The following is a 57,208-nucleotide window of genomic DNA, read 5'->3' on the forward strand; positions in this document are numbered from 1 at the left end:
CCGTTTCTTACCAGACAAAGCGATCGATGCGATGGATGAAGCCGGATCTCGTGTTTATATTAAAAACATGAAAGTTCCTACCGAAATCATTGATTTTGAAAAGAAAATCGAAGATATCAAGGAATTGAAGCAGAAAGCTGTAAAAGCTCAGGATTATCTTGAAGCAAGAAAACTGAAAGATGAAGAGGAAAGACTCCAGATGGAGTTAAATTCTGCTCAGGATAAATGGGACAAAGATGTGAAAGAGAAAAAAGAAACCGTTTCTGAAGAAAATGTAGCGGAAGTAGTCTCTATGATGAGTGGTGTTCCTGTAACGAAAGTTGGTAAAAATGAGCTTGATAAACTTGCCGGAATGGATAATAACCTGAACGGAAAAGTAATCGGTCAAGAAGACGCTGTGAAAAAAGTTGTTAAGGCAATTCAAAGAAACAGAGCGGGTCTTAAAGATCCGAACCGTCCGATTGGCACCTTCATTTTCTTAGGGACAACCGGGGTTGGTAAAACCGAGCTGGCTAAAGTAATGGCGAGAGAACTTTTTGAATCTGATGAATCTTTGATCAGAATCGATATGAGTGAATATATGGAGAAATTCGCAGTTTCAAGATTGGTTGGAGCGCCTCCGGGATACGTTGGATACGAAGAAGGCGGACAATTAACTGAAGCTGTAAGAAGAAAACCATATTCAGTTGTTCTTTTGGATGAGATTGAAAAAGCTCACCCTGATGTATTCAATATCTTATTGCAGATTTTGGATGAAGGGCACGTTACAGATAGTTTAGGAAGAAAAATTGATTTCAGAAATACAATTATCATCCTTACTTCAAACATCGGTACGAGAGATCTTAAAGATTTCGGAGATGGTGTAGGATTCGGAACGAACGCGAAAAAGACCAACACAGACTCTAGAGCAAGAAGCACCATCGAGAATGCCCTTAAAAAAGCATTTTCACCAGAATTCTTAAACAGAATTGATGATATTGTGATCTTCAACTCTCTTGAAAAAGAAGATATCAAGAAAATCATTGATCTTGAATTGAATAAGCTTTACAGCAGACTTGAAAAATTAGGTTATAAAGTTGATTTAACTGACGAAGCGAAAGATTTCATCTCTGAAAAAGGATGGGATAAAGATTTCGGAGCAAGACCATTGAAAAGAGCGATCCAGAAATATATTGAAGATTTATTGGCAGAAATGTTGGTAAACAAGCAATTAAACGAAGGAGAAACTGTAGTTCTTGATCTGAATGAAGCGAAAGATGCTTTGGCAGGAAAAACTTCAAAGCCGAAGAAATCTGCAGCAGAAAAGTCTTCTCAATCATAAAATAAATAGTTTAAATCATAATAAGAAAGCATCGGGATTTTTTCTCGGTGCTTTTTCATTTTTAGCAGATATTAATTTATTTTTTCACGAAATAATGATTAATTAAGAAAAATAATTAACTTTATTGAACATTAAATTAACAATATCATGAAAATGAAAAAAACAGTTTTACTTTTTAGTATTTCGGTACTAAGCATTATCTCTTGTGCAAATGAGTCTACTTTAGCCACCACGGCTACTCCACAGCTTACAAAGCCGGAAGCGGTTTCAAAATTCAACGCAGCTATTAAAAAAGTTGCCATGATTAAAGATCCTGCTCCTTCAATGCCAAAAACCTCAGCAGAATTAAGCGATGAGAAAAAAGACATGCTAATACCTTCAGCAAAAGAATTAATTGCTTCTACAGGAGTTTCTTCCGCAGAAATTGAAAGACAAACGAATAACGACAGAGAAAAAATCTTAAAATGGGCCGTTCAGGTGTATGGTGAGTACAACAAAAAAATGAATCAAAACTATCAATCTGCAAACTAAGTATACCATGAAAAAATTATTTTTATCTCTTGCCTTTATTTTATCATACAGTATTTCGGCACAATCTAATATTTACTTTCAAAATTATACTCCTTACATCATGGAAATGAGTATTTTCAAGACCAATCAAGCTAATGTTGCAGGAGGATGTACGCCAAATTGGGATGGCAGAAACAGCATTACCGGGTTATTACCTCTCAAAGAATCTCCGACAGGTGGCGCTACCTCAACGGATGCATTTTATGATTCGGATTTAAATTTATCAAATACTTTTAATCCTATGTATCCGCAAACGCCATTGATTGATAGATGGATTCTTAATGCAGATTATGCAAATCCTTACATTTTACCCGGTTCTACAATCCCTGCAAGCAGTTTAGCAGCAAAAGATTTGGGAATGAAATTTGGAGTAAAAGATCCGGTGACGGGAACAAATGTAGCAGGATATTTTCCTTTAGGATATGTTAACTGTGGAGCATTACCCCTCCTTAATACAGCAGCCTATACAACTCTTTTTAATAGCTCTTATTTCACTTTTGGAGGTGACGAATGGGTTATCTTTTTTTAAAAAGTTTTTATTCAACAATAATTTAGGTAATGGTCACAAACTATTACCTAAATATTTTAATCACAAAACAAATTAGTATCATGAAAAAAACAATTTTTCTTGTAGGTATTTCTTTACTTACCATTTTATCGTGTGCAAACGAATCTAATTTAGCAACAACCACTACTCCACAACTCACAAAACCTGAGGCAGTTTCAAAATTTAATGCCGCTATTAAAAAGGTCGCGATGATAAAAGATCCGGCTCCTTCGATGCCAAAAACCTCAGCAGAATTGAGTGATGAGAAAAAAGATATGCTTATTCCTGCTGCAAAAGAATTGATTGCTTCAACGGGAGTTTCTTCTGCAGAAATCGAAAGACAAACCAATAATGACAGAGAAAAGATCTTAAAATGGGCTGTTCAGGTGTATGGTGATTATAATAAAAAAGTAAGTCAAAATTATAAATCTGAAAACTAATATATCATGAAAAAATTACTTTTATTAGCAGTTCTATTCATTTCTTATGGCTTATCTGCACAAACAAACCCTGGAGACTTATATATTCAAAACTACACCCCACATTATATTGAATATTTTATCTGGCGTTCAAATTTATCAAATACCGCAGGTGGCTGTGCTCCTAGATTAGAGCCAAGAGCCGCCACAGGAGGGCTAATGAGATTATCCTATTCTACAAACCCTGGATACACTTCAACCGACGCTCTGCATGAATTTAATGTAAATACTACATTTTTTCCAAGTACTGCGTTTCCGACAACACCCGTCATTGGAGCCTGGATTTTAAATAGTACAACTACTTATACTGCACCAACTCCTATCCTTAATACATTTAGTAATGTAACGTCTTATCACGGGGTAAAATTCGGAGTACAAGATGTAAACGGGGTGAATATTGGTGGATATTATTCTTTAGGACAAGAGTGTGGAACGGCTATAATTCCAGATTTATCATATAATCCGAATGCCGTGATTGCAGGAAGTTTTTTCTCCTTCGGAGGAGCAAACTGGATGATACTATACTAAAAACTTCATTGAACTTTTAAAGATTTCATCATAAAATATTTAAAATGAAAAAAATATTTTTAATAGCAGCCTGCATATCGTCTTTATTTACATGGGCACAATCTACAGGAGATTTTTATATCCAAAATTATACTCCCCATTATATTGAGTTTTATCTTACAAAATCTAATTTATCAAACCCCGTAGCCAATTGTTCACCTACGTTAGAAGCCAGAAGCCTTACAAATGGATTGCTTCGGCTATCTTACTCCCCAAGCCCAAGTATAATATCTACTGATGCATTGTATACTGCAAATGTAAACAACACTTTCGCTACAAGTACAGCTTTTCCTACTACTCCGGTAGTTGGCAGTTGGATTGTAAATTCTAATTACGCAAGCCCTTATTACTCACCAAGCCCGATTCTTAATACTTTTAGTAATGTAACAACTTATCACGGGATAAAGTTCGGAGTACAGGATGTCTCTGGAGTGAATATTGGTGGATATTATTTTATGGGAGAAGGCTGCAACCTGCCTACCATAACAACAGATCTTACCTATGACCCAGCAGCCGTAATTGAAGGTTCCTATTTTAGCTTTGGAGGGGCAAAATGGGTTGTACTTTATTAATATTTAAATTTTGCTGGATCATTTTCTTCTAAGAAGAATATCTTTAAATAACCCCGAAAAAAATATATTTCGGGGTCTTTATTTGTCTATTTAAATAATTAAAGCCCAACTACAAACCCAATATTTGGAATCAGCCCACTAGATAAAAAGCTTGAATTTTCTTTATACAACACATTATACATCACTCCTATCTGCATAAAAGAGTTATTGCCAATTCTTTGCATGTAACCACCTCCGAGATATAAAGCCGTTTCTTGCTCATTAATCTTATAATCGTAATATTTATCTTTATAATTGATGAAGTACTGCTGAAGATTCGCCCCTACATAAAAAGATCTTGCAAAGTAATAATTAACAAACGGCCCCACTCCAAACAAAGTAGAACGGTAATAATCAGAAGTTTGCCAAGAAACACTTCCCAAAACTCCAGCTTCAAGATCATTAGTCAGCCTGTAACCTACTCTCGGTGAAGCAGATAAATTAAAAGCACTGTTGCTTCCAAAACCTACTCCAATTCCGCCTCCGAAAGTCCAGCGATTGTTATTTTCAGGGGAAGCGCCAATGGCAACCTGAGAAAACACGGCTCCCGAAATCATTAAGAATAAAGGAATAATAAACTTTTTCATATTAAATTGTTTTTATCGATGTTTAAAATTATGGTTTTTTTACGAATTTAATTAATTGTATTTTTGCGGCGTCAAACTAAGAACTCCCGTTAAGAGTTTCGTAAAATTGAAATACAATGAAAGTAGTAGTAGGCCTCTCAGGAGGTGTAGACTCGAGTGTAACAGCCTATTTGTTACAGCAACAAGGTCATGAAGTTGTGGCTTTGTTTATGAGAAACTGGAATGATGCTTCGGTAACGTTAGAAGACGAATGCCCTTGGATTGAAGACAGTAATGATGCCTTAATGGTTGCTCAAAAGCTTGGAATCCCTTTTCAGGTAATCGATATGAGTGATCTTTACAAGGAAAGAATCGTTGATTATATGTTCGATGAATATCAGAAAGGAAGAACTCCGAATCCTGATGTTTTGTGCAACAGAGAAGTAAAATTCGATGTTTTTATGAAAACAGCAATGTCTTTGGGTGCAGATAAAGTGGCAACCGGGCATTATGCAAGAGTAGATTCAACGATTGATGAAAATGGTAAAGAAATTTTCCATCTTTTGGCAGGAAAGGATAATAATAAAGACCAGTCGTATTTCTTATGTCAATTAAGTCAGGATCAATTGTCTAAAGCATTATTTCCGATTGGAGAATTAACAAAACCTCAGGTGAGAGAAATTGCAAAGGAAATCGGATTAGTAACGGCTGATAAAAAAGATTCTCAAGGGTTGTGTTTTATCGGAAAAGTAAGTCTTCCTCAGTTTTTACAACAGCAATTAGTTCCTAAAGAAGGTGAAATTGTTGAAATTTTCAAAGATTCTCCCCTTTTTGCACAAGAAAAGCCTGAATTTTCTTCAAAACAGGAAGAATTAGAATTTTTAAGTCAGAAAATCAATTATAAAAAAACGGACGGAAAAGTTATCGGAAAGCACCAAGGTGCTCAATTTTTCACGATCGGACAAAGTAAGGGATTAGGAATCGGCGGCCATAAAGAAAGCTGTTTTATCATCTCCAGAGATATGGAAAACAATATTCTTTTCGTAGGAGAAGGACATCAGTTTCCGGGATTATTAAAAAGAGCCTTGAAAATCGATAATTCTGAATTGCATTGGGTTCGTGAAGATTTAAGATTGAAAAATGGCGAATCGATGGAAGTAATGGCGAGATTCAGATACAGACAGCCTCTGCAGAAAGCGACTTTATATCAGTTTGAAGATGCTTTTTATGTGGAATTTGAAGATCCACAATCTGCGATTGCCGAAGGTCAGTTTGCTTCGTGGTACGATGGTGAAGAATTGTTGGGAAGTGGTGTTATCTCTTAGTTTTAGCATTATCTGTCATTTTTGATGACAAACTTTATAAATTTAAACGTCATAGGTTTTTGAAACTTATGACGTTTTTTTTATATACTGTTGAAAATTTTCAGAATTAATATTCAAATTAATCAAAATTCATTACCTCTTCCAACGTCTTCATGTATTCGTAAGCTGTAAGGTCGAATTTCACGGGAACAATTGAGATATATCCATTTGCTAAAGCCGTTTCATCAGCATCCGGAGATTCATCCATATTATTGAAATAACCTGTCAACCAATAATATTTTTTACCGTGAGGGCTTAATCTTTCTTCAAAACTTTCTTCCCATTTGGCATGAGCCTGTTTGCAAACCTTAATACCCTTAATCTCCTCTTTCGGAAGTTTAGGAATATTTACATTCAATACAATACCTTTAGGCATAGGCTTCTCCAAAGTTCTTCTAACGATCTTTTGAATATATTCTTTTGCCTGAGTAAAATCTGCTTCCCAGCTGAAATCCAATAAAGAAAACCCAATCGCCGCAAGGCTTTCAACACCTGCTTCTACCGCAGCAGACATCGTTCCTGAATAAATCACATTAATCGAAGAATTCGCTCCGTGATTAATGCCCGAAACCACAATATCCGGTCTTCTTGGTAAAATTTTATCCAAAGCCATTTTTACACAGTCAACGGGAGTTCCGCTGCATGAAAAATCGGTTTGAGGACCGTCGAGCTGTACTTCTTCGTAACTTAAAGTAGAATTTATGGTAATTGCGTGACCTTTTCCGCTTTGTGGAGAGTTGGGTGCTACCACCACTACGTCTCCGATTTCGTTCATAAAACTGATAAGATTTCTGATACCCGGTGCTGTAATTCCGTCGTCATTAGTAACCAGAATAAGTGGTCTTTCCATAGAAATAATTTAATTTTAACAAATATACAATTTTCGAATATATGCTTTAATATTTAAGTTTTAAAGTGATTTTTTTGAAAAAACTGAAGATAACACAACAATTTATTATTCTTTTTCTTTTTGAAAACTTACCACTTCATATTCATCATTTGAGCAATATTTTTTACAACTTTCATCATTGAATAATTCTGGTTCTTTCAAAAAATCTTCGATATATTTTGCACTTTCTTCCGTCTTTATCGGAACAATGATCACATGGAAATTTTTTAAAACATATTCATCTGCGTTTTTCACGGCATCTTTTTTATACTTTTTTGCTTCTGTAAAGTTCATGATCTAGGTGTTTATAATTATTTTCGGTAATGAATAAATTATACCATTCACATTATTTTTACAAAAAATATAACAATTTTTCAGTTGAAAAAAGATATAAAAACTTCTATAATAAAAAATCTTAAAAGTACCTGATATTTATAAATAAGGTATTAAATTTGATAGTTTGTAACAGTAAATTAAAAATTACTACTAATTAAAATACTTTTAAGAAAAATAATAAAAATACATTACAGATTTATGTGGAAAAATTTTAAGCTAAATAAATTTTTACTCCTAATTCCATTAACAAGTCTAATGTTTTGTTTCAACTCGCCAAAGAATGATGACGAAAAGATGCAGACGATAATGGTGAGCGTAAAAAATACACTTTCTTATTTACATTATAGTCCGAAACCGATAAATGATGCCTATTCGAAAGACGTTTATAAGCATTATTTTGAGATGGTGGATCCCGCAAAAAGATACTTCCTTCAGTCTGATATGGACGAATTTGGCAAACACGAAACCAAGTTGGATGATTATCTGAATTTGGGAGATCTTACATTCTACAAACTGACAATCGACAGATTGTATCAGCGTGTGGATGAGATTGATAAGATCACTCAGGACATTTTCAGCAAGCCAATTAATTTGGAAGAAGATGAAACATTAACTCTTGAGCCAAAGCTGAAAAAAGTACCTGCCAACAAACAGGAGCAGTATAACGAGTGGAAAAAATTCATCAAATACAATATTCTCCAAGAAGTTGAATCGATGAACAGCAAAGAAGAAGCTCAGAAAATTAAGAAAGATTCGGTTCAAAAATTCAAATTAAAAGATACAATTAAATATCAGCCACTTTCTCCAGATCAGAAGATTAAAAAAGCAACTGACGAGGTGAAAGATCTTGTAAAAGAAACATTTACGAGATTCAAAAAGAGAAAGAAAATGGATTGGTTCACGGTGTATATGAATTCTTATACTGAAGTTTTCGATCCGCATACCAATTATTATTCTCCAAAAGACAAGGAAGATTTTGATACTCAATTCGTTGGGAAGGTAATTGGGATTGGTGCTATTATCCAGGAGAAAAAAGGAAATCTTTTCTTAGGCGCATTAACAATCGGAGCGCCGGCTTGGAAATCGAAGCAGCTTTCGGAAGGTGATAAAATTTTAAAAGTAAAATCTAAACCGAAGGAAGACGCTGTAAATGTGGTAGGTATGCTTTCTGATGAAGCGGTACGTTTGATCAGAGGTGAAAAAGGAACACCTGTTACTTTAACAGTTCAGAAAAAAGACGGAACCATAAAAGACGTTACCATGATTCGTGAAGAAGTTGCTATCGAAGATACTTTTGCAAGAAGTATTGTGGTAAATTCTCCAAGCGGTAAAAAATATGGTTTCATTAATTTACCAAGCTTCAACGCAGATTTTGAAAATCCTAACGGAAGAAATGCTTCCGATGATATTAAAAATGAGATCATTAAGCTTAAATCTCAAAATATTGAAGGGATTGTTTTAGACCTTAGAAATAATGGTGGGGGTTCACTAACGGAAGTTGGGGACATCATGGGATTATTCATGAATGCAGGACCGTATGTTCAGGTAAAAGACGGAAACGGAAAAATTCAAACCTTAAAGAATAAGCAGGAAACACCAATCTGGACTGGGCCTTTGGTAATTATGCAAAACGAACTTTCTGCTTCGGCTTCTGAAATCTTGGCTGGTGCAATGCAAGATTATGGTAGAGCAATGATTATCGGTTCGCCGCAGTCTTTCGGAAAAGGTACCGTTCAGACGTTTGTTGACTTAAATAGATTCTTAAATACAGAAGATGATTTCGGATCTTTAAAACTAACGATTCAGAAGTTCTATAGAGTGACGGGAGAATCTAATCAGAGAAAAGGTATCGTTTCTGACATTCAGATGAAAGACTTCTTTACTTATGCTGAAATTGGTGAAAGATATGATGATTTTGCATTGGCTTGGGATAAAATTCCTTCTTCAAAATTTGATAAATTAAATATTTTCAACGCAGTAGCTCTAGAAAAAGCTAGTGCTGCGAGAATGGCGAATAATAAAAATTATCAGTTATTGCTGGAGTCTGCTCAATGGAGAGAAAAACTGGACAAAGAAGAAAGCATTACTTTGAATATCAACAAATTCAATCAGGTAATGAAAGACAGAAAAGCGCAAATTGAAAAATTCAAACCGTTGACTAAATTTGAAAACGGACTTCAGTTTACGATGTATCCTGCCGAAGTTGAAAGAGAGAAAAAAGATGAAGCCTTCAAGAAAAAATCTGAAATCTGGGTAAAAGGTCTTAAGAAAGATCCTTACCTTCAGGAAGCGATGAATATCGTTGCAGACATGGGCGCAAAGTCTTAAAAACATAGAAAAACAAAAAAACCGCTGACATTATGTTAGCGGTTTTTTTATGCAAAATCGTCAGATTATTTAATCTCAACACATCCCACTCTTCCTCCTGCATTACCCGTAGGCTGCGTATGGAAATCGTCTGCAGCGGCATGTACAATAAGACCTTTTCCGATGATGTTTTTAGATTCATCTGTACATCCAAGACACCATTTGTTAGTTTTAAATGTCAAAGTAGCGACCCCGTTTTGATCTGCCACAAGGTTGCCGATATCTCCCATGTGGAAATGTTCAGCACCCCATTTTCCGTGGTCGTTTTTCGACGGATTCCAGTGTCCTCCGGTAGAAGTTCCGTCGGCTGCAGAGCAGTCTCCTTTTTCGTGAATGTGTACCGCGTGAATTCCCGGTGTCAGATTCGTAACATCCAGTTTCATGATAACTTCATCTCCTTTTTGAGTAAACTTTGCCGTTCCTCCGGTCTGTGTGTCGCTTTTAGATAGCACCTGATACGTGTTTGTCGTTCCGCAAGAAACAGCAAAAAGCGCACATCCCGCCAATAATGCTAATGTTTTACCTTTCATTTTTAAATGATTTTAAAGTGATTTTAGGTTAAATTTAAAAAAGATTTTCCAAAGCGCTTTATGATTCGTGTCGTTTTTTCAGGAATAGTTCTAAATGGCAACCACTCAGAATGAAAAATCTACGGTTCAGCAAGAAATATTTAGCAGATGAAAACTTTAGGTATAATTTTGAATCGAAAATTAAACCCATGAAAACTCAAAGACAACAATTTCTGCTTCTTATCGCTTTCTTTATTTTTAGTTTGAATTTTGCGCAGACCAAAATTTCGGGGAAAGTCAGTTTTAGAAATAAAGGGATCAGTGAAGTCAATGTCACGTTGAAAGATACCTACGATGGCGCCACAACCGATGTTAACGGTAATTTCTCTTTTGAAACCTCAGAAAAAGGAAATCATCAGCTTATTTTTACGCATCCGAAATACATAGAAACAGAAAAATCAATTATCATTGAAAATCAGGAAGGTTCTGTAAATGCCGACCTGAAAGAACAAATAAATGAAATTGATGCGGTCGTGGTTTCAGCGGGTTCTATTGAAGCTAGCGATAAAAAGCGAGCAACGGCACTTTTAACGCCTATCGATATTTACACCACGGCTGGTGCAGACGGACAGATTTCTTCGGCTTTAAACTATCTTCCCGGCGTTCAGAAAGTCGGTGAAACGGAAGGTTTGTTCATTCGCGGAGGAACAGGTACCGAATCTAAAATTTTTATGGATGGCAGCTTAATCAATAATTATTTTTCTAATTCTATTCCCGGAATTGCGGGGCGAGACAGATTCAATACTTCACTTTTCAAAGGCAATATTTTTTCAAGTGGCGGCTATTCTGCCTTGTACGGTCAGGCACTTTCAGGTGCTTTGATGTTGGAAAGTGTAGATTTACCGGATCAAAGTTCTTACGATTTCGGGATTTCGCCTATCTTTTTAAGTGCCGGTTTTCAAAAACTGAGTGAAAATAAAAATCATTCTTACGGAGCGACTTTAGGATATTCTTTGTTGAGTTTGATGCAAAAGGTTATTCCTTTTAATACCGATTTTGTGGATGCTCCACAAGGTTTGAATGGTGATTTTAATTTCAGGATCAAAACAAAATCTGGTGGATTTTTCAAATATTACGGAATGTACAATTCCAACAAAATGGGAGTGAAAACGCCAAGTCTGGAAGAAGATAATGCGTTTAATCTGATTAGGTTAAAAGGAAAAAACACCTATCATAATTTATCTTTTAAGCAAAAATTCGGGAAATATTTATTCAATGCAGGAGCATCTTATTCTTACAATCAATCTGATTTGAATTTCTCTACAGAAAAAAATGAAATAGAAGGTGAAAAATCCCAACTGTTAAATGATGGTAATTATCTGAATTTCAAAGCCGTTTTAGAAAGAAAGATGAATAAGATCAGCGCAATCCGCGGTGGTTTTGAATTCAATAATACCGATGAAAAGCTTGATTTTCAACAAGTCAATAAACATTATCAGGATGTGATTTCTGCCGTCTTTGTGGAAACAGATTTAGGTTTTAGCAACCGTTTTTCAGCAAAATTAGGCTTGAGAGCTGAACATTCTTCTTATCTCGATAAAAGCAATATTGCCCCTCGTTTTGCCTTGGCTTATCGCTTGGCGAAAGACTGGACTACTTCTTTTGCGTATGGATTATTTTATCAAAATCCTGAAAGTAAATATATTAACGGACCTTCCAATTTAGATTTTCAGCAATCTCAGCATTATATTTTTCAGGTTCAGAGAAGTTCGGAAGGTAGAAGTTTGAGGCTGGAAGCATTTTATAAAAAATACGACCAGTTAATTAAGACATTTACGATTAATCCTCAGGAAAACCAAAATCAGCAGGTTCAATCTGCGTTAAATAATGCCGGATTTGGTTATGCAAAAGGGCTTGAACTGTTCTGGAGAGACAAAAAGACATTTAAAAATATCGATTACTGGCTCAGTTATTCTTATTTGGATTCTAAGCGCGATTTTATGAATTATCCAATGAGTCTGCAGCCTAATTTTGCTTCTAATCATACGCTTTCTGCCGTTGCCAAACGTTTCATCCCTGAATGGAAATTAGGAGTTAACCTTTCTTACACATACGCAAAAGGTAGACCTTATTATGATATTGCAACAAAAATTGAAGGAGATAAAATGATTAATTTCACTCGAAATGAAGGTTATTTAAAAGATTATAATGCCTTGAATTTCAGTCTGAATTATTTACCCAATTTAGGAAAAAAAGATGCTAAAGCGTTTACCATTTTTGTCTTGAGTATTTCCAATATTTTAGGTTCGAAAAATGTTTATGGCTACAATTTTTCTCAAAACGGAATGAGAAGCGCTTCCGTAGTTCCGCCTGTGAATACTTTTGTCTTTATCGGCGCATTCATCAGCTTTGGAGTAGATAAAACCGAAGATGCCATCAATAATAATTTATAAAAAACGGATTCTATTCAACTAAAAATTTATCTTTATTTAACCCAATATCAACTTTAAAAAATTAGAAAAAATGAAAAAATACTTCTTAACTTTTGCTTTAGGTTTGATGAGTTTAACAGCTTTTGCTCAGTCTAATTACGAAAAAGTAATGGCTGAAAAAATGGCTAAACTGGAAGCGTGTAAAACCACCGATGAATTTCAGGCATTAGCCAACGATTTCGACCGAGTTGCTAAGAAAGAAACCACGCAATGGCTGCCTTCTTATTATGTCGCGTTTTCTTATATTCAGAAAGGCCGGCTTTTGATGAGGGAAGGCAAAATGACCGAACTTTCGGTTCAGGCAAATACTGCTTTCAATTATTTAGATCAGGCGGAGAAAATTGCCGGAAATAACAATTCTGAGATTCATTTGCTTAAAAAAATGGCTTATTCTCTAAAAATGATGGAAAATCCTGCCGAAAGATACATGACCGATGGCGCGAAGGCGATTGAGGAATTGAAAACTGCCGAAAAGCTGGATCCGACCAATCCGAGAGTGTTTTTGATTAAAGCAGAAGATACTTATTTCACTCCTGAGCAATACGGAGGAAGCAAGGCAAAAGGTTTAGAGCAGTTTAAAACAGCGTTGGATAAATTCAATGCTTTTAAACCCAAAACATCGCTGGATCCCAATTGGGGGAAAGCAGAAGCAGAATATTTCCTGAGCCAGGATTCAACAAAATAATCATTAATAATAACTAAACCTTCCAAAAGTGAAGGTTTTTTTGTACCATTCAGACTTGAAAATTGACTGTTCGGTAAACATTTATTTTTAATACTTTTATTTTAAACTAATTTTGAACCAAGAAAATCAATCATGAAACGTAAGGGCATCATCATATTACTTTGGGTATCGCTGGGAACAAGTTTGTTCTTCTTCCTGTTTTTCAATAAAGAGAAAACGATTATAAATTTTCTCATAACATTTGCCCTTTCAGCAATGTATTCTTTTGTTTTGGGCTTAGGAAATTATTTTATCAATGATTTTTTAAACAGAAAATTTCCGTGGTCTGAAGAAACCAGAAAACGATCTATTTTAACCATTCTTTTCCTGGTGGTCGGGAATTTTATTTTGGTCTATTTCTGTAATTATATGAATTATGTGGTGATTCAGAAAGTGGCAACGGCAAGCGAGTTTTTCTCTGCTAAATACAACACTTCCAATTGGTTCATGATTAATGTTGCGTTGTTGATCTCCGCATTTCTTCACGCAAAAGGTTTCATGGAAGAACTGAAAAAGACCTCCAAAAAAGAAGTGGTAGAGCAGAAATTGATTGCAAAGTCTGCCAATGCACAATTTGAAAGCCTTAAAAATCAGCTAGATCCGCATTTTCTTTTTAATTCGTTGAATGTTTTAAGTTCATTAATTGATGAAAATCCGAAACAGGCGCAGAAGTTTACGGCTTCAATGTCAAAGATTTACCGATACGTTTTAGAACAGAAAGATAAAGAATTGGTAACGGTTGAAGATGAACTCGAATTTGCTAAAACCTATTGCGATTTGCTTAAAACAAGGTTTGAAGACAGTGTAGATTTTGTTTTTGATGTCAGAAAAGAAGATTTTCGGGAATTTGTAGTTCCGCTGTCGTTACAATTGTTGCTGGAAAATTGTATCAAACATAATTTTGCGACTTCTTCAAAACCGTTAATGATTAAAATTTATTCTGAAAATAATACACTTTGCATAGAGAATAATCTGCAGGTTCGGGAGCAAATAAAAGAAAGCTCAGGAATCGGTTTGGCGAATATTGTTCAACGATACGCTCTGCTTACGAAAAGGAATGTTTTCATTGAAAAATCTGAAGATTATTTTAAAGTGAAACTTCCCATATTAGAAAGTAAACCCAATACTGTCAGCATAAAAGCAGAAGATCAGGATAAAGCTTATGAAAGAGCACAGAAAAGAGTAAAAGAAATCAAAAGCTTCTACGGAAACCTTATTTCTTACTGTATTGTTATTCCATCTTTAATCATTATTAATCTTATTACAAGCCCCGGAAATATCTGGTTTGTATTTCCGATGTTGGGTTGGGGAATTGGTCTTGCAGCGCATGGAATAAGTGTTTTTGCCATTGGAAAAAATTGGGAAGAAAAGAAAATCAGAGAAATATTAGAAAAACAAAACAGACAATAAAAATACATTAAAATGGAAAATACTAATGAAAATGAAATCCGTTACAAAGCAGCTGCTCGGAGAGTGAAAAAAATCAAGAACTTTTATGTTTTTACATTCGTTTATTTCGCTGTAAATTTTTTTATCCTTTATCTGAATTATTCTGGATTAAAAGAAGGAGAAAGCATTTGGCAATTAAAATATTTCTCATTGCCTTTCTTCTGGGGAATTGGTTTAATCGGCTACGGAATGAATATTTTCTTTTCAGGGTTTATTCTGGGAAATAACTGGGAAGAAAAAAAGATAAAAGAACTGATGGAAAAAGATAAATAATATTCAAAATACTAAGAAAGTCAGGAAGAAGAAATTTTTCCTGACTTTTTTATTTTTAAAATATATAAATATTTGATATTGAACAAACTGATGAATGAATATAAACCTCGCAGGTTTCAAAAACCTGTGAGGTTTGAATATGTTTACGGATAAACAAAACATTCATCTTTTCATTGAAATAGGATTTTTACCATTCGGTAATCATATTCTACCGTTCGGTCATATAAAATTGATTTGAGAGTGCTTCTTGTCCTACATTTGTCTCAACAAAAACAAACAACTTAATCTTAAAAATAAAAATTATGGAAACGTATACAAACAAAGAATCAATGGCTTACGAAAAAGCAGCGAAAAGAGTAAAAGAAATCAAAGGATTTTATGGAAATCTTACTTCATATTGCCTTGTAATTCCTTTTTTGATTGTTTTAAATATGATAACATCTCCGGGACATTTATGGTTCTTTTGGCCAATGTTAGGTTGGGGAATCGGATTGGCTGCACACGGAATCAATACTTTCGGAATCGGAAAAGACTGGGAAGAGAAAAAAATTAAGCAATTGATGGAAGAAGAAAGAAGAAATACAAAATCAATTTAATTAAAAACTAAAAAATTACAATCATGGAAATTCTTCACAACAATAAAATGAACTATCGAGAAGCTCAAAAGCAGATGAAACAAATCAAAGGATTTTACATTCATTTAACGGTGTATGTTTGCGTTAATCTTTTCATTATCGGTTTGCAGGCGATTGATTTGGATCAAAATGAAAAATTCTGGAGCTGGGATCTTTTGGAACTTCCTGCCATTTGGGGAATCGGGCTTGGTATTCATTGGATGAGCGTTTTTTCACCCAATTTTGTTTTTGGAAGAAACTGGGAAAACAGAAAAATTCAGGAACTGATGAATGAGGATATTAAAAATTCAAAATCACTTTAATCAATTATTATTAAACCATTAAAAATTAATACAATGAATTATTATCAAGCACAAGAAAGAGTACAGCAAATAAAGAAGTTTTACAAACATCTTCTTTGGTTCGGAATCGTTGCCGCGATCATCTACGGAAGAGATATTTTCAGACACGGAGAAATTAATCTTTCTTTATTTCATGGATCTTTCATTCTAACCATTTGGGCTATTATTTTAATTGTAAAAGCGGTAAAATTATTTGTTTTGAACTCAGCATGGGAATCGAAAATGATTCAGGATGAAATGAAAAAATCAAAAGATCCGATTCAATTTTAAAAATTGATCTATTTTACCTAATTTTATTCGAAATTTAAACTAAAAATCAGGAGCTCAATGATAAAAACGGTCATTATTGAAGACGAAAAACCGGCTTCAAGGAAATTAGAAAGAATGCTTAATGAATTTCCTGAAATAGAAGTGGTTGCGAAAATAGAATCTGTGGAAGAAGGCGTACAATGGTTTTCCGAAAATGAACATCCACAACTTATTTTTTCAGACATAGTTTTAGGCGATGGTTTGTCATTCGATATCTTTGAGAAAGTTCCTACCAAAGGTTTCATTATTTACACCACAGCTTTTGACCAATATACTTTAAAAGCATTTAAGCTAAACAGTATAGACTATCTTTTAAAACCAATTTTAGATGAAGATTTGGCGGGAGCTATTGAGAAATTCAAGTCTTTTTTGCCTTCAGATAATTCGGTGAGCTCGCAGGAAATTAAGCAATTGATTAAAAAAGATAAATCTACTCTTTCAAGAATTTTAGTTAAAATTGGATATAATCTTAAAATTGTTCAGACGCAAGAAGTAAGCTGTTTTTTTAGCGAAAACAAGATTGTTTATCTTCAAACTTCGGAAAGAACGTATCCTTCCGATTTCACATTGGATGAGTTGGAAGATGTTTTAGACGAGAAAAAGTTCTTCCGTGTGAACAGGCAATTCATCATTAATTCAGATTATATTAAAAATATTCATACTTCGCCTAATTATAAAGTCGATCTTAATTTTCAGCCGCAGGAAGAAATTACCGTTAGCCGAGACCGTGTAAAAGATTTTAAAGATTGGCTGGTAAGTTAATGTGAATAAAGATGATAGAGAAAAGATGAAAGACTTTAAAACCATCAACTAGCAACTATCAATCAAATTACTTATAATCAATACGGTTAGCTTCTGTATCTTCAAGTTGTTTTAGAATAGATTTTGGAATTTCTTCGCTGTCAATCGGAAAACTTAAAGAATCAGAAATAAACGTTTTTCGGTCTGCTTTCTGGAAGATTTCGAAAAGGGCAATCGGCTCTTGATTAAAACTAATACATGTACTTATAAAATGCAATTCATGGAGCTTATATTCTGGATTTTTCAGCTTTTCCTTGATGTCTTTTATCCTTGAAATAAAATGACGCTGGCGAATGAACGTGTTGCTGTTCATGATGATAAAAACATAGTCGGCATAAGAAGTTACTTTGCCAAAATACTTATGACGGTCGCCGCCACTTCTTTCGATGAAATATTCGCCTGAAGTTTCGGATTTGTAGATTTCCGTGGCAGAACGCCAGATACGGTCATCTTTCACCTGTAGAGGGTTTTCAGGAAGATTTCTGTTGTAAGAATACCAACAGCCAACCAATTTATCCAGCAATTCTGTATTCTGTTTTACATTATTCATCTCAATTCTTAGATCATTAAAGTTGAATGATTCGGTATTTGAATTGATGAAATCGATGTAATTAGAATATCCTAAAACTTTGACGATCAGGCTTAATTTTGCCAAATTGGGTTTACTTAAAATAGCATTTTCGTTTTGATCATACCTTTTTAATTTATTGATAATCAAATGTTCATATAAATAGTTTGAACCTAATACGTCGGGTTCTTTTTTTATGTTCTTTTCTGAATTGTCGTTGATAATTAATTCGTTCAATTCTGCAACAATGTAAGACCACTCTGTTTTTGAAACATCTTCCCAATGGTGTTTTTTTAAGAAATGCTGACTCAGAAAATTCATTAATTTTTCCAGATGCTGAATGTCTTCTTTTTTCATACTAAAATTTCATAAGACTAATTTAAGATTATTTTGAAACTAAAAAAGACTGTTGTAAGACTTTTATATTCTAAATTCAAAAGATATTTGAGTAGAAACTAAAAGTTAAAACAATGGAAACAAAAATCGTATTACAAAATGATCTGCTTTGGAATAGGCTGCAGGGGTTTTCTTTAGACAAAGCCAATGTCAATTTTCCTTTCTCAAAAAAATTAGCAAAAGAAGAAAACTGGAGCGAAGATTTTACCGCTAAAGCGATAGAAGAGTATAAAAAATTCGTTTATCTCTGCTGTATTTTACCAAATGGTGCTTCCCCCAGCGAAATTGTAGATAAAGTTTGGCACATGCATCTCATCTATACTCAGAATTACTGGGAAGAATTTTGCCCCAATATTTTACAGCAAAAACTCCATCATCATCCTTCAAATGGTGGTCAAAATGAAAATGAAAAACACAAAAACTGGTTTTCAGAAACGCTGACAAATTATGAAAAGATCTTTCAGGAAATACCGCCTCACGAAGTTTGGCTCACTAAAAAAGAACAGCCAAGACGTAAAAAATTCTGGCTCAATAGCTTTAAAATCCTGTCAATTTTATCGGTCTTCTTTATTTTAAGTTCCTGTTCAGATGGAATAGATAATTTATTGACTGTGATTTCAATAGCCGGACCTTTTATTTTCGTGATTATATTTTTGATGTCTAAAATTTTTGGAGAGGATAATAATAAAGATCGTCATAAAAATGACAATGGTTCTTCCGGAAGTTGCGGCGGTAGCTCATCAAGTTGCAACAGTTCATCTTGCGGAAGCAGTTGCGGCGGAGGTTGTGGTGGATGCGGCGGCGGAGATTAATTCAAAAATTAGAAATTATGAAAAAGATAATCATTCACAGTATTCCCGTTTTGATAAGTTTTCTAAGGCTTATTGCCAACCATCATTCATTAAATCCGATTTCTTTAAAAGGTCCTTATTTTCTCAAGTTTTATTTACTCCTTATTCTCGGGTTTTATATTTCAATTTTAAGTTTAAAATTCTTTAAAGGGAAACCTTCAAAAACAACCTTTTATTTTATGATCTCGATTTTCATTTTGGGAATCATAAAGCTGATAAAAGGTATTGTTTTAGCAAAACCCATAGGTTTTTTATCTATAATTCTGTTTTTTGAGCTATTCGTTCTAGTTATTTTTTTTATAATTCAGCCTAAAAACAGATAATTTAATCTGATAAATGAAAACTTTACAGATCGAGAATGTTAAATATTTATTAAAAACAAAATATGTTTGTGAAAAATTAAAACTATAAATTAGTTGAAAATTATTATTCAGTTTAATGTAACAGATTATTTCCTTATTTATTTTGAATATTAATCCTAAATTTAATATAAAATTTTCTATTTTGAATTAGTTTTTATTTGAACTAGTTCATATTTATTAGCTTATCAATGTTTCTATATTTGCAACGAAAACATAAGGTAATAAAAACAAACGCAAATGATACGTTTAACAACGATGGCAATTTTTTTGTCAGCTTTTTCCTACGCTCAGAGTACGTATTCTATCAACGGAATCGTAAAAGACAAAGATTCCGGAGAGCTTATTTCAGGAGCTGTGATTCGAATAAAGGAGCGCCCTGAGATTAATGTTACAACCAACGAATACGGCTTTTATTCTATTTCTTTGCCTGAGAATGATTATACTTTAATCATTAATTACACAAAGCATCGTGAAGCTTCTAAAGAAGTTCATCTGAGTGAGGCAAAAAGAATGGATTGGGATCTTTACAGAGATGATAATGAGACGACCATTCAGGAAGTTGTTATTAATAATCAAAAAAAATCTAAAATGATTTCTTCCCGCAATAAAATGGGCGGTGAGGTGATGGATGTTCAGGCGATTTCTAAACTTCCGGTACTTTTTGGGGAGCGCGATATTATAAAAACATTGCAACTGATGCCGGGAATTACTTCAAGAGAAGGAAATTCTGGATTAAGCGTGAGAGGCGCCAACACCGATCAAAATCTTATTTTACTGGATGAAGCTCCGGTTCTTAATAATTCGCATTTAGCAGGTTTCATTAGTACTTTTAACAGCGATGTTTTGAAAGATGTAAGCATTTATAAAGGGAATATGCCGGCTCAATACGGAGGAAGACTTTCATCCATCATTGATGTGAAAATGAAAGACGGAAACAATCAAAAATTTGGTGTAAACGGAGGAATAAGCACGATTGGTGCGAGATTAAGCGTTGAAGGGCCGATTCAAAAAGGGAAATCTTCTTTTTTAATTTCTGCAAGACGTTCTTTTTTTGAATTGCTGATGGGTGGTAAAGACGATAAAGATAAAGAAAATAGTTCTGATACTTCTTCAAATTCAGGTAATGAAAAATTGTACTTCTATGACCTGAATGCAAAGCTTAATTTTCAGCTTAATAAGAATAACAGTATTCACTTATCAGGATACATGGGAAGGGATGTGATGAAATTTGATGATATGGAGACTAATTGGGGAAATAAAGTAGGATCTCTAAGCTGGAACAGCATTGTTTCGGATAAATTATTCTCTAAAACTTCTCTTATTTTCAGTAATTACGACTACAGATTTTTACTTAATGATAATGATGTAAAGTTTGATTTAAATCCCAACATCAGAAACTTAATGATGAAGCAGGATTTTACCCATTTTGTTAGCCCGAAACATTCATTAAAATATGGTTTTCAGATTTCTAATTATTATTTCAATACCCCTAAAATTTCAAAAGAACTTGAATCTGCTTTCCTGAAAACACCAAGATCGATGTGGGAAAATGCGGTTTATATTAATGATGATTTCAAGGTTTCAGATCAATTATCATTTAATTATGGTATAAGAGCATCTGCTTATAATTCTAAAAGTAAAGGTGAAGAAAAGTTTCAGGAAAGTGGTAAAACGAACATTTTTATAGAGCCTAGATTTATGGCTACTTATGATTTTAACAATTCAAACAGTGTAAATTTCAGCTATGCCAGAAATACTCAGGGTATACAAACTCTTACCTCTAGTAGCGGCCTTCAGCTGAATGATATCTGGATTAATTTAGCCAAACCTCAGGTTTCGGATCAGCTTAGTCTCGGTTATGCAAAGAAATTAAAGAAAGGATACGAAATCAATGCTGACATTTATTACCGAAAAATGAAAAACATTGTGGATTACAGAGACGGTTTGGATGTAAATGAAGCTTTGTTTGAAGGAGATTTTGAGAAAAACTTATTGTTTAACGGAATAGGAAGAGCGTATGGACTTGAGTTAATGGCTAAAAAAACGACAGGTAAATTCACAGGCTGGGTGTCGTACAGTTTGTCCAAATCTGAAAGAAAAATTGAGGGAATAAACAACGGAGACTGGTACAATACCACGTATGATAAAACACATAATTTATCATTAGTAGGTAATTATGAATTAACTCCTCGATGGACGTTTTCGGGTGCCTTTGTGTACGCCACCGGAAATGCCACAACGTTCCCAATCTCAAAATATGCTTTAGGAGATCAGCTAATGCTGGAATATGGGGCGAGAAACAGTAACAGAATGCCAGCATATCATAGATTAGATATAAGCGCAACGTATGACTTTAAGAAAAAGGGAAGATTTGAAAAATCGTTGACTTTCAGTTTATATAATGTCTATGGAAGAAGAAACCCATATTATCTTTCTTACGAAGCAGATAATAAAAACCAAGGAGGTATTATTTCAAAACAAGTGATACTTTTCAGATTGGTACCAAGCGTAGGTTTTAACTTTAAATTTTAAAAATAAATACGATGATTAATAAAAAAATATTGTTTTGCTGTTCTTTAGTAATGATGCTTATTAGCTGCGATGTAGATGATAAAATAGTAGATATCCCTATGAAAGATGGCAGCGGGAAAATTGTGATAGAAGGAGAAATTACCAACGAAGAAGGTCCTTACGAGATTAGAGTTTCAAGATCGGTGAAAGTCATGAGCAATGAGGAAATCCCTGTAGTAACGAATGCCAAAGTGATTCTTAGTGACAATCATGGCCAAACAGAAGAATTGGTATATGATCCGAATGACGAGTCTTATAAAACAAAAAACTTTACCACAGCAGAAGGTGATACTTATACACTTTCTGTGACGGTAGACGGAAAGGTCTATCAATCTACAAGTACGATGAATAAATTGGTAGAAATTGAAAAACTGGAGCAGGAAAAAGATAAATTGGATAACAGTACTTTTGTTTCAGTATTTTTTACAGATCCGGCGGAGAAAGGAAATAAATATGTATTGAAAGGCCAGAAAGGAGAGCTAGGTGCAACACAATACAATGTTTATTCTGACGACCAACTTAATGGAGGTACCATTGGATATCCGTTATATGGAAAATTTAATCTAAATAAAAATGATACTGTTTTTGTAGAATTACAATCTGTAGATACTCCTGTTTATAATTATTTCAGAGTACTTTCGAATTTAGGATTAGGGGATTCCGGCGATATTGCAACACCAGCCAATCCTCCAAGTAATATCAGTAATGGTGCTTTAGGTTATTTTTCAGCACACTCTGTTTCGGGAGATTATATTATTATTCAATAATAAAGATACAAATGGTGGAAATAATTCAACCATATTTTATGTAGTTAGATTTTTTAAGTAGCCTGATATTGCTTTAATATCAGGCTTTTTATTTAAAGTAATGCTTAAATTAAATGTAACTATCATTTTAGTTGTCTTTACTTTTTCCTGTACCATATTTTTCAGTAATCATATAAGTCATTGCTACTAAAATAATACTCAAGATGAGATGCGAATTTTCTGGATGCACGATCGCCTGATACAAATTATATCCGAAAGCAGCAGATACAACAGCAATTAAAATCTGGTTTGTAAAAGCATACTGTTTTTTTAAAGTAGTTTTCATAATGATATTTTTTAAATTGTTATTTATCAGGTAAGTATCATCATTCAAAAAATGTTACAGATTTTTTATTTTATCTAAAAAAAATCCGAAAATATCATTCCGGATTTTATCATTCTATCTTCTGAAAGGTTTGCCCATCGCTACTTTTCTATCCTTCTCAAAACCATGTCTTTGATATTGCGCATATTGTTCTTTAGAAAGAATTCTTCTAATTCTTGCATCATATTCTCTTTCAGATAATCGTTCTCTAGAGAGTTCAGCGATTTTTCTTTCCTGCTTATCTGTTAATTTCAATCCTGAAAAACCTCTGTCATTTTGTTGGTGAAATTCTTGTTTTTCATTTCTGAAACCTTCTTTTCTACCTTGTTGTGCATTGGCAGTGAATGCGAAAAATATACTTAAAGCCAAAACTAATTTTTTCATAATAATTAAATTTTAAATTGATATTGAGTTCGTTGTTCTTGCTTTAGAATATTCAATCATTATGCCCGAAAGTATCTTAAATAAGGCCTTATAGAAGTATGGGTTGTTTTTATAGATGAATGATAAAATTTAATCGACTAATGGAAATTAAGTTTTATTTAAAACGATTTTACTTCATCATATTTTAGAATTGATTTGAATGCATGCACGTGAAGAGAAAATAAAAGTTTAATTATAAAATCATTTTTCCTTAAATCTTTTTCCTAATTTTAAGTAAAATAATTTTCCAAATTATGCGAATAGAATATGATATAAAACTGGGATTTAAGGATGTAATGTTCCGTCCGAAACGTTCAACATTAAAATCTCGTTCAGAAGTGGATTTAGAAAGGGAATTTACCTTTAAACACACCAAAAAAAAATGGAAAGGAACTCCTATTATCGCAGCCAATATGGATACGGTAGGAACTTTCGAAATGGCTGTAGAATTAGCAAAAGATAAAATTATTACAGCCGTTCACAAACATTATACTCCTGAAGAATGGTCTTATTTTTTAAACAGTCAGCCAGAAGAAATCCATCAATATATTGCTTTAAGCACCGGAACCGGAAAAGCAGATGAAGAAAAGATTAAAACCATCCTCGAAAAGCACCCAAAAATCGAGTTTCTCTGTATTGATGTTGCCAATGGTTATTCCGAGCATTTTGTAGAGTTTGTGAAGAATGCAAGAGCTAATTTTCCTGATAAAATTATCATCGCTGGCAATGTGGTAACAGGAGAAATGGTAGAAGAGCTTCTTTTGGTAGGTGCAGACATTATTAAGGTTGGTATTGGTCCTGGTTCGGTTTGTACCACAAGGGTGAAAACAGGTGTAGGTTATCCTCAGCTTTCTGCGATTATTGAATGTGCCGATGCTGCTCACGGTTTGGGCGGTCATATTATTGCTGATGGTGGCTGTAAAGTTCCCGGAGATGTTGCTAAAGCATTTGGTGGCGGTGCCGATTTTGTTATGCTTGGTGGAATGTTTGCCGGACATGATGAAAGTGGCGGTGAAATGGTGGAAGAAAATGGTAAAAAGTTTAAACTTTTCTATGGAATGAGTTCTAAAACTGCAATGGATAAACATTCCGGAGGTGTGGCAGAATACAGGGCTTCTGAAGGCAAAACGGTAAAAGTTGCTTATAAAGGTTCGGTTTCAGAAACCGTGAAAGATATTTTGGGGGGCGTTCGTTCTACTTGTACCTATGTTGGGGCTTCAAAATTGAAAGAACTGTCTAAAAGAACTACTTTTATACGGGTTCAGGAACAGGAAAATCAGGTTTTTAACTAAAGGATGGAAGCTGGGAGATGGAGGTTGGAAGTCATGAAGGAAGCTTGTAAATATTTAACAATCAAATACAAAAAGCCGAATCGCAATGATTCGGCTTTCTTTTTATCTTAAAATTTTAATTCAAAAATTAAGGCATCAACATTCCTCCGTCAACATTTATTGTCTGACCTGTGATATAAGTTGATAAATCGCTTCCTAAGAAAACACACGCGTTAGCTACATCTTCAGGAGTACCTCCTCTCTTCATAGGGATTCCGTCTCTCCAATATTGTACAGTTTTTTCATCAAGAACTGCAGTCATTTCAGTTTCAATAAATCCAGGAGCAATCGCATTACAACGGATATTTCTTGAACCTAATTCTAATGCCACAGATTTAGTAAATCCTAAAACTCCGGCTTTAGTTGCTGCATAGTTTGCCTGTCCTGCATTTCCTTTCAATCCTACAACAGAGCTCATATTGATGATAGATCCCGATTTTGCCTTCATCATTGGCTTAATAACCGCTTTTGTAAGGTTGAATACAGAATCTAAGTTTACTTTAATAATTGTATCCCAATCGTCTTTAGACATTCTCAATAACAGGTTGTCTTTAGTAATCCCTGCATTGTTTACCAAAATATCTATTTGACCAAACTCAGCCATTACATCATCTACTAATTTTTGAGCCGCATCAAAGTCTGATGCATCAGATTGGTAACCTTTAATTTGAGTTACAGAACTTAAAGCCGCTTCTAATTCTTTCGCTTTGTCTACAGAACCAGCGTAAGTAAACGCCACTTTTGCCCCTTGCTGAGCAAAAATTTCAGCGATTCCTCTACCGATTCCTCTTGTAGCTCCCGTTATTAGCGCTACTTTTCCTTCTAATAGTTTCATATTTCTTGACAATTATTTTCTTTACAACTAACTAGCCTTTTGAAAGTTGGCTAATTTACACTATTTAATTTCTTCTAAAATTAAACGGTGCGCAAAGATATTATAAATTGTTATTCAATACATTTTAAACCATTATTTTAGCAAAATTTTATGACTGTTTTTTGTCATGTGAGAATTATTGAGGGCTTTTCTCCCCTACCAAATCTGTAAAGAAAAGATAATCTGTGTTTTGCCCAGCTGTAAGCTTTATACCTTGTTTATCAACAGAATATTTATCATAAATCACCTCTTTCAAAGGTTCATTTTCATAATTGGTAACGCCAAACTTGTCTCCTTTCTTCACAACAATTTCATTTTCAGAAACAAAAGTAAAAATATCATCATATTGAAAAGGAATAATTTCTTTCCCTTTTTCATCTAAAATACCAAAAAGACCGTTAGAATTTTGAGCAACAATTGCCGGATAGATGGTTTCCGTATAATAAAAAACACCGTTTTCTTTTAAAGAGACAATATTTTTCAGCTCTTCATATTTCTTATCTTTTACAGAATAGGTATAAAAAACGCCTTCTCTCCTTAAAATTAAAGTATTGGGTAAAATTCTTTCGATCTGAAAACCAGGCTCTAGAAAATCTTTTAAGTCTTTATCCAAAAACCTCTGCTCGCCACCTTTCGTTAAATACACAAAATTTTCTCCCGAAATTTTTATGCCTTCAATACTGTCATATTCTTTAGGAATTACAATTTCTCCATTAATATTTATCACAGCAACTTTCGGGCTTTTTAAAGTCTTCTGCGTTGTAAACATATTGTTGAACAAAGACTTTACATAGCTGAATTCCGTGGGATAAAGCTGTTTGGTTTCTTTCGAGAAAATGCTTAATTTATCTTTTTTAATCAGATAAATATATTTGGTACCTAAGAAACTTTCATCATAAATTTCTTCGGTGATGGGGTTTTCTTCGGCATCAATAATTCCGTATTTATTGCCTTTACTTTTAGTGATTAAAAAAGGATAAGAACCGATATTATCTACTTCACTATGCGAAATCGTATTTAAAACCTGTCCGTTATTATCTACAATTTCACCCTGCTTCGGCCCTGTACTGATATAGACTCTGTTTTTATAGAAGTATAAATTTTTCTCAAATTTTTTATCAGAAACCTTTTTGCCATCGGCATCATAAATATACCAACCGTCTTCATTTTTCACAAAAAAACGATTTTGTCCGGCAAATTTTATTTTTTCAGAGTAAGGAATAACCTGTTTTCCATTATAATCAAAGACACTCTCCTTTCCTTCTTTAGAAGCAATAATTCTTTCATTAATACTCCAGGAAACATCCAGTTTTTGATTATCTAAAGGAATTAATTCTTTTCCTTTTCCATCAATCAACGCAATTTTATCCTTTCTTTCTCCGTTTTTTATTTTTAAAATAAATCTATTTTTAAATAAATGTGAAATTTCATTTTTTTCAGGCGAATCAAAGGTAATCACTCCTAAAGAGTCTACGATGCTAGTTTTCTCTGCCACAACATCAATAATAAGCCCGTAACCTTTGGAATAAGAACGTACTTCCTTACCCAGTTTTTTAGACAGCAGAATTTGTTTGTATTGATCTGTCTGTCCTAAACAAACCGACGAAATCAATACGAAAATTAACTTTTTCAATTAAATAGAATTATTTACAATGAGAACAATCTCGCCTTTTAAAGTTTTACTTTTTGAAAATTCAATTAACTCGTTGATTGTTCCGCGTTTAGTTTCTTCGAATTTTTTCGAAATTTCACGACTTAGGCTTACCTTTGTTTCTTCACCAAAGAATTCTTTGATCTGCTCCAACGTCGTATTGATCTTATGTGGACTTTCGTATAATACGATGGTCTTTTTCTCTTCTGCAAGCTGCTTCAGCTTCGTTTGTCTGCCTTTTTTCTGAGGTAAAAATCCTGCAAATAAAAATTCGTTATTCGGTAATCCTGAAACCACCAAAGCCGGAACAAAAGCTGTTGCTCCCGGCAGGCAAATCATTTCAATATTGTTAGCAGAACCCGCTTTTGAAAGCAAATAACCCGGATCTGAAATTCCGGGAGTTCCTGCATCGGTAATGATGGCGATATTCTGACCGTTTTTAAGGTCTGTGATCACCTTTTCCGTTGCCTGATGCTCATTGTGCAAATGATAAGATTTTAAAGGCTTAGAGATCTCGAAATGCTTCAAAAGAATTCCGGAAGTTCTCGTGTCTTCGCATAAAATATAGTCCACCTCTTTCAGTACATTCACGGCCCTGAAAGTCATATCTTCCAAGTTCCCGACCGGTGTGGGAACAAAATAAAGAATTCCGCTCAAAATTTAGTTTATAAAAATTTATTTTCTACCAATATCCAAAGTCTCTGCGCATATTCATCCACTTTATTCCACTTTCTTTCGTAGTAAAGATCGCTCAGATATTCTTTTGCTTCTTCAAGATTTTTAAACCTGTTCAAAACAGAAACAACATCGTTCAGATCAGACTGGCTGCCTCCGAACAACATTTTCGAAAACGCAATTCTGTCGTTAAGATCCAACTTAAATTCAGGTTTCGGTTTTGCCGCTTCCATAAATTGAGTCGGAATATTGGTCTTCAAAATACTTCCCGTTTCCTCTTTTATCACAGGTTCCTGCTTCTTCTCAACAGGAATTTCTCTTTCCAAAGGATCATCATCAAAAAGAGTCTGAACACCTTTCAATCCTTTGATATTGGCTAATTTTATTTTTCTCTCCTGATGATATTCGTCTGTATTTTCAAAACTTTCATCAGAAGGATGTTTTTCTTTTAATTCAGGCTCAGGTTTATCGATTTCTACGATTTTTCGTCTGTCGATAACCTCAGAAATATGAGTTTCCTCCTGTTTTTCTTCTAATTGAGCTTCATTTTTAATTTCACTCAAAATATTTTCAACATTTGATGTGTCAGATGCCATTTCGCCCTGACTCATATTGATGTTTGAAACTATAAATTGATCTTCTGTTTCTTCAATTAAAATTTCCTCTTCGTCATCCAAAATTTCCGCATCAAAAATGCTCGGAATTGTTTCTGTAATTACTGAAGTTTCATTGGAAATCTTTTCTTCCGATTTTATTTCTGGTTCAAAGCTAAGTTGAACCTGTTCTTCTTCATCAATTTCATTCAGTTGATTATTAAAAATTGCTTCCTCTTCCGTTGTTTTTTGATTAAACATTTCCTCATGAATGTTTTCATCATTATCAGGTTCAGAATCAGCAAGAATTCTTTCTTCATCAACGAAATTTAAAGTTGTTTCAACATTTTCAGAAGATTGATTTTCTTCAATTTCATTCAACTGATCATTAAAACTTTTTTCAGAGTTAGTATTTTGATTATCAACATCATTCTGAACAGTTTCAGTTGCTTGAAGCTCATTATTTTCTTCAACCAAACTTACAAAATTCTCATGAAATTCATTCTCAACAATTTCATTCAGCTGATTGTTAAAAATCGCTTCTTCCTCCTCATTTTCATCAATTTCGTTCAATTCATTATTGAAAATTGCTTCTTCTTCGGTTACTTCATTATTTTTTGACTCATGAGAATCAAAATCATGAGCACCGAAAGAAACATTTTCCTGGTTTTCAAAAACCTGAGAAACGTTTTCCGGAATAAAATATTCGATATTTTTCTCCAGCAATCTCAAAAAAGAAATCCTGTTAGCAAGCTCATCTACAAGATCTTGCTTGGAAAGTAATTCGTCGACATTGCTTATTTTGTCCAGATTATCAATGATATTCTTGGATTCAAAAAAAATTTTTTCCTTTAAATCTTGGATATTCTGCATATAAGAATCTTGTTAAAATTGCTTACTTTTGATGATAGAAATATACGGCTAATTTAACAAATGTTTTTAGAAAATACAATTAATCATTCCAAACAAAGCGGTTGGATGGAAGTTATTTGTGGCTCAATGTTTTCCGGAAAAACGGAAGAGCTTATCAGAAGGCTCAGAAGAGCAGAAATGGCGGGACAAAATGTAGAGATTTTTAAACCCAAACTGGATATTCGATATTCGGAAGATGATGTGGTGTCTCATAATCAAAATAAGATCCGAAGTACGGCAGTAGAAAACCCGAATGAGATTCTTTTGCTGGCTTCCAACTGCGATGTGGTGGCGATTGACGAAGCTCAGTTTTTCGATGAAAGTATTGTAGATGTAGCCAATCAACTAGCAAATAGCGGAATTCGCGTGGTAATCGCTGGCTTAGATATGGATTTTCTGGGAAGACCTTTCGGACCGATGCCCAATCTGATGGCTACTGCAGAATATGTAACGAAAGTACATGCAATCTGCAGAAGAACCGGAAATCTTGCCAATTATTCGATGAGAACTTCGCAAAGCCAGGATCTTGTAGAGCTCGGAGAAACAGAATCTTACGATGCTGTAAGCCGAAGAGTTTTTGTAGATGAAGTTTTGAATAAAAAAGAACTTTAGTATCAGATTTATTTTTAAATTTGTTTAGAATTTAATAGTAAAAACTATCAAAAAATGATATTAGAAATCAAAAATTACATAAAGATCAGCAATTCTATTGATGAGATTTTGAAAAATTCGCCCTTCAAAATGAAATATATCATTGAGAAAAGCGGGATTTCTGAACCTACATTTTTTAGAAAGATGAAAGAGAAAAAATTTCTTCCTGAGGAGTTGTTGAAGATTGCGGAGATTATTGAGCCGGAAAAATCTCTTTTAAATTCACTTGAAGAAGCTGAAAACGATTTTGAGAATGATATTTATTATTCTCATGATGATGTTATGAAAATTTCTGAAGAACGTTTCTTAAAGAAATATGGAAATAAGGTGGTCTAAATTTGCACTCCAGGATTTGGAGCAAATAGAGGATTATATCGGGAATAGATTTACCTTTAGAGAATATCAAAACTTTATGAATATACTCAATCATAAAATAGGATTGATTCTCGACAAAAAAGTGGTATTTCAAAAGCTGGAAAAATTTCCTGATTATCACAAGCTTTTGATTACCGAACAAACAACTCTAATCTACCGATTAGAATCAAAATATCTGAAAATATTCCGTTTATATAATAATTATCAAGACGAAGACAAAAAATTTATAATAGACGATTTATAAATGAATTATACAGTAGAAGACATTGCCAGAATCACCAATGCGAATATTATTGGCGACAAAGAATTAGTTATCAAAAACATCGCTTTTGACAGCCGGATTATTTATTCTACGAAAAATGCGGCTTTTATTGCCATCAATACTCATAAAAATTCGGGTGAAAAATTTATTGAAGCGGCGATTGACCGAGGTATAAATGTCATTATTTCTGAGCATCATTTTCCTCAGTTTGAAAATGTAACCTGGATTATTGTTGAAAATTCTGTAGAGTTTCTTCAAAAATTAGCTAAATATCATTTTGAAAATTCTCATTTAAAATCGATCGGGATTACAGGAAGTAACGGAAAAACGATTTTAAAAGAATGGCTGTACCAATGTCTTTGGAATGAATTTCCGACCGTGAAAAGTCCGAAAAGTTTCAATTCTCAGATTGGTCTTCCCCTTTCATTGCTTCAAATTAATGATTCTCATCAACTGGGAATTTTTGAAGTTGGAATTTCCGAACCTCATGAAATGGAAAAACTCTTAACTATTTTCCATCCTCAAATTGGTTTATTAACTCACATCGGAACTGCCCATCTTGCCAACTTTAAATCGGAAGAAGAATTGATTGATGAGAAAATCAAACTGTTCAAAAATTCCGAAGTTGTTATTTATAATGGTGACAATTCTGTGGTTGATGAAAAAATAAAAAAACTATACTCTGACAAGAAATTAATTTCTTACGGATTCAAAAATCACAATAATGTTTTCTTTAAAAATAATATTTCAAAAAATGAAGATGTTATTGTACAATATTTTGATGAAGAAATCACTTTTCCGGTTCATCAGAGAGACGAAGCGACATTAACCAATGCTCTGGCGCTTGTAACCGTCTTAAAGGAATTGGGAGTCGAAAATAAAAAGATCGTCGAAAAAATCAACGCTCTGAAGGCCGTTGAAATGAGGCTTGAAGCGATTGAAGGAATTAAGAGCAATATTGTCATCAATGATTCTTTTAATCTTGACCTCGATTCTTTGAAAACTGCCCTACAATTTTTGAACGAATATAATAAGCCAACGAAATCTTTGGTCTTGACAGATATTGTCGGCGTGAATTCAAATTCAAAAGAATTGTATGAAGAAGTTTCTGATTTGGTAAACGAACAAAAATTTAATTCCGTTTTCTTAATCGGGGATGAAATATCAAAGTTTAGTGAATTATTTAGAGCTAAAACATTTACTTTTATTGATACTAAAGAATTAATTGAAAGTAAACATCTTACCGAACTAGAAAATCAGATCATTCTTTTAAAAGGCGCGAGAAAATTCGAGATTGAAAGATTAAAAGATCTACTTGAGCTTAGAAAGCACGATACCGTTTTAGAAATTAATTTAAATGCCATTCTTCATAACATTAATTATCATAAATCTTTGCTGAAACCAACCACAAAAATGATGGCAATGGTAAAAGCAAACTCTTATGGTTTAGGAAGTTATGAAATTTCAGAATTTCTGCAGCATCATCATATTGATTATTTGGGTGTTGCTTTTGTGGATGAAGGCGTCGAGCTTCGAAAAAAAGGAATTACAGTTCCTATCGTTGTGATGAATCCCGAACAGCATAGTTATGAAACCGTTATTCAATATAATTTAGAACCTGAAATCTACAGTTTCCGCGTATTAGAATTATTTTATGAAGCCGTTCAAAAATCGGGTTATGATAAAAAATATCCAATCCATATCAAATTGGAAACGGGAATGCACAGACTTGGTTTCAAAGGTTTTGAATTAGATCAATTGAGCGAAACTTTAAATACCATGAATGTAAAAGTTCAAAGTATTTTCAGTCATCTTTCGTCTTCAGATATACCGGAAGAAAAAGAATTTACTTTAAATCAACTGGAAACTTTTGAAAAAAATTCAAGTTATTTGATTGAAAAATTAGGCTACGCTCCTATCCGACATATTTTGAATTCATCGGGAATTACAAGCTACACCAATCATCAGTATGATATGGTGAGAATCGGTATCGGAATGTTAGGTGAATCACCAAATAGTGAAATACAGAGACAATTACGATCTGTTGTAAGCTTTAAAACCGTAATTTCACAAATCTCTTTAGTAGAAAACGGAGAATCTGTTGGTTACAGTAGAAGATTTAAAGCAGATCATAATACAAAAATAGCCACTATTCCCGTTGGATATGCAGACGGAATTCCAAGATTGATTGGAAATCAGGTTGGAAATGTTGGCGTAAATAAAACCTTAGCTCCTATTGTTGGAAGCATTTGCATGGATATGATGATGATTAACGTCGATCATATTCCGAATGTAAAAGAAGGCGATACCGTAACTGTTTTTAATGCAAAACCAAGTTTAAAAGAATTCGCAGAGTACTGCAAAACGATAACCTATGAAGTATTAACCTCCATTTCCCCTCGCGTGAAACGGATCTATATAAAAGATTAACACCTATGAGAAAACTCCTGACCCTATTATTTGTATTTCAATTGCTTTTGATCCACGCTCAGGTAAAGAAGGATTTAGTGATTCCAAAAAATCCTAAAATAGGACTTTCACTGGCCGGTGGCGGTGCTAAAGGATTTTCTCATGTTGGAGTACTTAAAGTGTTGGATTCACTGGGAGTAAAAGTAGATTATATTGCCGGAACAAGTATGGGTGCGATTGTCGGCGGTCTCTATGCTTCTGGATATTCAGGAAAGGAGATTGAAAAAATTGTGATGGATACCGATTTCTATTCCTTAATTATGGATCCGAAATCAAAAAGACAGGAAACCACTTTTTTCAATAAATCTGTAGATAAATATCTTTTATCGATTCCGCTTCAGAACGGAAAAATAACACTACCCTCTTCCATCAGTTCGGGACAGAAAAATGTTTATCTTTTAAAAGAATTATTTAAGAATGTTTCGAATATAAATGATTTTTCAAAACTTCCAATTCCTTTCATGTGTGTAGCTACAAATCTTGAAAGCGGAAACATGGAAATTTTTGAAAAAGGAGATTTGGTACAATCCATCATGGCGAGTTCTGCATTTCCTTCTTTAATGGATCCCGTGAAAATTGGTGACAGCATTTATATCGATGGCGCGATGACGGTAAATTATCCTTCAAAACCATTAAAAGATAAAGGAATCGATATTGTAATTGGGGTTGATCTTAATCAGGATCTTTCGAAAAGAGAAGATTTGGGAAATATTATTTCCATTTTAAATCAGGTTATTGATTTCGGAATTAAAAAAGATACCCGCCGACAATATAAATATACGGATATTAATATCAAGCCAAATCTAAAAGGGATGACGGCCACCAGCTATGATGATAAGAAGAAAATTCTTGACAGTGGCTATGCAGAGGGTCTGAAATATATACACACATTGGATGAATTACCGAAGCGACCATTTGACCGCATTAGACAGCGAATAAATCCGATATATTCTAATGTTTATAAGATAGACAGCGTTTCTATAGAAGGAGGCAAAATTTACGGTAAAAACTACGTTCTCGGGAAAATGGGTCTTCGCCTTCCCTCTCTTCAAACTTACGGAAGTATCAATAAGAGAATAGATAAACTTGTCGCGACAAACAATTATCAATTTATTAATTACGATATAGTTTCTGAAAACGATGTCAATTATCTCAAATTATATGTCACGGAAGATGAAGCCAGGCATTTCCTGAAATTCGGTTTGCATTACGACGAAATTTTCAAAACCGGTTTACTTCTTAATTATTCAGCGAAAAGACTTTTATTTAAAAACACCAATCTTTCCCTCGATGTTGTTGTGGGAGATAAACCGAGATATTATTTAAATTATTTTATCGATAACGGTTACATTCCAGGATTTGGAATCTACTCTTCCGGGATGGGATTTGATCTGAGAAATGAAAATAATCAAACCTATGAATCGTGGAAATGGTTCAGAAATGAAGCCTACATTCAATCGATCTGGAAAGATAAATTTGCAATCGGAGGAGGAATTAGTCACGATTATTTTGAATCAAATATCAATGGCGAAAGCAAAAGATACAGTCGATTTTTAAATCCTTATGTTTTCCTGAAAAGCGATACTCAAAACGATAAAGATTTTCCAACAAAAGGAATCTATTTTTCGGCTGAAGGTAAAGTAGTCGATCTGCTAAGTTCTGAGGTGGAAAAAAGGCCTGTTCAGATCAAAGCAGATATCAGAATTAATATTCCCCTATCAAAACAATTTACTTATCGTTTAAACTTGTACGGCGGAGTTACTATTGGTGATGAACTCCCGAATTATTATAAATATAAATTAGGTGGAATCTTTGAACAGAATTTAGTTAATTTCCGAACTTTTGGAGGTTTCTATTTTGCTCAGCTTAATACAAACAATGTGGTTTTAGTTTCCAACGATGTTCAATTTAAATTCAACAAAAACTATTTTGTAAGCGGAAATTTCTCTTTTGCGAATCTTTCCGACGATATAACATTTGAAGATGCTGTAAAACTAAATTACAGTTCTCTTGGGATTACCGCAGGATACAAATCTCCTTTCGGACAGATCAAGGTAAACTTCAGTCACTCACTAAAAAATAATCAAAAAGGCATATTCAGTGTAATTTTAGGGCACTGGTTTTAATTAAAACAATGATACAATTCTTTTACGAAAACTTACCAGAGACGGTAAATACAGAATACAAAAAATGGCTGGAAGACATCATTCTTTCAGAAGGAAAAAAGCTGGGCGAGATCAATTATATTTTCTGCGACGACGAATATTTATTGAAGGTAAATCAGGATTATTTACAACACGATTACTATACTGACATTATTACATTTGACTATGTAAAAGGCAGAACAATAAGCGGAGAGATTTTTGTATCTTTGCAGCGGATTTCCGATAACGCTTCTACTCTATCCCGAGAATATGAAGAAGAACTAAGACGGGTTTTAGCCCACGGCGTTCTTCACCTCTCAGGATACAAAGATAAAACAGAGGAAGAAGAAAAGTTGATGCGAAGTAAAGAAGATCATTATTTAGCAAAATACGAATAAAGAAATTGGAGATTCAGAGACAGAGAAATTAGTTAATTTCAAAACCTCTAAATCTCTATTTTTTTAGGAGCTATTTCCCGCTCTCCGCACTCGCTGTTTTCTTTTCATTCAAAAAGAAAACGAGCTCAAACAAATGCTGCGATCGGGGCTAAATAAAGCACAATAAAAGAGATTTTAGACCATAAGATTTACAAATGTTTCACGTGAAACATTTGTAAATTAAATTAAAAAATTAAGGCTTAAAACAAGCAATAAAAAATGATTTCAGAAATATATGATGTAATCGTAGTAGGTGCCGGCCACGCGGGTTGTGAGGCAGCCGCTGCAGCTGCAAACTTAGGTTCGAGAACGCTGCTCGTTACGATGAATATGCAAACCATCGGACAGATGAGCTGCAACCCCGCGATGGGCGGAATCGCAAAAGGACAAATCGTAAGAGAGATTGACGCGATGGGTGGTTATTCAGGAATTGTGGCAGATAAATCTGCGATACAATTTAAGATGCTTAACCTTTCAAAAGGTCCTGCGATGTGGTCTCCAAGAACACAAAATGACAGAATGCTTTTCGCAGAAGAATGGCGTTTAGCATTAGAAAATACTCCAAATCTTGATTTCTTTCAGGACATGGTAAAGCAGCTTATTATCGAAAATGGTAAAGCTGTTGGTATTGTAACTTCATTAGGAATCGAGATCAGATCCAATTCAGTTGTTCTTACAAACGGAACATTTTTGAATGGTTTGATTCACGTTGGAGATAAACAATTAGGAGGCGGAAGAATGGGTGAACCCCGCGCTTTCGGAATTACAGAACAATTAGTTTCTTTAGGTTTTGAAGCAGGAAGAATGAAGACTGGTACCCCACCGAGAGTAGACGGAAGAAGTCTTGATTATTCTAAAATGGAAGAACAAAAAGGCGATGAAAATCCACAAAAGTTTAGCTATTTAGACACACCTAAATTAACCAAACAATTAAGCTGTCATATCGTTTATACGAACGAAACGGTACACGATATTTTACGTGAAGGGTTTGATAGAAGTCCAATGTTCAATGGTACAATTCAAAGTTTAGGACCAAGATATTGTCCATCAATTGAAGATAAAATTAACCGTTTTGCAGAAAGAAACAGACATCAGTTATTCGTAGAACCGGAAGGTTGGAAGACCGTAGAAATCTATGTAAACGGATTCAGTTCTTCTCTTCCGGAAGATGTTCAGATCAAAGCAATGAAACATATTCCAGGATTTGAGAATGTAAAAGTATTTCGCCCCGGCTATGCAATTGAATATGACTACTTCCCTCCTACCCAATTGAAGCATACCTTAGAGACAAAATTGATCGATAATTTATACTTTGCCGGACAGATTAACGGAACAACAGGGTACGAAGAAGCAGCAGGACAAGGTCTGATCGCAGGGATCAACGCACACAATAAAGTACACGAAAAAGACGAATTTATCTTAAACAGAGATGAAGCCTATATCGGAGTTTTAGTAGACGATTTAATTACGAAAGGTACAGAAGAACCTTACAGAATGTTTACTTCAAGAGCGGAATACAGACTTCTTTTGAGACAAGATAATGCAGATATCAGATTGACGAAGAGAGCTTTTGATCTAGGTTTAGCGAAAGAAGATCGATTAAAAAGAGTTGAAGAGAAAGTAACTAAAAGTCAAGAACTTGAAGCCTTTTTGCGAGAAACGTCTTTAAAGCCAGGAGTTATTAACCCAGTTTTGAAAACTATTGAAAGTAGCCCAGTAGATCAGGCTTACAGAGCAGCTCAGATCCTTACAAGACCTAATATGACGTTGGAAAAACTTGATGAGATAGATTTTATTAAGGAGGTTTCTTCTGCATATGACGACGAAATAAGAGAACAGGCTGAAGTAAATATTAAATACAAAGGCTATATTGAAAAAGAAAAAGAGAATGTAGCTAAGTTAAATCGTTTGGAAAATATTAAAATTCCTGAAGATTTTGATTATAAGACTATATCCAGTCTTTCTGCAGAAGCTAAACAAAAGATGTCTAATGTAAGACCAAAAACGATAGCGCAAGCCGGAAGAATCAGTGGGGTTTCTCCTGCAGATATTAATGTTTTATTGGTATATTTAGGAAGATAAATTTAAAATGTTTCACGTGAAACATTACTAAAAATAATAATTAAAATTAAGATATTTATGAGTTTGATTAGAATTCTGAATATCTTAATTTTTTATGTATAAATAAACAAATTCAATGAAAATAAAAGATCATTTTCTTTCACAGGAAATATTTGAAATTAAAGAAACAGATACAAAAGGAGTTTTCAAGACCTCCCCTATTCCATCGAATATTTCAAAATATTACGAAAGTGAAGATTATATTTCCCATCATCAGGATTCCGGAAGCTTAAAAGAAAAGCTTTATAAATTTTTGCAATCATTCAATTTACAGTACAAAAAAACAATACTTTTAGATAGAATTAAAAAAGATTCAAAAGTATTGGATTACGGTTGTGGTGCGGGAGAATTTGTAAAATATATAGAAAATGATTTCGAAACTTTTGGATTTGAACCTGATGCAGATGCCAGAAAAGCGGCACAAAATAAAATTTCAAAAGCTACTATTTTAGATAATATTAATCTTATTGAAGATCAAAGTTTAGATGCCATTACGCTTTGGCATGTTTTCGAGCACGTGGAAAATCAAGACGAAATGCTTGAGATCTTTAATAAAAAATTAAAAGAAAAAGGTTTACTTATTATTGCCGTTCCCAATCCTACTTCATACGATGCAAAACATTATAAAGAATATTGGGCGGCTTACGATGTGCCGAGACACATTTATCATTTTTCGAAAAATGGAATGGAAAATTTAATTTCTAAGAAGCCCAACTGGAAAATGAGAAAAATTAAACCATTGGTCTTGGATTCGTATTACATCTCTATGTTGAGCGAAAAATACAAGAAATCCCCTCTTTTTTGGCTAAAAGCAACGATCTACGGAACAATTTCTAACGTAAAAGCCCTTTTTTCTAACGAATTTTCAAGTTTGATATACATTATCGAAAAAAAGTAGAAAATCGATTTTTGACCTATTTTTGAAGGTCAATTTTCAGCATTTTTGGACTAAAAAGCAAAAACCTGGGAAAATTTTCTCAGGTTTTATTTTTTCCGGTTTCCCCTACTCCATAACTTTTCTCAGAATTTTTTTTTTGAAAAGGTAATTTTTTGAAAAATCACTTCAATCCTATCAAATTTTGTTAGTAAAAAGTTAGTAAACCTGAAAACCGAAAATATTTTTCAGGATTTGATCAAATTCTAAATTTTCCATCAAAAATTGAAATTTAAATTAAAACCGAAATAATTGGATAGTAATCGATTTGTATAATTTTAGAAAAAAGTAAAATTTGAAAATTTAGATTCTACGGAAGGATAAACTTTGGAAATAATCAATCCTAAAAATTAACAAAAGACAAAAATTCAAAAAAAGGAAAATTAAATTTTGAAAAATTTACTGAACATTTAAAATTAAATTCACATTTAATGATAAAGAAATTTGATTCATAAGATTTATCCAAAATTTTGAAAAATCTATTTTTTATAAATTTTTATAAAAATGAATTTACAAGGTTTTCAAAATTTAAAAGTTAATAGAAAATAAAAAAGTCCACTGAAAAATTCAGCGGACTTAAAATTTTATACTTTTAAAAATTTTTTAGTTGTTGATCGCAGCAACACCCGGAAGTTCCAAACCTTCCAAACTTTCAAGCATCGCTCCACCTCCGGTAGAAACATAACTCACTTTTTCTGCATAGCCGAACTGTTTTACAAAAGCAACACTATCCCCTCCTCCAACTAAAGAGAAAGCTCCTTGTCTTGTAGCTTCAGCAATACTCTCACCAAGGGCAACCGTTCCGGCTGAGAAATTAGACATTTCAAAAACACCAATCGGACCGTTCCAAAGAATCGTTCTTGAATTTAACAATACATCATTGAACTGATCTCTTGATTTAGGACCTGCATCCAATCCCATCCATCCTTCCGGGATGGCATAAATATCTTCTTCTCTTCTTTCAGAATCATTGCTGAATGTTTCAGTAATAATTGTATCAGAAGGAAGGTAAACTTTTACATTATGTTCTTTTGCTTTTCCTAGAATTTCCAGTGCTAAAGGTAGTTTATCTTCTTCCACCAAAGAAGTTCCGATCTTACCTCCTAAAGCTTTAATAAATGTGAAAGCCATTCCACCACCGATGATTAAATTATCAACAGCAGGAAGAATATTTTCTATAATGGTAATTTTAGTTGAAACTTTTGATCCTCCTAATATAGCTGTTACAGGGCGTTCACCACTTTTCAATACTTTATCGATAGCCTGAAGTTCTTTAGCGATTAGTAAACCGAAAAATTTAGTTGATGGGAAAAATTTAGCAATAACTGCTGTAGAAGCATGAGCTCTGTGCGCTGTACCAAAAGCATCGTTCACATAAGCATCTGCTAATTGAGAAAGTTTCTCAGCAAAAGCTTCATCACCTTTTTCTTCTTCATTATGAAAACGAAGATTCTCTAATAAAAGAATTTCACCCGCTTTAAGCTCTGCAGCAGCCTGTTCAGCCTTCTCTCCTACACATTCATCCACAAACTTCACTTCCTGTCCTAAAACCGCAGAAACTTCCGCCACAATATGCTTCAGTGAGAATTCATCCTTCACCTCACCTTTTGGTCTTCCTAGGTGAGCCATTAAGATCACAGAACCACCGTCCTGAAGAATCTTGTCAACCGTAGGCTTCACGGCAACGATTCTCGTGTTATCTGTAACTTTCAGCTGATCATCCTGCGGAACATTGAAATCCACTCTTACAAGAGCCTTCTTATCATTAAAATTGAAATCATTGATTGTTTTCATAAATATCGTAGAATTTTCGTTTCACAAATGTAAGATTTTAAAATTCCCGAAAAGCCGCAACCCTTTAAAAGTTTTCAAAAAGTTTCCCCCACACTCCACATTCATTAATCAACATAATTTCTTTCTCTTTAAAAAAAGAAAAATGATACTGTTGTTAAGTATTGTTAGTTTCGTGGATAAGTTTTAGGCCTTATTTTGATAACAAAAGATTGTGACTCATTTCACAACTTATATACATTCTAAATGTCTGTAAAATAGAGCTGTTATACCACTTATTAACAAATGTTGATAATTTTATGAAATTCCCTTTATTAATAAATATTATATGGAAAAACTAACAATTACTCTGAGAAAACTTTTTTAAAATTGTGAGCAAAAAATTTGGACTCAAATTCCATTACAAATTTTTCTAATGTTACGAAACATTTATTTTCAAACATTTTTCCACATTTACTAACATTGCATTTCACAATTAATTCGCAAAAATTTAAGACTTATCCACATTATACTTACATTTGTGTTGAAATAAATCTATAAAGGCTTAATACAAGAATTATGAAAAGAAAAATTGCCGTTGCCGCTGACCATGCTGGTTACGAGTATAAGGAGATTGTTAAGAACTATCTTTCGGAAAGGTTTGAAGTTCAGGATTTTGGAACGTTTTCCACAGACAGTGTGGATTATCCGGACTTTGTACACCCTGCTGCAACATCTGTTGAGAATGGTGAGAACGAATTGGGAATTTTATTTTGCGGAAGTGGAAACGGTGTTCAGATCACGGCGAACAAACATCAGAAGATTCGTTGTGCCCTTTGCTGGATGCCGGAGATTGCAGCATTGGCAAGACAGCATAATGATGCGAATATGATTTCTATTCCCGCAAGATTCATATCCAAAGAATTAGCGATGGAAATTGCAGATAAATTTCTTTCTACAGATTTCGAAGGAGGCAGACATCAAAACAGAGTGGATAAAATTCCATTTTGCTAAAATATATAAAGGCTTGTAAATCAATTTGCAAGCCTTATTTATTTTTTAATTTGTATCTTTGCACTGTCCGATAGAAATTACCATTCTATTATTTCCATTTAAACCTGTATAAATAGTAAAACATATTTAATAAAAGGTTTTTCTCCATTCTTCTCCATATTTGTATTAAATTTATACAAAACTAAAACTTCCGTTGTAGAATAATTGGAAGAAAAATTGATAGTGTTTAAATGAAATTAATGTTGTAATACAAACAGCTTTTGTATTTGTTCATATTAATTTTTGTATTTGGACTATAACTAATAATAATTTAAAATGCCAAAAAAAAGAAAATATATAAGTCAGAAAAATGACCATAAACTGAGAGAAATAGGGCGACTTATTTTACGATTTATGAATGAAAATTCCACAAAGGTCTATAACTATAAACAGATCTCGGATGGGATAGATTATAAAAATCCAAGACAGAGAGAACTTGTGATCCAGGCTTTGCATAAGCTCAAGGCCGATGAAAGAATTAAAGAAGCCGAAAAAGGAAAATACGTTATTAATCTTAATATTAAAGGAACATTAAGCGGAATTATAGATTTTAATCAATCCGGAAATGCCTACGTTAATGTCGAAGGTTTGGAAGATGATATTTTTATTCACTCCAAAAATGTGAAAGATGCATTGCAAGGCGATAAAGTTTTAATTGTAACGTATACTTATAAAGGAAAGAAGCTGGAAGGTTCAGTTTTGGAAGTGTTGGAAAGAACAAGAACAGAATTTGTGGGAACTCTTCAGGTTGTTACCCATAAGGATTTCGGATTTGTTGTTTGCGATAAAAAGACGATCAACACTGATATTTTTATTCCAAAAGGTAAATTTGGAGGTGCTGAAGACGGCGATAAAGTAATCGTAAAAATGACAGAATGGAAACCTGGAGATAAAAATCCGGAAGGTGAAATTATTCAGGTTTTGGGTGCTCCCGGAGAACACGAAACGGAAATTCACTCTATTCTTGCTGAATACGGTCTCCCTTACGAATTCCCTGAAGAAGTGGAAAGAGACGCCGATAAAATTGATAGAAGTATCAACGATGAAGAAGTGGCAAAACGTTGGGATATGCGTGGAATAACAACCTTCACGATTGACCCGAAAGATGCTAAAGATTTTGATGATGCTCTATCGATCAGACAATTGGAAAATGGAAACTGGGAAATAGGAGTTCACATTGCAGACGTGTCTCATTATGTGGTTCCGGGAACGATTTTGGATGATGAAGCCTATCAGAGAGCGACGTCGGTTTATTTGGTAGACCGCGTTGTACCTATGCTTCCGGAAGTTTTGAGTAATGATGTTTGTTCGCTTCGTCCACACGAAGATAAGTTCACTTTTTCAGCTGTTTTTGAATTGAATGATAACGCAGAAATTCAGAAACAATGGTTTGGAAGAACGGTGATTCATTCCGATAGAAGGTTTACTTACGAAGAAGCTCAGGAAATAATTGAAGGACAGGATGGCGATTTCAAAGAAGAAATTTTAGTTTTAGATAAACTGGCGAAAATTATGCGTCAGAAAAGAATCAAAGACGGTGCGATTACTTTTGACAGAAGCGAAGTTCGATTCAATTTAGATGAAAACAATCAGCCGATCGGAGTTTACTTTAAAATCAGTAAAGATTCTAACCATTTAATTGAAGAATTCATGTTGCTGGCGAATAAAAAAGTGTCTGAATTTGTTTCATTAAATAAAAAAGGAGGAATCAGCGATAATACCTTTATTTATAGAGTTCACGACGATCCGGATCCAGCGAAATTAGAATCTTTGAGAGATTTTGTTTCAACTTTCGGTTATAAAATGGATCTTGCCAATACCAAAAAAGTAGCGGAATCTCTAAACCGATTATTGCACGATGTGAAAGGTAAAGGTGAAGAAAATATGATTGAAACCTTAGCGATGCGAAGCATGAGTAAAGCAGTTTATTCTACAGAACCAATCGGTCACTACGGTCTAGGTTTTGATTATTATAGCCACTTCACCTCTCCTATCCGTCGTTATCCGGATTTAATTGCGCACAGATTGTTGCAGCATTATCTGGATGGTGGAAAATCTCCGAGCAGACCTGAATTGGAAGAAAAAGCAAAACATTGCAGTTCAATGGAAAGATTGGCAGCAGATGCAGAAAGAGATTCCATTAAGTATATGCAGGTGAAATTCATGGAAAAACACTTGGGAGAAACTTTCAATGGTGTAATTTCCGGAGTTGCAGAATTTGGTTTTTGGGTTGAAATTCCTGAAAATGGTGCAGAAGGTTTGATTAAATTGAGAGATTTGGTTGATGATTCTTATACGTATGATGCCAAAACTCACGCAGTATACGGGTCTAGACACGGAAAAAGATATCAGTTGGGAGATCAGGTTCAGATAAAAGTGGTAAAAGCAAACTTGATTCAAAAACAGTTGGATTTCAAGATAGTTGATTAATTAAAACATAAAGTTTACTTTTGTATTAAATGAAGTGAAATTTAGTTTTCATTTTAAAAAAATACTGAATGTTTGAACTTATATTATCTGCTGTTATATTAGGATTCATGTTGAGTCTGGTTTTTATAGGACCTATTTTTTTCCTTTTAATAGAAACCAGCTTTTCCAGAGGTCCAAAACATGCATTGGCATTGGATATTGGCGTGATTTCGGCAGATTTACTGTGTATTTTGGCAGCTTATTATGCCAGCGCAGATATTGTAACTTTAATTGATAAACATCCTGGTTTTTACAGAATTACATCCATCCTTATTTTTGTGTATGGGATTGTAATGATGGTAACGAAAACCAAAATGCATATAGCGGGAGAAGAAAAGATCATTAATCAGAATTATTTTAAAACTTTTATTAATGGTTTTTTCTTCAATCTTTTAAATGTAGGAGTTATCCTATTTTGGCTGGTAACGGTGATTTCCGTGCGAAATCAATATCCGGATACCGGCAATTTTATTTTATACATCGGAGTTGTGATTGGTACTTATCTATTGATTGATCTAATGAAGATCTTTCTTGCAAAACAATTCCATGATAAATTAACCCAAAAATTGGCCAACAAAATCAGAAGAATCGTTGGCGGAATTCTTATCGTATTCAGTTTCTTTATTTTCCTTCAAAGCTTTAAAAAATTCAATCAATTCGATAAAAGGCTTGAAGAAGCAGAGAAAACTGAAGTTAAATATCAAAAGACCAAATGACAAAAATAATCTTTCCAAAATCCCTTAAAAAAGGGGATAAAATAGCTGTAATTTCCCCTGCAGGAGCAGTAGAAGCTTCTCAGCTCGAAAAGGGAATAAGTATGATTAAAAGTAAAGGATATGAGCCTGTTTTAGGTGAGCATCTTTACACTAAATTCTCTAACGGATACAATTATGCCGGAACAGAGAAGGAAAGATTAAAAGACCTCAATTGGGCTTTAAATGATAATGAAATTTCTGCGGTTTGGGCTTCAAGGGGCGGTTATGGATGTCAGCATCTTATTCAGGAATTAAGCCTGAAAAACTTTGCTAAAAACCCGAAATGGTATATCGGGTATTCTGATAATACAGTGATTCAAAGTTATTTATTGAAAAAAGGTTTTGCTTCTATTCACGGGCAAACCATTAAAACTTCAAGTTTTGGCGTAACGGCGGAAAGCTATGAATTGATTTTTGATATTCTAAAAGGCAAGACGCCAAAGTATGCAATTGCTTCCCATCAATTAAATAAAAAAGGAAGTATTAAAGGAGAATTGGTTGGTGGAAATCTGGCGTTAATTTATGCTCTTTTAGGAACAAAATACTCTTTCGATTTCAAAGACAAAATTCTTTTCATTGAAGATATTGGTGAAAATTTTTATGCGCTTGACCGAATGATTATGAGTCTTGAACTTGCAGGAGTTTTCACAAAAATTTCAGGATTAATCATTGGCGGAATGACCAACATGGGTGACGAAAAAGACAATAAACAATACGAAGAAAGCTTTGATGAATTTGCTTATAAATTAATTTCAGATAGAATTTCTAAGTATCAGTTTCCTGTTGTTTTTGGTTTCCCAAATGGGCATATTAAAGACAATCGTCCTTTGATTATCGGAAGTAAAATTAAAATGAAAGTTGAAAACAAGGTTAAGATTGAGTTTTAGCCATGAAAGATTTGCTAAATGTAGTTTATTTGTTTTTAGCAGGAATTGTTGTTATTTATTTAATATTTTTTCATAACAGCCCTAAACTTCTTTATAAAGAAAAATGTCCTTGTGATAAAAATTTAACCTTATTGCAATATTCAAAGTCTTTTAGAAGAGATCATACAAAATATTACATTTTTAAAATTATAGATGAAAAAGATAAAGTAATTAGTGAAAGTAAAGCATTTCATCCTCAAATGACTAGATATACTAACCCGGTGATTAGAAAAAAATATAAATCTATTTTTTATTGGGATTGTAAAAATAGGCAAATAGACGTAGGTGGTGATATTCTTTCATTTAGTAAAAATTAAAAATGGCACAACACAACGATTTCGGAAAAAAAGCAGAAGATCTGGCGGTTGATTATTTAAAGAAAAACGGCTACAAAATTTTGGTGAGAAACTTTCGTTTTCAAAAAGCTGAAATTGATATTATTGCTGAAAAGGATAATTTCATCATCGTTGCAGAAGTGAAAGCTCGCTCGACAGATGTATTTATTTTGCCTCAGGAAGCGGTTACAAAGACGAAAATCAGATTAATTGTTTCTGCAGCGAATCACTATCTTGAAGAATTTAATAGAAATGAAGAAGTAAGATTTGATATTATTTCTGTTCTTCCGGATGAAAAAGGAAATTTAGTTATTGAACATATTCCCGATGCCTTCGAAGCATTTGATGTTAATTAATAAAAAGCACAATACCGAAATAAAATATTTTAAAAATTATTGAAACGATTGATATCAACTGTTTGTTTAGTTTTATTGATTGACTAAATATTTAGTTTTTAAATTGTCTTCATTAATATAAATTTTACAGTTAATACGTACAAAATTATGAAAACAGTATTGATAACCGGTGCTACTTCCGGAATTGGAAAATCTACAGCAGAACTTTTAGCTAAACAGGAAAACAGATTGATCATCTGCGGAAGAAGAACTGAAGTCTTAGATTCTGTAAAAACTGAACTTTCTCAATTTACCGAAGTATTTAGTTTAAAATTTGACGTTAGAAATTTAGTTGAAGTAGAAACTGCGATCAATTCTTTGCCGGAAGAGTGGAAAAATATTGATGTTTTAATCAATAACGCTGGAAATGCTCATGGTCTTGATCCGCTATCAGCAGGTAAAACGGACGACTGGGATTCTATGATCGATGGAAATGTGAAAGGACTTTTGTATGTTTCCAAAATGATTATTCCGGGAATGAAAGAAAGAAATTCTGGTCATATTGTAAACATCAGTTCTGTTGCTGCAAGGCAAACGTATGCTAATGGAGTTGTGTATTGCGCTACCAAAAAAGCAGTTGATGTAATTTCTGAAGGAATGAGAATAGAATTAACAGAATTTGGAATTAAAGTGACTAATATTCAACCAGGCGCAGTGGAAACAGATTTTTCTATGGTAAGATTCAAAGGTGACAGCGAAAAAGCTTCTACTGTATATGCCGGATATGAGCCTTTAAAAGCTGAAGACATTGCAGATTCCATCGCTTATTGCGTTAATGCTCCGAAACATGTTTGCATTTCAGATATGACGATCTATCCGTCGGCTCAGGCAGAACCGAGAACAATTTATAGAAAATAGTCTCGAAATAATGGTTTAAATTTGCAGAAATATTAGCATTTTATCCACGATAAATTTGCTAAACTGTTGAATTATTACATTTAAAAAAATGAAAATCTTATATCTTGAAACTTCTTCAAAAAACTGCTCGGTGGCTATTTCCGACAACGAAAAACTATTGTGTTTAACCGAAGAAGTTTCTGAAAACTATAAACAATCCGAAAGCCTGCACACATTTGTAGAATGGGCGTTGGAAGGTGCCGGAATTTCAATGAAAGATATTGAAGCCGTTTCTTTAGGAAAAGGTCCGGGATCTTACACGGGTTTGAGAATTGGCGCTTCGTCTGCTAAAGGCTTCTGCTATGGATTAAAAATCCCATTGGTTGCAGTAAATTCTTTAGAAAGCATGATAGAACCTTTTTTAAGCCAAAACTATGACTTTGTAATACCTTTGATCGATGCGAGGAGAATGGAGGTTTATACGGCAGTTTATGACGGTATGACAGGCAAAGAAATTTCTGAGACGGAAGCCAAAGTTTTAGATGAGACTTCTTTTGAAGAATTTAAAGACAAAAAAGTGATATTTCTAGGAGACGGTTCAAAGAAAGCACAGGAAATTTTGCAACTTCCAAATGCCGAGTATAATGCAGCCATCTACCCTTCTGCACAATATTTAATCAATAAATCCCTTGAAAAGATCAACAATAAAGATTTTGAAGACATTGCGTACTTCGAGCCTTTTTATCTGAAAGATTTTCATGGAGTTAAGAAAAAGAAAAGCGAAGATTAATTTCTTCGCTTTTTTTATTGTAATTCAATTTACTGTGCTTTTTTAGCCGGCTTCTTTGGTAGCGTTGTTGGCGGTGCTGAATTCAAATCATCAATCAATAGATTGTTATTGTTAGGAACCACTTGTTGTGGCTGCTTGTTATTTTGATTCTGCTGCAAATTATTCATCATCGTAGTGCCCTGAGGATTTTTATTAAGACCTTGGTTTGAACCCGGCTGATTCGGAACGAAATTTCCGCCATCTTCTCCCGGTTTTTGGGCTAAATTATTTCCTTTATTATCCGTAGCCTGGAAAGATAAATCGCTCTTAAGATAATTCAGCATTTCTTTAGCTTTCAGACCTTCAGGTGTTTTAGCATAATTTAAAACAATTTGTTCTAGCTGGAGAATCATGACCTCTTTCCCACTCGATTTTCCTGCGTTGAAAGCATTTAGCAATGATAATTTTGGAACCAAAGCATCTTTAGGATTTTTTTGAATAGCTTGATCTAAAACATCTTTACTTTCGGTAAATTTCTCAGATTCATATAAAGCATAAGCCCTTTTGTATTCATTTTCAACGGCTTCAGAAGATTTTACAAACGTATTACTCTTCGGATTTCGTGCAAATTCTGCAAAAGATGAATATGGATAATCTTTCAACAAAATACTTTTTGCTCTTTCGGCAGCCATAGGATTTTTCTCATGATTCATGGCAAAAATCTCATACAATGCCTGCAACATTACTTTTTCTTCTGGCTGAACATCTACCAGATCGTACAATGTTTTCGTGGCTAAAGAAGTATTGGTAAAATAATTCTGATACATGATTCCCAAGCCTAATGAAGCAGTATCTCTATCCTTTTTCAGTTGAGATAATTTACCTGCATCAGTTGGAATTTGTTCAATATAAAAAGCTGGCTCAAAACGTCTCGGATTAGGCGCTGTAGTTTGTCCTAAAGCCTCGTTTTTCATATCATCAAGCGATGCGCCCATTTTCTTAGAATAACGCCAGTTATCTACCAATGCTCTGTCTCCCCAAACTTGCTTAAATGAAGAAGCTCCCTTCGCTACCGTTCCTGTATTGCTGAAATAGAAGCCTTTAGAAGCAACCCCGAAATCTTCAAAAGAATTGGAGCTGTTGGCAAATAAAGAAGTTGAACTATAATCGCCTGTATCAAAGCCTTTTGCTCTTTCAGCACGTCTTCTTTCAAGCTCTTCTTTTTCTTCTTTAATTTTTAATTTGGCAATATATTTACTGAAAAAATCTGTTTTTTGTTCCGGAGACATTTTTACCAGATTCAGAATACTGTCATTTTTTTTGATTAAATAATAGTTTCTGGATATTTTTTTTATATTTGTAGCCTGATCTTGCAATAAAATTTTTGACGGCTCGTAGGTCATCACAGCTAAAGCGGAATCATAATAGCTTCCCGCGCCGATATAATCGTTTTTAGAAAGGTAGCCCTGCCCTATTTCATAATATGCCAAACCACGGATTTGCGGGTCTGAAACCTTCTCCAGCAAAGATTTTCTGAATAGTTGCTGAGCTTCATCTTTTTTACCAGCTTTATCGGCCATTAGCCCTAAAGCATATAAAAATTCGTTCTTTCGGGAACCGTAAGTTCCTTTCTTACTGATGCCTTCAAGATACTTTTTACCGCCTTCATAGTCTCCTTTTCCGTTGAAAGTTTTGGCAACTTCAATTTGAGATTTCACTTCAAATTCGAAATCGTTGGCATATTTATAAGCCGCCATAAAACTTTCTCTTGCCTTATCACTTTGTCCGGAATTTTGTAAAACCTGCCCTCTTAGATAGGCAATTCTGCTTTTTAATTTTCGGTCGGAGTTCAGTTCAAAAGCACGATCTAATTCTTTGACGGCTTCGTCTTTTTTATTCGCATCTAAAAGAGATTCAGCATAATAAATACTTAATAATTTCTGATAGCTTTTATTAATTTTATCATTCTGAAGCTTTGCAAAAGTCTCGTGAGCCTTGTGATAATCTTTAATCTGAGCATACGCTAAACCCTGATAAATTCTTGCTAAAGGAATTCTTTTGTCTTCCTTCATGTGAGTGAAAACATAGTTCAAAGCATCAAGTGCTTCCAAAGATTTTCCTCTGTAAATTCTTGATTGAGCAAGAATCATGTAAGCTTCGAAAATCTGCTTATTTTTCTCTTCTCCGTTTCGGATTACAGAATATTTGTTGATTGCCTTTAACGCCTTTGCTTCAGCAATTTCAAGCGTGGTAGCACCTTTTGTAGCAGGCTCTTCGTTGGGTTCTTGGGGTCTTCCTAAAGCATTTTTAGCAGCGCCTAACGCTCTTTGAGGAACTCCTTCATTGGAAGAACCTCTATTGATTTCCGCCATTTTCATAGAGTTTTCGGCGAAAGCTGAAGATTGCCCCAAATCACTTCCCAACGGCTGATCTTCGTAGGTTAAAATAGGAATATAAGGTGCATAAAAATTATCTTTATGTGCCTTATCTCTAGTTTCAAACTCATTATTCAACGCATCTTTTGCATTAAACAAGGTGTTGTAATATGTGGTAAAACCCTTCATGAACTTGGATCGCTGTTCCGGCCTTTTTACTTTCGTTCCGCACGAAATAACGATACACGCCACTAAAAGGAATAAAATATTCTTTTTCATTATTCAATATAACTCGCTAATCTGCTTTTTATTATCAGAAGCTTTGATGATTTTGTAAAAATAATAAAATTTTATATTGAAACTCTTTATATTTCTTTCAAAATTTTGTAAACCAAATGGGTAGGAAGTCCCATAATGGTATAAAAGCTGCCATTCATCTTTTTAATCTTTGCCATTCCGAGCCATTCTTGGATTCCGTAGCTTCCCGCTTTGTCGAAAGGTTTGTAATTTTGAATGTAAAAATTGATTTCTTCATCAGAAATCATATCAAATTCTACGTCGGCAACATCGGTCTCAGTTATGATTCTATCTAAAGTTTTGATGGTAATTCCTGTATAAACCTGATGTGTTTTCCCTGAAAGAAGTCTCAACATATTTCGTGCGTCTTCTTCATCTTTTGGTTTTCCAAGAAACTGATTATCAATAGTAACAACCGTATCGGCGGTTAACAAAATCTCACCTTCCTCTAAATTTCGAAATGCATCTGCTTTTAATTCAGATAAATAAGCTGCGGACTCTCCTACTGTGATGTTTTCAGGAACAATTTCTTCACAATCGATTTTTACCACTTCAAATTCAAACCCTAAACTCGCTAAAAGTTCTTTTCTTCTGGGAGATTGTGATGCTAATAATAATTTCATTTTCAGTTAATTAAATAGATTGTGTGTTGTCCTCATGCCAATTTCCCTGAACTTTCATTACCTGCTCAATGACATCGCGTACTGCTCCACTTCCACCTTTGATGGGCGAAATATAAGAGGCTACTCCTTTCACTTCAGGAACTGCATTTTCAGGACACGCCGCAATAGCTGAGTTTTTCATCATAGGGATGTCCGGAAGATCGTCTCCCATGGTTAGTATCTCCTCATTTTTAAGATTATATTTCTTCTTGAAATCCTCATAGTCAACCATTTTATTGTGAGATTTTGGATAATAATCTTCGATTCCAAGATAATTGATTCTGTGTTTTACCATTTCATCATTTCCCCCTGTGATAACTCCGATCAAATAATCATTTTTTAATGCTTTTACAACCGCATATCCGTCTAAAACATTCATCACTCTCGACATATTTCCGCCGGGCATCAAATACACGCTTCCGTCTGTGAAAACTCCGTCTACATCGAATACAAATGCTTTTATATCTTTTAATTTCTCTTTATAACTCATACATTTTTTGAATTGAGTGATTCATTGTTTTATAAATCTCCAGACTTTCGTCTTGTAATAATTGCTCATGTAATTCCAGAATTCTTTTATCATTTCTTACCGCAGGGCCGGTTTGTGCCGCTTTAGGTTCAATTTCATAGATTTTCTGAACAGTTTCATCAATTAACGGCAAAAAATAATCAAACGGAATTTCCTGAGAATCCGAAATTTCTTTGGCTCTCGAAAAAAGATGATTCACAAAATTACAGGCAAAAACAGCCGTTAAGTGAATATATTTTCTCTTCTCATGTGTGCTTTCCATCACATTTTTAGAAATCTTAGAAGCAAGTTCAAATAATGTTTTTTTGTCTTCTTCATTTTCGGTTTCAATAAAAAAAGGAATGTTTGAATAATCTAATTCTTTTGATTTTGAAAACGTCTGCAAAGGATAAAAACTTGCTTTTCGGTACTCACCCTTTAAAGATTCCTTCGGAAGAGATCCTGAAGTATGAACCACAAGGGTATCCTCCTTTTGAATGAGTTTTGAAACATCTTCTACAGAATTGTCACTGACACAAATAATATACAAATCTGAATCAACTAAAGTTTTCGTTGAATAGGAAATATTTAATTCTTCTGAAATTTTTTGAAGTTCAGTTTCATTCCGACCAAAAATCTGGGCTAAAGGAATATTATTTTGAACAAAAGCTTTTGCCATGTGATACGCCACATTTCCGGAACCGATAATTACAATTTGCATAAAACAAAGATAATATTTTTAGATAGGAAGATAGGAGAGGGGAGTTGGAAGTTTTACTAATTTGGGTTTTAATTTTGTTTAGAAGCGTTTTTTTAACAAACTTTTTTATATTTTTTTCTATTTAACCACAAAAGGCACAACAGATCAAGATCATATACTATAGGACCTAATCATTAAGCTGAAAAAAGAAAACATTAGCTTTTAAGCTTTTAAAAATCTTTGATTTTTATTCTTTTGAGAACTTTTAGCTATCTATTAATAACTACAATAATATCTTTTGCTTCTTTTGTGGTTAAATGGAATTTTAAATAAAAATTTAAGGATTAAATATTTTTTTAAGTATTCATTATCAATTTTTCAATCGGATATTTCACAAAAAGAGAGTTTGAAAATAATGTTTCAGATTTTATCATATTGCTGAACAGTAAAGAGATTGGTATGGTTTTTACTAAAATTATTCTAATAAAAAGCAATAAAAAGTTGAAAATCCTTCTTATATTTAATTCAGATATTTGAACTGAAAATTGAAAAAGTAATTTAACTTTCTGTTATTTTTGTAATCCAAAACAATGAAAGCATCTTATGAAGATTAAGGACGCGGAAATTATTTCGTTGATGCAAGATCCACGAACTCAGGAAAAAGGGGTTCGTGCTTTGATGGACGCTTATCAAAGCAGATTGTATTGGCATATCAGGAGAATTATTGTGGACGGAGATCTTGCACAGGATACTTTGCAGGAAACTTTTATAAAAGCTTATCAGAATTTTCATCAGTTTAAGAATGACAGTCAGTTATACACCTGGCTGTACAGAATCGCCACCAACGAAGCTTTGCAGCAGGTAAATAAGATGAAGAAAATGCAGAAATCTGATGAAGATCCGGAATATCACATGCAGAATCTTGTAGCAGATAATACGGAAGGAAATGCGGAAGAAATACAGATATTGCTGCAGAACGCCATACAAAGCCTGCCCGAAAAGCAGAAACTGGTATTTATGATGCGGTATTATGATGATTTGCCTTACGAAGAGATATCTAAAATTGTAGATATGTCGGTAGGGACTTTAAAAACGAATTATCATTATGCCAAACAAAAAATAGAAGAATATATCAAAGAGAATTACGAAAGATAATTTTTGAGAAACAACAACATGAAAGATTTTGATCTAGAAAAATTAGAACGCAAGAACATTTACAAAGTTCCTGAAAACTTGTTTGAAAGTATTCAGGGGAAGGTGATGAGCGAGCTTAATGATTTTGATCTGGAAAAATTAGAACGTAAAAATATTTACACCGTTCCTGAAAATTTGTTTGAAAATATTCAGGAAAGAGTATTGAATGAAATAAAGGTTGAGAAAAAGGCACCAATCTTTAAATTAAATTGGGCATATGCAGCAGCTGCATCTTTAGCCTTAATTTTTGGAGCTACTTTTGTTTTGAATAATGACGATTCAAACAATGCGGATACGCCCACTCATTTTGCTACCAATGATCAAGGTCCTAAGAAAGAAAGCGAAGTGGCGTATGAAACCTTACAATCTGATTTAACTTCTGTTGAAAATAACAATCAAACAGTTGAAAATCAGGAAAATAAAAAGTCTTTTTATGCAAATGATAATGCAAATATAGAGACTACAAGTGAAACGAAAACTCAAACAGTAAAACCTGTAAAAAAACAGACTGAAACTCAAATGAACGAGTATTTGGATGCTTTTTCAAATTCTGAAATTTCGGAGTTGGCGAGCAATTCTACTCAAGATGTTTATTTGGATATATACAACTAATATAGGAAGATGAAAAAGATATTATTTACACTTTTTATTATTTATGGTTTTGGCTTGAATGCCCAAAGGACGGATTATGACTGGAAAAAGATGGACCCTAAGCAAAGAAAAGAGGTAATAAACAATCTTTCTCCCGAAGAAAGAAAAGCACTTCTTACCAAGTTCAGGAATAATATGGTGATGGATAATCTGGAAATAGATCCTAATGATAAGGCTGAATTTACCCAGATCTATAACGAATATCTGGAAAGCCAGAAGCAGATTAAAAACCAGTTTAATTCTAACTTCAACCCGGAAACATTGTCTGATGATGAAGCGAAAGCCAAATTACAGCAAAGTTTTGAAGTAGGGCAGAAGCTTTTAGATAACCGAAAGAAATATGCAGATAAAATGCAGGAAGTGATTCCTTGCCAAAAAGTTTTGAAGCTTTTCCAGTCTGAGAAAATGATGAAGGATAAAATGGATGAAAGAAAACCTCACGGAAATCAAAACGCTCCAAGACAAAAATAAAACCCATAATAGTTTATTTTTTTAATGTTGGACGACTCTTACAATTATTTTGTGAGAGTCGTTTGATTTTTGGGGTAATCTTATACTTTTGTAGAAAATATAAAGCATTATGAAAAAAATTATTTTATTCCTGTTATTTTCTGTTGGTGTTTCTGCGCAGAAGACACAATATATAGAACTAAGAAATAGCATAAAAGACAAGAACCATATTGCCAAATCTCTTACATTACTAGACAAAAGAGAAGACAAGAATATAGGAATTGTTTCTCATCGAAAAGATCCTTATGAAGTAAAGTTTGAAAAAGATGATCTTGAAAAATTATTTTCCGATTGGTTTTCAGAAGATAATAAAATAAAAGGAAGCACTCCATATTTTCTTATGTTGGAGGATTTAAAAGTCAATGACATCGTTAATGGGAGCTCTGCTTCCGGACATTTGGAAATGAAAGTATCTACTTTTTTAAAGAAAGGCGATAATTATTATTTTCTTAAGAGATCAACTGTTTCAAAAACATACAGACAAAGAGATCATGCATATATCACTAGAATCATTGCGGCTAAAATAGGCTCAGAATTAGCAACAATCATAAAAGATTCTTATGCAGAACCAGTAGTAGATATTCCTTTGGCAGAAACTGATCTGAGTAATTATCAAAAATTAATTATTGAACGGTTACCTGTTTTTAAGGCAGAATCTTTCATAGATGGTGTTTACAAAGATTATAAATCATTTGCAGAACAAAAACCAGACAAAGAGCTTGAAGTAAGGAAAAATAAAGATGGGATTATTAAAGGAGTGAAAAGAGTAGATGGTTATGATAATCTAGGCAAAGATGTTTTTGCAATTATTGATAATGGGATTGCTTATAAAAAAACACCTACTGGTATCATAGAAATTGAAAAAGATAATGATGGAATTTTTATAACAGCATCCGAAGAAGAACTTTTTCCAGAAGGTAATACGTATACTATAACAGGAGCTGCTATGGGAGGTGTGATAGGAGGTTTGGTAGGTGGTATTATTGATGTTACAACTTCAGCAGCGCGTAAGAAAAATGCAAAATATTTTAGAATAGGAATTGATCCTCTTACAGGTGAGTATATTTTACCTGAGAGTTTTGATAAATATAAATAGAACAAAAAAGAGAGACAACATGTCTCTCTTTTGCTTTATTTTTTATCTGTTGAATAAGAATAAGGAAAATCTTTTTCGTTGGTTCCTCGATTCTTATTAGGCTTATTTTCCATGTTAAATTGCAGCGTTGCCCCTTTCATTAATTCGGCATGACTGAGCCAATTTTTAGAATAGGTTTGACCGTTCATATTTAACGATTTTACATAACGATTATCGTCACTGTTGTTATCGGCTTTAATTTCGATCGTTTTTCCATTTTCTAAATGGATTGTAGTTTTTTTAAATAGTGGAGCTCCCAAAACATATTGATCCGTCGACGGAGTTACAGGATAAAAACCAAGTGCTGAGAAAATATACCAAGCTGAGGTTTGTCCGTTATCTTCATCGCCACAATATCCGTCAGGAGTTGGCTGATACATGCGGTTCATCGTTTCGCGAACCCAATATTGCGTTTTCCAAGGCTCTCCGGAATAATTATATAAATAAATGATATGCTGAGCCGGTTGGTTTCCGTGAGCATATTGCCCCATATTTGCATTCACCATTTCCTGAATTTCATGGATGGTTGAGCCATAATAAGAATCATCATAAATCGGTGGCAATTCAAAAATCTGATCCAGTTTTTTTGAAAACTCTTTTCTTCCGCCCATTAGTTTTGCCAGTCCGTCAATATCCTGAAAAACAGACCATGTGTAATGCCAAGAATTCCCTTCTGTAAAAGCATCCCCCCATTTAAACGGATTAAAAGGAACCTGAAAACTTCCGTCCTGATTTCTTCCACGAGCCAATTTTGTCTCAGGATCGATCACTTTCTGGAAATTTTGGGAACGTTTGTAATATTCACCCCATTCAGATTCGGGTTTTCCTAAAGCTTTTCCAAGTTGTGCAATTGCGAAATCATCATAAGCATATTCTAAAGTTCTCGCAGCATTTTCATTGATTTTTACATCATATGGAACGTAGCCTAATTTTTTATAATATTCAATTCCCAGTCTTCCCGTTGCTTGTGGCCCTTCATTATTTGC

Annotated in this window: 57 protein-coding genes (2 of these 57 cut by a window edge); 40 read left to right on the forward strand and 17 right to left on the reverse strand. The window is 33.8% G+C overall.

The window, feature by feature from the left end; all coding sequences use genetic code 11:
* The 6 genes from OXQ85_RS08510 to OXQ85_RS08535 all read left to right on the forward strand — a co-directional run.
* On the forward strand, window positions 1-1,321 hold the 3' portion of the coding sequence (locus OXQ85_RS08510; RefSeq protein ID WP_267403575.1) for an ATP-dependent Clp protease ATP-binding subunit. 1,217 nt of this gene lie to the left of the window's left edge; only the last 1,321 of its 2,538 coding nucleotides appear in the window; the start codon falls outside the window, past its left edge; the stop codon is at window positions 1,319-1,321.
* Between the two features lie 153 nt (window positions 1,322-1,474).
* Window positions 1,475-1,852: a hypothetical protein gene (locus OXQ85_RS08515; protein ID WP_267403577.1), complete on the forward strand. Its 378-nt coding sequence runs from the start codon at window positions 1,475-1,477 to the stop codon at window positions 1,850-1,852.
* 7 nt (window positions 1,853-1,859) lie between these two features.
* Window positions 1,860-2,420, forward strand: coding sequence for a hypothetical protein (locus tag OXQ85_RS08520; protein WP_267403579.1), 561 nt, complete (start codon window positions 1,860-1,862; stop codon window positions 2,418-2,420).
* Between the two features lie 80 nt (window positions 2,421-2,500).
* On the forward strand, window positions 2,501-2,878 hold the full coding sequence (locus OXQ85_RS08525; RefSeq protein WP_267403581.1) for a hypothetical protein: 378 nt from the start codon (window positions 2,501-2,503) through the stop codon (window positions 2,876-2,878).
* Between the two features lie 6 nt (window positions 2,879-2,884).
* Complete coding sequence (locus tag OXQ85_RS08530) at window positions 2,885-3,445, forward strand: hypothetical protein (RefSeq protein ID WP_267403583.1); 561 nt, start codon at window positions 2,885-2,887, stop codon at window positions 3,443-3,445.
* A gap of 44 nt (window positions 3,446-3,489) precedes the next feature.
* A complete protein-coding gene (locus OXQ85_RS08535) occupies window positions 3,490-4,056 on the forward strand; it encodes a hypothetical protein (RefSeq protein WP_267403585.1) in 567 nt (188 codons plus the stop codon).
* 98 nt (window positions 4,057-4,154) lie between these two features.
* Here the strand turns inward: OXQ85_RS08535 and OXQ85_RS08540 are convergent, their stop codons facing one another.
* Complete coding sequence (locus OXQ85_RS08540; protein WP_267403587.1) at window positions 4,155-4,682, reverse strand: hypothetical protein; 528 nt, start codon at window positions 4,680-4,682, stop codon at window positions 4,155-4,157.
* 116 nt (window positions 4,683-4,798) lie between these two features.
* On the opposite strand from OXQ85_RS08540, the gene mnmA reads away from it, so the two are divergent.
* Window positions 4,799-5,986, forward strand: a complete 1,188-nt coding sequence (gene mnmA / locus OXQ85_RS08545) for a tRNA 2-thiouridine(34) synthase MnmA (protein ID WP_267403589.1) — start codon at window positions 4,799-4,801, stop codon at window positions 5,984-5,986.
* A gap of 118 nt (window positions 5,987-6,104) precedes the next feature.
* Here the strand turns inward: mnmA and surE are convergent, their stop codons facing one another.
* Both surE and OXQ85_RS08555 read right to left on the reverse strand, forming a co-directional pair.
* On the reverse strand, window positions 6,105-6,875 hold the full coding sequence (surE, locus tag OXQ85_RS08550) for a 5'/3'-nucleotidase SurE (RefSeq protein ID WP_267403591.1): 771 nt from the start codon (window positions 6,873-6,875) through the stop codon (window positions 6,105-6,107).
* A gap of 105 nt (window positions 6,876-6,980) precedes the next feature.
* Window positions 6,981-7,208, reverse strand: a complete 228-nt coding sequence (locus OXQ85_RS08555; protein WP_267403593.1) for a hypothetical protein — start codon at window positions 7,206-7,208, stop codon at window positions 6,981-6,983.
* 240 nt (window positions 7,209-7,448) lie between these two features.
* Between OXQ85_RS08555 and OXQ85_RS08560 the strand changes: the two genes are divergently transcribed.
* On the forward strand, window positions 7,449-9,578 hold the full coding sequence (locus OXQ85_RS08560; RefSeq protein ID WP_267403595.1) for a carboxy terminal-processing peptidase: 2,130 nt from the start codon (window positions 7,449-7,451) through the stop codon (window positions 9,576-9,578).
* A gap of 65 nt (window positions 9,579-9,643) precedes the next feature.
* On the opposite strand, the gene OXQ85_RS08565 is transcribed toward OXQ85_RS08560, so the two are convergent.
* Entirely contained in the window at window positions 9,644-10,147 is a 504-nt protein-coding gene (locus tag OXQ85_RS08565) for a superoxide dismutase family protein (protein ID WP_267403597.1), read from the reverse strand.
* A gap of 188 nt (window positions 10,148-10,335) precedes the next feature.
* On the opposite strand from OXQ85_RS08565, the gene OXQ85_RS08570 reads away from it, so the two are divergent.
* From OXQ85_RS08570 to OXQ85_RS08605, 8 genes are all read left to right on the forward strand, one after another.
* On the forward strand, window positions 10,336-12,579 hold the full coding sequence (locus OXQ85_RS08570; RefSeq protein ID WP_267403600.1) for a TonB-dependent receptor: 2,244 nt from the start codon (window positions 10,336-10,338) through the stop codon (window positions 12,577-12,579).
* A 70-nt stretch (window positions 12,580-12,649) separates the two neighbouring features.
* A complete protein-coding gene (locus tag OXQ85_RS08575) occupies window positions 12,650-13,303 on the forward strand; it encodes a hypothetical protein (RefSeq protein ID WP_267403602.1) in 654 nt (217 codons plus the stop codon).
* A gap of 132 nt (window positions 13,304-13,435) precedes the next feature.
* On the forward strand, window positions 13,436-14,752 hold the full coding sequence (locus OXQ85_RS08580) for a 2TM domain-containing protein (RefSeq protein WP_267403604.1): 1,317 nt from the start codon (window positions 13,436-13,438) through the stop codon (window positions 14,750-14,752).
* A 12-nt stretch (window positions 14,753-14,764) separates the two neighbouring features.
* Window positions 14,765-15,064 (forward strand): 2TM domain-containing protein, encoded by a 300-nt coding sequence (locus tag OXQ85_RS08585; RefSeq protein ID WP_267403606.1) that lies wholly within the window; start codon window positions 14,765-14,767, stop codon window positions 15,062-15,064.
* Between the two features lie 302 nt (window positions 15,065-15,366).
* Window positions 15,367-15,660 (forward strand): 2TM domain-containing protein, encoded by a 294-nt coding sequence (locus OXQ85_RS08590; RefSeq protein ID WP_267403608.1) that lies wholly within the window; start codon window positions 15,367-15,369, stop codon window positions 15,658-15,660.
* Between the two features lie 23 nt (window positions 15,661-15,683).
* Entirely contained in the window at window positions 15,684-16,001 is a 318-nt protein-coding gene (locus tag OXQ85_RS08595; RefSeq protein WP_267403609.1) for a 2TM domain-containing protein, read from the forward strand.
* A 33-nt stretch (window positions 16,002-16,034) separates the two neighbouring features.
* A complete protein-coding gene (locus tag OXQ85_RS08600) occupies window positions 16,035-16,310 on the forward strand; it encodes a 2TM domain-containing protein (RefSeq protein WP_267403611.1) in 276 nt (91 codons plus the stop codon).
* 57 nt (window positions 16,311-16,367) lie between these two features.
* Window positions 16,368-17,111, forward strand: coding sequence for a LytTR family DNA-binding domain-containing protein (locus OXQ85_RS08605; RefSeq protein WP_267403613.1), 744 nt, complete (start codon window positions 16,368-16,370; stop codon window positions 17,109-17,111).
* Window positions 17,112-17,178: 67 nt separating this feature from the next.
* Here the strand turns inward: OXQ85_RS08605 and OXQ85_RS08610 are convergent, their stop codons facing one another.
* The gene (locus OXQ85_RS08610) at window positions 17,179-18,075 is read right to left on the reverse strand and encodes a hypothetical protein (protein WP_267403615.1); all 897 of its coding nucleotides are present in this window, start codon (window positions 18,073-18,075) and stop codon (window positions 17,179-17,181) included.
* Window positions 18,076-18,188: 113 nt separating this feature from the next.
* On the opposite strand from OXQ85_RS08610, the gene OXQ85_RS08615 reads away from it, so the two are divergent.
* The 3 genes from OXQ85_RS08615 to OXQ85_RS08625 all read left to right on the forward strand — a co-directional run bounded on the left by OXQ85_RS08615 (window position 18,189) and on the right by OXQ85_RS08625 (window position 22,665).
* Window positions 18,189-18,926 (forward strand): hypothetical protein, encoded by a 738-nt coding sequence (locus OXQ85_RS08615; RefSeq protein ID WP_267403617.1) that lies wholly within the window; start codon window positions 18,189-18,191, stop codon window positions 18,924-18,926.
* Window positions 18,927-19,564: 638 nt separating this feature from the next.
* Window positions 19,565-21,859 carry a TonB-dependent receptor gene (locus tag OXQ85_RS08620; RefSeq protein ID WP_267403619.1) on the forward strand — a complete coding sequence of 765 codons (2,295 nt, stop codon included), beginning with the start codon at window positions 19,565-19,567 and terminating at the stop codon, window positions 21,857-21,859.
* A gap of 11 nt (window positions 21,860-21,870) precedes the next feature.
* Window positions 21,871-22,665, forward strand: coding sequence for a DUF4249 domain-containing protein (locus OXQ85_RS08625; RefSeq protein ID WP_267403620.1), 795 nt, complete (start codon window positions 21,871-21,873; stop codon window positions 22,663-22,665).
* Between the two features lie 127 nt (window positions 22,666-22,792).
* Here the strand turns inward: OXQ85_RS08625 and OXQ85_RS08630 are convergent, their stop codons facing one another.
* Complete coding sequence (locus tag OXQ85_RS08630) at window positions 22,793-22,990, reverse strand: hypothetical protein (protein WP_267403621.1); 198 nt, start codon at window positions 22,988-22,990, stop codon at window positions 22,793-22,795.
* Window positions 22,991-23,104: 114 nt separating this feature from the next.
* Entirely contained in the window at window positions 23,105-23,413 is a 309-nt protein-coding gene (locus OXQ85_RS08635) for a hypothetical protein (RefSeq protein WP_267403622.1), read from the reverse strand.
* 293 nt (window positions 23,414-23,706) lie between these two features.
* On the opposite strand from OXQ85_RS08635, the gene OXQ85_RS08640 reads away from it, so the two are divergent.
* On the forward strand, window positions 23,707-24,744 hold the full coding sequence (locus OXQ85_RS08640; protein ID WP_267403623.1) for a GMP reductase: 1,038 nt from the start codon (window positions 23,707-23,709) through the stop codon (window positions 24,742-24,744).
* Between the two features lie 127 nt (window positions 24,745-24,871).
* Here the strand turns inward: OXQ85_RS08640 and fabG are convergent, their stop codons facing one another.
* The 4 genes from fabG to OXQ85_RS08660 all read right to left on the reverse strand — a co-directional run bounded on the left by fabG (window position 24,872) and on the right by OXQ85_RS08660 (window position 29,449).
* The gene (fabG, locus tag OXQ85_RS08645) at window positions 24,872-25,618 is read right to left on the reverse strand and encodes a 3-oxoacyl-[acyl-carrier-protein] reductase (RefSeq protein ID WP_267403625.1); all 747 of its coding nucleotides are present in this window, start codon (window positions 25,616-25,618) and stop codon (window positions 24,872-24,874) included.
* Window positions 25,619-25,793: 175 nt separating this feature from the next.
* Window positions 25,794-27,290, reverse strand: coding sequence for a WG repeat-containing protein (locus tag OXQ85_RS08650; protein WP_267403627.1), 1,497 nt, complete (start codon window positions 27,288-27,290; stop codon window positions 25,794-25,796).
* Window positions 27,291-27,965 (reverse strand): 16S rRNA (cytidine(1402)-2'-O)-methyltransferase, encoded by a 675-nt coding sequence (rsmI, locus tag OXQ85_RS08655; RefSeq protein WP_267403629.1) that lies wholly within the window; start codon window positions 27,963-27,965, stop codon window positions 27,291-27,293. It abuts the gene before it with no gap.
* An 8-nt stretch (window positions 27,966-27,973) separates the two neighbouring features.
* Window positions 27,974-29,449: a hypothetical protein gene (locus OXQ85_RS08660; protein WP_267403631.1), complete on the reverse strand. Its 1,476-nt coding sequence runs from the start codon at window positions 29,447-29,449 to the stop codon at window positions 27,974-27,976.
* A 60-nt stretch (window positions 29,450-29,509) separates the two neighbouring features.
* Here OXQ85_RS08660 and OXQ85_RS08665 point away from each other — a divergent pair, with 60 nt between their 5' ends.
* The 8 genes from OXQ85_RS08665 to OXQ85_RS08700 all read left to right on the forward strand — a co-directional run bounded on the left by OXQ85_RS08665 (window position 29,510) and on the right by OXQ85_RS08700 (window position 38,845).
* Complete coding sequence (locus OXQ85_RS08665) at window positions 29,510-30,100, forward strand: thymidine kinase (RefSeq protein WP_267403633.1); 591 nt, start codon at window positions 29,510-29,512, stop codon at window positions 30,098-30,100.
* Between the two features lie 54 nt (window positions 30,101-30,154).
* Window positions 30,155-30,475 (forward strand): hypothetical protein, encoded by a 321-nt coding sequence (locus OXQ85_RS08670; RefSeq protein ID WP_267403635.1) that lies wholly within the window; start codon window positions 30,155-30,157, stop codon window positions 30,473-30,475.
* Window positions 30,456-30,758, forward strand: a complete 303-nt coding sequence (locus OXQ85_RS08675) for a hypothetical protein (protein WP_267403637.1) — start codon at window positions 30,456-30,458, stop codon at window positions 30,756-30,758. The genes OXQ85_RS08670 and OXQ85_RS08675 overlap by 20 nt, the downstream gene beginning before the upstream one ends.
* Window positions 30,759-33,206, forward strand: a complete 2,448-nt coding sequence (locus OXQ85_RS08680) for a bifunctional UDP-N-acetylmuramoyl-tripeptide:D-alanyl-D-alanine ligase/alanine racemase (protein WP_267403639.1) — start codon at window positions 30,759-30,761, stop codon at window positions 33,204-33,206.
* 5 nt (window positions 33,207-33,211) lie between these two features.
* Window positions 33,212-35,371, forward strand: a complete 2,160-nt coding sequence (locus OXQ85_RS08685; RefSeq protein WP_267403641.1) for a patatin-like phospholipase family protein — start codon at window positions 33,212-33,214, stop codon at window positions 35,369-35,371.
* Between the two features lie 8 nt (window positions 35,372-35,379).
* The gene (gene ybeY / locus OXQ85_RS08690) at window positions 35,380-35,787 is read left to right on the forward strand and encodes an rRNA maturation RNase YbeY (RefSeq protein ID WP_267403643.1); all 408 of its coding nucleotides are present in this window, start codon (window positions 35,380-35,382) and stop codon (window positions 35,785-35,787) included.
* A 258-nt stretch (window positions 35,788-36,045) separates the two neighbouring features.
* Window positions 36,046-37,908 carry a tRNA uridine-5-carboxymethylaminomethyl(34) synthesis enzyme MnmG gene (mnmG, locus tag OXQ85_RS08695; protein ID WP_267403645.1) on the forward strand — a complete coding sequence of 621 codons (1,863 nt, stop codon included), beginning with the start codon at window positions 36,046-36,048 and terminating at the stop codon, window positions 37,906-37,908.
* 115 nt (window positions 37,909-38,023) lie between these two features.
* On the forward strand, window positions 38,024-38,845 hold the full coding sequence (locus tag OXQ85_RS08700) for a class I SAM-dependent methyltransferase (protein ID WP_267403647.1): 822 nt from the start codon (window positions 38,024-38,026) through the stop codon (window positions 38,843-38,845).
* A gap of 639 nt (window positions 38,846-39,484) precedes the next feature.
* Here the strand turns inward: OXQ85_RS08700 and OXQ85_RS08705 are convergent.
* A complete protein-coding gene (locus OXQ85_RS08705; protein ID WP_267403649.1) occupies window positions 39,485-40,675 on the reverse strand; it encodes a phosphoglycerate kinase in 1,191 nt (396 codons plus the stop codon).
* 555 nt (window positions 40,676-41,230) lie between these two features.
* On the opposite strand from OXQ85_RS08705, the gene rpiB reads away from it, so the two are divergent.
* The 8 genes from rpiB to tsaB all read left to right on the forward strand — a co-directional run bounded on the left by rpiB (window position 41,231) and on the right by tsaB (window position 48,211).
* Complete coding sequence (gene rpiB, locus OXQ85_RS08710; RefSeq protein WP_267403651.1) at window positions 41,231-41,665, forward strand: ribose 5-phosphate isomerase B; 435 nt, start codon at window positions 41,231-41,233, stop codon at window positions 41,663-41,665.
* A gap of 315 nt (window positions 41,666-41,980) precedes the next feature.
* Window positions 41,981-44,134: a ribonuclease R gene (gene rnr / locus OXQ85_RS08715; RefSeq protein WP_267403652.1), complete on the forward strand. Its 2,154-nt coding sequence runs from the start codon at window positions 41,981-41,983 to the stop codon at window positions 44,132-44,134.
* Between the two features lie 68 nt (window positions 44,135-44,202).
* Window positions 44,203-44,889 carry a LysE family transporter gene (locus tag OXQ85_RS08720; RefSeq protein ID WP_267403653.1) on the forward strand — a complete coding sequence of 229 codons (687 nt, stop codon included), beginning with the start codon at window positions 44,203-44,205 and terminating at the stop codon, window positions 44,887-44,889.
* Window positions 44,886-45,815: an LD-carboxypeptidase gene (locus OXQ85_RS08725; protein WP_267403654.1), complete on the forward strand. Its 930-nt coding sequence runs from the start codon at window positions 44,886-44,888 to the stop codon at window positions 45,813-45,815. Before OXQ85_RS08720 ends, OXQ85_RS08725 begins: the two co-directional genes overlap by 4 nt.
* 2 nt (window positions 45,816-45,817) lie before the next feature.
* Window positions 45,818-46,171 carry a hypothetical protein gene (locus OXQ85_RS08730; RefSeq protein ID WP_267403655.1) on the forward strand — a complete coding sequence of 118 codons (354 nt, stop codon included), beginning with the start codon at window positions 45,818-45,820 and terminating at the stop codon, window positions 46,169-46,171.
* A 2-nt stretch (window positions 46,172-46,173) separates the two neighbouring features.
* Window positions 46,174-46,545, forward strand: a complete 372-nt coding sequence (locus tag OXQ85_RS08735; protein ID WP_267403656.1) for a YraN family protein — start codon at window positions 46,174-46,176, stop codon at window positions 46,543-46,545.
* A 147-nt stretch (window positions 46,546-46,692) separates the two neighbouring features.
* Window positions 46,693-47,442: an SDR family NAD(P)-dependent oxidoreductase gene (locus OXQ85_RS08740; RefSeq protein WP_267403658.1), complete on the forward strand. Its 750-nt coding sequence runs from the start codon at window positions 46,693-46,695 to the stop codon at window positions 47,440-47,442.
* Between the two features lie 88 nt (window positions 47,443-47,530).
* The gene (gene tsaB, locus OXQ85_RS08745; protein WP_267403659.1) at window positions 47,531-48,211 is read left to right on the forward strand and encodes a tRNA (adenosine(37)-N6)-threonylcarbamoyltransferase complex dimerization subunit type 1 TsaB; all 681 of its coding nucleotides are present in this window, start codon (window positions 47,531-47,533) and stop codon (window positions 48,209-48,211) included.
* A 29-nt stretch (window positions 48,212-48,240) separates the two neighbouring features.
* Here the strand turns inward: tsaB and OXQ85_RS08750 are convergent, their stop codons facing one another.
* From OXQ85_RS08750 to OXQ85_RS08765, 4 genes are all read right to left on the reverse strand, one after another.
* Window positions 48,241-50,844 carry a tetratricopeptide repeat protein gene (locus tag OXQ85_RS08750; RefSeq protein ID WP_267403660.1) on the reverse strand — a complete coding sequence of 868 codons (2,604 nt, stop codon included), beginning with the start codon at window positions 50,842-50,844 and terminating at the stop codon, window positions 48,241-48,243.
* A gap of 86 nt (window positions 50,845-50,930) precedes the next feature.
* A complete protein-coding gene (locus OXQ85_RS08755; RefSeq protein ID WP_267403661.1) occupies window positions 50,931-51,485 on the reverse strand; it encodes a Maf family nucleotide pyrophosphatase in 555 nt (184 codons plus the stop codon).
* 10 nt (window positions 51,486-51,495) lie between these two features.
* Window positions 51,496-52,014 (reverse strand): HAD family hydrolase, encoded by a 519-nt coding sequence (locus OXQ85_RS08760; protein ID WP_267403662.1) that lies wholly within the window; start codon window positions 52,012-52,014, stop codon window positions 51,496-51,498.
* Window positions 52,004-52,753 (reverse strand): DUF2520 domain-containing protein, encoded by a 750-nt coding sequence (locus OXQ85_RS08765; protein WP_267403664.1) that lies wholly within the window; start codon window positions 52,751-52,753, stop codon window positions 52,004-52,006. Before OXQ85_RS08765 ends, OXQ85_RS08760 begins: the two co-directional genes overlap by 11 nt.
* Window positions 52,754-53,335: 582 nt before the next feature.
* Between OXQ85_RS08765 and OXQ85_RS08770 the strand changes: the two genes are divergently transcribed.
* The 4 genes from OXQ85_RS08770 to OXQ85_RS08785 all read left to right on the forward strand — a co-directional run bounded on the left by OXQ85_RS08770 (window position 53,336) and on the right by OXQ85_RS08785 (window position 56,183).
* Window positions 53,336-53,887, forward strand: coding sequence for a sigma-70 family RNA polymerase sigma factor (locus OXQ85_RS08770; protein ID WP_267403666.1), 552 nt, complete (start codon window positions 53,336-53,338; stop codon window positions 53,885-53,887).
* A gap of 18 nt (window positions 53,888-53,905) precedes the next feature.
* Window positions 53,906-54,538, forward strand: a complete 633-nt coding sequence (locus tag OXQ85_RS08775) for a hypothetical protein (RefSeq protein ID WP_267403668.1) — start codon at window positions 53,906-53,908, stop codon at window positions 54,536-54,538.
* A gap of 9 nt (window positions 54,539-54,547) precedes the next feature.
* On the forward strand, window positions 54,548-55,048 hold the full coding sequence (locus OXQ85_RS08780; protein WP_267403670.1) for a hypothetical protein: 501 nt from the start codon (window positions 54,548-54,550) through the stop codon (window positions 55,046-55,048).
* A gap of 109 nt (window positions 55,049-55,157) precedes the next feature.
* On the forward strand, window positions 55,158-56,183 hold the full coding sequence (locus OXQ85_RS08785; protein ID WP_267403671.1) for a hypothetical protein: 1,026 nt from the start codon (window positions 55,158-55,160) through the stop codon (window positions 56,181-56,183).
* Window positions 56,184-56,218: 35 nt separating this feature from the next.
* Here the strand turns inward: OXQ85_RS08785 and OXQ85_RS08790 are convergent, their stop codons facing one another.
* Window positions 56,219-57,208: the 3' portion of a GH92 family glycosyl hydrolase gene (locus tag OXQ85_RS08790; protein WP_267403672.1), read on the reverse strand. It continues 1,299 nt past the right edge of the window; the window shows 990 of its 2,289 coding nt (coding positions 1,300-2,289); its start codon lies beyond the right edge, outside the window — the gene reads right to left on this strand; its stop codon occupies window positions 56,219-56,221.

Source organism: Chryseobacterium sp. GM_Chr_2 (genome assembly GCF_026540445.1).
In the GTDB taxonomy this organism is placed as follows: domain Bacteria; phylum Bacteroidota; class Bacteroidia; order Flavobacteriales; family Weeksellaceae; genus Chryseobacterium.

What these genes read in the sequence shown, in the direction of transcription:
- OXQ85_RS08515 (WP_267403577.1), top strand. Translation starts at nt 1,475, where the DNA reads ATGAAAAAAACAGTTTTACTTTTTAGTATTTCGGTACTAAGCATTATC.
- OXQ85_RS08520 (WP_267403579.1), top strand. Translation starts at nt 1,860, where the DNA reads ATGAAAAAATTATTTTTATCTCTTGCCTTTATTTTATCATACAGTATT.
- OXQ85_RS08525 (WP_267403581.1), top strand. Translation starts at nt 2,501, where the DNA reads ATGAAAAAAACAATTTTTCTTGTAGGTATTTCTTTACTTACCATTTTA.
- OXQ85_RS08530 (WP_267403583.1), top strand. Translation starts at nt 2,885, where the DNA reads ATGAAAAAATTACTTTTATTAGCAGTTCTATTCATTTCTTATGGCTTA.
- OXQ85_RS08535 (WP_267403585.1), top strand. Translation starts at nt 3,490, where the DNA reads ATGAAAAAAATATTTTTAATAGCAGCCTGCATATCGTCTTTATTTACA.
- OXQ85_RS08540 (WP_267403587.1), bottom strand. Translation starts at nt 4,682, where the DNA reads ATGAAAAAGTTTATTATTCCTTTATTCTTAATGATTTCGGGAGCCGTG.
- mnmA (WP_267403589.1), top strand. Translation starts at nt 4,799, where the DNA reads ATGAAAGTAGTAGTAGGCCTCTCAGGAGGTGTAGACTCGAGTGTAACA.
- surE (WP_267403591.1), bottom strand. Translation starts at nt 6,875, where the DNA reads ATGGAAAGACCACTTATTCTGGTTACTAATGACGACGGAATTACAGCA.
- OXQ85_RS08555 (WP_267403593.1), bottom strand. Translation starts at nt 7,208, where the DNA reads ATGAACTTTACAGAAGCAAAAAAGTATAAAAAAGATGCCGTGAAAAAC.
- OXQ85_RS08560 (WP_267403595.1), top strand. Translation starts at nt 7,449, where the DNA reads ATGTGGAAAAATTTTAAGCTAAATAAATTTTTACTCCTAATTCCATTA.
- OXQ85_RS08565 (WP_267403597.1), bottom strand. Translation starts at nt 10,147, where the DNA reads ATGAAAGGTAAAACATTAGCATTATTGGCGGGATGTGCGCTTTTTGCT.
- OXQ85_RS08570 (WP_267403600.1), top strand. Translation starts at nt 10,336, where the DNA reads ATGAAAACTCAAAGACAACAATTTCTGCTTCTTATCGCTTTCTTTATT.
- OXQ85_RS08575 (WP_267403602.1), top strand. Translation starts at nt 12,650, where the DNA reads ATGAAAAAATACTTCTTAACTTTTGCTTTAGGTTTGATGAGTTTAACA.
- OXQ85_RS08580 (WP_267403604.1), top strand. Translation starts at nt 13,436, where the DNA reads ATGAAACGTAAGGGCATCATCATATTACTTTGGGTATCGCTGGGAACA.
- OXQ85_RS08585 (WP_267403606.1), top strand. Translation starts at nt 14,765, where the DNA reads ATGGAAAATACTAATGAAAATGAAATCCGTTACAAAGCAGCTGCTCGG.
- OXQ85_RS08590 (WP_267403608.1), top strand. Translation starts at nt 15,367, where the DNA reads ATGGAAACGTATACAAACAAAGAATCAATGGCTTACGAAAAAGCAGCG.
- OXQ85_RS08595 (WP_267403609.1), top strand. Translation starts at nt 15,684, where the DNA reads ATGGAAATTCTTCACAACAATAAAATGAACTATCGAGAAGCTCAAAAG.
- OXQ85_RS08600 (WP_267403611.1), top strand. Translation starts at nt 16,035, where the DNA reads ATGAATTATTATCAAGCACAAGAAAGAGTACAGCAAATAAAGAAGTTT.
- OXQ85_RS08605 (WP_267403613.1), top strand. Translation starts at nt 16,368, where the DNA reads ATGATAAAAACGGTCATTATTGAAGACGAAAAACCGGCTTCAAGGAAA.
- OXQ85_RS08610 (WP_267403615.1), bottom strand. Translation starts at nt 18,075, where the DNA reads ATGAAAAAAGAAGACATTCAGCATCTGGAAAAATTAATGAATTTTCTG.
- OXQ85_RS08615 (WP_267403617.1), top strand. Translation starts at nt 18,189, where the DNA reads ATGGAAACAAAAATCGTATTACAAAATGATCTGCTTTGGAATAGGCTG.
- OXQ85_RS08620 (WP_267403619.1), top strand. Translation starts at nt 19,565, where the DNA reads ATGATACGTTTAACAACGATGGCAATTTTTTTGTCAGCTTTTTCCTAC.
- OXQ85_RS08625 (WP_267403620.1), top strand. Translation starts at nt 21,871, where the DNA reads ATGATTAATAAAAAAATATTGTTTTGCTGTTCTTTAGTAATGATGCTT.
- OXQ85_RS08630 (WP_267403621.1), bottom strand. Translation starts at nt 22,990, where the DNA reads ATGAAAACTACTTTAAAAAAACAGTATGCTTTTACAAACCAGATTTTA.
- OXQ85_RS08635 (WP_267403622.1), bottom strand. Translation starts at nt 23,413, where the DNA reads ATGAAAAAATTAGTTTTGGCTTTAAGTATATTTTTCGCATTCACTGCC.
- OXQ85_RS08640 (WP_267403623.1), top strand. Translation starts at nt 23,707, where the DNA reads ATGCGAATAGAATATGATATAAAACTGGGATTTAAGGATGTAATGTTC.
- fabG (WP_267403625.1), bottom strand. Translation starts at nt 25,618, where the DNA reads ATGAAACTATTAGAAGGAAAAGTAGCGCTAATAACGGGAGCTACAAGA.
- OXQ85_RS08660 (WP_267403631.1), bottom strand. Translation starts at nt 29,449, where the DNA reads ATGCAGAATATCCAAGATTTAAAGGAAAAAATTTTTTTTGAATCCAAG.
- OXQ85_RS08665 (WP_267403633.1), top strand. Translation starts at nt 29,510, where the DNA reads ATGTTTTTAGAAAATACAATTAATCATTCCAAACAAAGCGGTTGGATG.
- OXQ85_RS08670 (WP_267403635.1), top strand. Translation starts at nt 30,155, where the DNA reads ATGATATTAGAAATCAAAAATTACATAAAGATCAGCAATTCTATTGAT.
- OXQ85_RS08675 (WP_267403637.1), top strand. Translation starts at nt 30,456, where the DNA reads ATGGAAATAAGGTGGTCTAAATTTGCACTCCAGGATTTGGAGCAAATA.
- OXQ85_RS08680 (WP_267403639.1), top strand. Translation starts at nt 30,759, where the DNA reads ATGAATTATACAGTAGAAGACATTGCCAGAATCACCAATGCGAATATT.
- OXQ85_RS08685 (WP_267403641.1), top strand. Translation starts at nt 33,212, where the DNA reads ATGAGAAAACTCCTGACCCTATTATTTGTATTTCAATTGCTTTTGATC.
- ybeY (WP_267403643.1), top strand. Translation starts at nt 35,380, where the DNA reads ATGATACAATTCTTTTACGAAAACTTACCAGAGACGGTAAATACAGAA.
- mnmG (WP_267403645.1), top strand. Translation starts at nt 36,046, where the DNA reads ATGATTTCAGAAATATATGATGTAATCGTAGTAGGTGCCGGCCACGCG.
- OXQ85_RS08700 (WP_267403647.1), top strand. Translation starts at nt 38,024, where the DNA reads ATGAAAATAAAAGATCATTTTCTTTCACAGGAAATATTTGAAATTAAA.
- OXQ85_RS08705 (WP_267403649.1), bottom strand. Translation starts at nt 40,675, where the DNA reads ATGAAAACAATCAATGATTTCAATTTTAATGATAAGAAGGCTCTTGTA.
- rpiB (WP_267403651.1), top strand. Translation starts at nt 41,231, where the DNA reads ATGAAAAGAAAAATTGCCGTTGCCGCTGACCATGCTGGTTACGAGTAT.
- rnr (WP_267403652.1), top strand. Translation starts at nt 41,981, where the DNA reads ATGCCAAAAAAAAGAAAATATATAAGTCAGAAAAATGACCATAAACTG.
- OXQ85_RS08720 (WP_267403653.1), top strand. Translation starts at nt 44,203, where the DNA reads ATGTTTGAACTTATATTATCTGCTGTTATATTAGGATTCATGTTGAGT.
- OXQ85_RS08725 (WP_267403654.1), top strand. Translation starts at nt 44,886, where the DNA reads ATGACAAAAATAATCTTTCCAAAATCCCTTAAAAAAGGGGATAAAATA.
- OXQ85_RS08730 (WP_267403655.1), top strand. Translation starts at nt 45,818, where the DNA reads ATGAAAGATTTGCTAAATGTAGTTTATTTGTTTTTAGCAGGAATTGTT.
- OXQ85_RS08735 (WP_267403656.1), top strand. Translation starts at nt 46,174, where the DNA reads ATGGCACAACACAACGATTTCGGAAAAAAAGCAGAAGATCTGGCGGTT.
- OXQ85_RS08740 (WP_267403658.1), top strand. Translation starts at nt 46,693, where the DNA reads ATGAAAACAGTATTGATAACCGGTGCTACTTCCGGAATTGGAAAATCT.
- tsaB (WP_267403659.1), top strand. Translation starts at nt 47,531, where the DNA reads ATGAAAATCTTATATCTTGAAACTTCTTCAAAAAACTGCTCGGTGGCT.
- OXQ85_RS08750 (WP_267403660.1), bottom strand. Translation starts at nt 50,844, where the DNA reads ATGAAAAAGAATATTTTATTCCTTTTAGTGGCGTGTATCGTTATTTCG.
- OXQ85_RS08755 (WP_267403661.1), bottom strand. Translation starts at nt 51,485, where the DNA reads ATGAAATTATTATTAGCATCACAATCTCCCAGAAGAAAAGAACTTTTA.
- OXQ85_RS08760 (WP_267403662.1), bottom strand. Translation starts at nt 52,014, where the DNA reads ATGAGTTATAAAGAGAAATTAAAAGATATAAAAGCATTTGTATTCGAT.
- OXQ85_RS08765 (WP_267403664.1), bottom strand. Translation starts at nt 52,753, where the DNA reads ATGCAAATTGTAATTATCGGTTCCGGAAATGTGGCGTATCACATGGCA.
- OXQ85_RS08770 (WP_267403666.1), top strand. Translation starts at nt 53,336, where the DNA reads ATGAAGATTAAGGACGCGGAAATTATTTCGTTGATGCAAGATCCACGA.
- OXQ85_RS08775 (WP_267403668.1), top strand. Translation starts at nt 53,906, where the DNA reads ATGAAAGATTTTGATCTAGAAAAATTAGAACGCAAGAACATTTACAAA.
- OXQ85_RS08780 (WP_267403670.1), top strand. Translation starts at nt 54,548, where the DNA reads ATGAAAAAGATATTATTTACACTTTTTATTATTTATGGTTTTGGCTTG.
- OXQ85_RS08785 (WP_267403671.1), top strand. Translation starts at nt 55,158, where the DNA reads ATGAAAAAAATTATTTTATTCCTGTTATTTTCTGTTGGTGTTTCTGCG.